Source organism: Mesorhizobium sp. M8A.F.Ca.ET.208.01.1.1 (genome assembly GCF_004791315.1).
GTDB lineage: Bacteria > Pseudomonadota > Alphaproteobacteria > Rhizobiales > Rhizobiaceae > Mesorhizobium.
In genome coordinates this window covers 227,938-282,296 of sequence record NZ_SRUT01000001.1, presented here as the reverse complement: position 1 = coordinate 282,296, position 54,359 = coordinate 227,938, and the positions used below count along the sequence as shown (strand labels likewise).

The window sequence follows — 54,359 nt, the reverse complement described above, 5'->3', positions numbered from 1 at the left end:
GTGATGAGATCGCGCTTGTGGCCGGCGCCATGCGCCTCGCGGTCGGCCTTGGTCACCGACAGCAGCCGCGAGCACAGCATCGGCGTCAATGTCAGCGACACGAACATGGAAGCCAGGATGGCGACGGTCACCACTACGGCGAATTCGTTGAAGATGCGACCAATCACGCCGCCCATCAGGAGCACCGGGATGAACACCGCCACCAGCGAGATCGAGATCGAAATGATGGTGAAGCCGATCTCGCGCGCGCCCTTCAGCGACGCGTCGAAGGCCGACAGCCCGTCCTCCTCCATGTGGCGGAAGATGTTTTCCAGCATCACGATGGCATCGTCGACGACGAGGCCGACGGCGAGCGTCAGGCCCATCAGCGAGATGTTGTCGATGGAAAAGGCGAACAGGAACATCGCTCCGAGCGTGGCGATCAGCGAGATCGGCACTGCCACGGCCGGGATGATGGTGGCCGTGACGCGGCGCAGGAACACGAAGATCACCATGACCACCAGCGCGATGGTCAACAGCAGCGTGAACTGCACGTCGTCGACGGCCTGACGGATCGAGGTCGAGCGGTCGTTGAGCAGCTTGATCTGGGCGGCGGCCGGCATCTGGTCCTGGAAGGACGGCAGCATCGCTTTGACCCTGTCGACGACGTCGACCGTGTTCGCGTCGGGTTGGCGCTGCACCGCCATGATGATGGCGCGGGTGCCGTCGTACCAGCTTGCGGTCGTGGTCGTCTGCACCGAATCGACGACGCGGGTCACCTCGCCCAGTCGCACCGGATGACCGTTCTTGGTGGCGATGATGAGGTTGGAGAAGCCGGCCGCGTTGGTAAGCTGCGTGTTGGCGGTAATGGTCAGCTGCTGCTTGTTGTTCTGCAGCACGCCGAGCGGCGTGTTGCTGTTGGCCGAAGCCACAGCCGCCTGCAGCTGATCGATCGAGATGCCCCGCGCGGCAAGCGCGGTCGGATCGATCTGGATGCGCACGGCGTATTTCTGCTGGCCGAAGATCGAGACCTGGGCCACGCCGTCGATGGTCGACAGCGACGGCGAGATGACGTTTTCGGCGAAGGCGTCGAGGTCGGTCAGCGGAACCGTATCGCTGACCAGCGACATCAGCAGGATCGGCGCGTCGGCCGGATTGACCTTGCGATAGCTCGGCGGCGACGTCATCTGCGGCGGCAGCGATTTCTGCGTGCGCGCGATCGCGGCCTGCACGTCGGCCGCCGCCGCGTCGATGTCGCGGTTGAGGACGAACTGGATGGCGATCGAGGTCTGGCCGAGCGAGTTGGTGGTCGAAATGGAATCGATGCCGGCGATGGTCGCGAACTGCTTGATCAGCGGCGTCGCCACCGATGTCGCCATGGTCTCCGGCGAGGCGCCGGGCAGCGATGCCGAGACGTTGACGACAGGGAATTCGGCGCTCGGCAGTGCCGCGACCGGCAGGAACTTGTAGGCGAACAGCCCGCCCAGCACGAGGGCGAACGACATCAGGAGCGTGGCGACGGGCCTGCGAATGCAGAATTCGGAGATCATTGGGCCGCCCCGCCGGCATTGGTCGCCTGGGCCACTTTGGGCGCGGCCTCCTTGCCTTCATGCACCGCGGCGCCGTCCTTCAGCCGTGTCTGGCCTTCGGTGACAACCTTCTCGCCGCTTTTCAGCCCTTGGCTGATGGCGCTGTTTTCGCCCTCGGTCAGCGCCACCTGCACTGGCCGCATCTGGACGGTGTTGTCCGGCTTGACCACATAGACGAACGGCCCCTTCTGGCTGGGCTGGACCGCGACGGTGGGAACCGAGGTCATCTGCGGCATGATGCCGGCGTCAAGCACGACGTTCACATATTGGCCCGGCCACAAGGAAAGATCGGCATTGGGAATGCTTGCCCGCGTGGCGATCGTGCCCGACGCGGTGTCGACGCTGGAATCGACGAAATCGAGCGTGCCCTTGCCGATCGGCGTCGGGTCGCCGCTTTGGGTCAGCGTCACCGCATTCTGCTGCGGATTGGCAAGCGCCTTGTGCAGCAGCGCGAGGTCGCGTTCCGGCAGATTGAAGTTGACCTGCAGCGGATCCATCTGGGTGATGGTCACCAGCGGCGTCGCCGTGCTGCTGTTGCCATTGCTGACCGTGACGAGATCGCCGACGGCGACGTTGACCGCGCCCAACCTGCCCGAGATTGGCGCGGCAATGGTGGCAAAGCCAAGCTGGACATTGTCGGCGTCGATCGTCGCCTTGTCGGCATCGACGGTCGCCGCCGCCGCCTTCTGCGCGGCAACGGCCTGGTCGTAGGTCTGCTGCGTACCGGCCTGCTTGGCGACAAGATCCTTGGCGCGCTGGAGATCGGAGTTCGAGCTGGCAAGCAGCGCCTGGTCCTTGGCAAGCGTGGCCTGGTCCTTGGCGAGCTGCGCTTTCAAGGCGCGGTCATCCAGTGAAAACAGCACGTCGCCGGTCTTCACCATCTGTCCGTCCTTGACGTCGATCGACACGATCTGGCTGGAGACGCGGGCGTTGATGTTGACCACGGCCGGAGAGGAAACGAAGCCGATGGCATAGCGGCGGATCGGAAAGTCAGCTGTCGTTGCAGTCGCCGAAACGATAGAGGCCGAACGGGCGCCGCCATTGCCGCCGCTGGCCTGTTTGCCGCCTGCCGGCTTGTCGGCCGCTGGCTTGTCTGTCGCCGCGACCTGCTTTGTGCCGATGAGCTGCTGAGCCTTGTTCAGCGCTTCCGGCGACAAATAGAGCCAGGCCGCGCCCGCACAGGCAATCGCCAGCAATGAAAGAAGGACTTTTCCACGCATCGACAAAAGACCTCTCCGTCCGACACGCCATAGCCAGGTGGTCGTATTCTAGCGCAATTCACGGCTCACTGCCGCGATTTCGCCGAATAGATAGGACGGGCGTTTGTCGGAAAAGGGCCAAAACACGGCATTACGAAGATTTAATGTGCACTGCACAATAGCTGTGCAGCCGGCTATCGTTTAGGGCCGAAGGCCCGATTGGCCCCGAAAATAGCCTCCGAAAGGGCGGAGCGGACCGTAGCCTAGCGCAGCATCGGCCAAAGCGTCGCCGCCAGCAGCAGCCCCATGGCGATGTTGAACCATTTCAGCCGCACCGGATCCGACAGGAAACCACGCAGCGCCGTGCCGAACCCCGCCCAGACCGAGACGCTGGGAAAATTGACCACGGTGAAAGCCACGCCAATCAGAATGACGGACAGGAACGGCCGCTCCGGATTGGTGTAGACGGCCATGGCGGTGATCGCCATCACCCAGGCCTTGGGATTGACCCACTGGAAGGCGGCCGCATCGATGAAGCGCATCGGCTTGGCCTCCGCCACGCCCTTGGCGCTGAGCGAGCGCGACATGGCGATCTTCCAGGCGAGGTAGAGCAGATAGGCGGCACCGGCGATCTTGAGCGCCGTGTGCAGCGCCGGAAACGCCGTCAGCACCGCGCCCAGGCCGAAGCCGATGGCGAGCAACAGGACGAGAAAGCCGATGCTGATGCCCAGCATGTGCGGCACTGTCCTGGCGATGCCGAAATTGACGCCGGAGGCCAGCAGCATGAGGTTGTTCGGCCCCGGCGTGATCGAGGTCACCAAGGCGTAGACAAGCAGGGCGAGGAATGCGTCGAGGGACATGATATCCTCCCAGATACGTCAGTACTCTTGTCTCTTTCCGACGGCTGCACAAAGGCCAGTGCCGGTCGTTGGTCACGCCAGTCCTGCATTCGTGGAAAATTCGGCTGGGTTACGTCGGTCTACATGCCTTGCGGGCCGCGGTTCATCGCCGCCACGCCGGTGCGGCAGATCTCGACCAGGCCGAGCGGCTTCATGATGGCGATGAACTGGTCGAGCTTGGAACCCTTGCCGGTGATCTCGAAAATGAAGTGCTCGGTGTTGGCGTCGATGACCGAAGCGCGAAAAGCGTCCGCCAGGCGCAGCGCCTCGACGCGGGCCTCGCCCGTGCCGGCAACCTTGACCAGCGCGAGTTCCCGCTCCAGCGGCCGCTCCTGGCCAAGCTCGTGCGAGCGCACGGTCAGATCGACCACGCGGTGCACCGGCACGATGCGCTCGAGCTGATGCTTGATCTGCTCCATCACATGCGGCGTGCCGCGCGTCACGATGGTGATGCGCGAGAGATGTTTTTCATGCTCGGTTTCGGAGACGGTCAGGCTCTCAATGTTGTAGCCGCGGCCGGAAAACAGACCGATGACCCGGGCGAGCACGCCCGGCTCGTTGTCGACCAGCACGGAAAGCGTATGCGTTTCCGGCTTCTCGGTTTCCTTGGCGATGAAGTAGGCGGAGCCGGTGGGCTGAAGCTGTGCGTTCATGACGTGAATCTCGATTTCAAACTTTTGAGCTAATTCTCTGTTTTCACCCGGCTTCCGCCTGCGGTTAAACCAGTTCCCTGCCCTTGGCGTCGATGGCATTGGCCACAGCCTCGTCGGTCGCCTCGTCGGGCAAAAGCATCTCGTTATGCGCCTTGCCCGAAGGGATCATCGGGAAGCAGTTGGCGAGTGTCGCCACGCGGCAGTCGAACAGCACCGGCTTCCTGACCGAGATCATCTCCTTGATCGCATCGTCGAGCTCGTCCGGTTTGTCGCAGCGTATGCCGTGGCCGCCATAGGCTTCGGCCAGCTTGACGAAGTCCGGCATCGCCTCGGTATAGGAATGCGACAGCCGGTTGCCGTGCAGCAGCTGCTGCCACTGCCGCACCATGCCCATATACTGGTTGTTGAGGATGAAGATCTTGATCGGCGCGTCATACTGCACCGCCGCACTCATCTCCTGCATCGTCATCTGCACCGAGGCGTCGCCGGCGATATCGACCACCAGCGCGTTCGGATGCGCGATCTGCACGCCGAGCGCGGCCGGCAGGCCGTAGCCCATCGTGCCGAGACCACCCGATGTCATCCAGCGGTTCGGCTTGTCGAAATGATAGTGCTGCGCCGCCCACATCTGGTGCTGGCCGACCTCGGTGGTGATGTAGGTGTCCATGTCCTTGGTCAGCGCGTAAAGCCGCTGGATGGCGTATTGCGGCATGATCACGTCGTTGTTCATCTTGTAGGCGAGTGAATCGCGCGCCCGCCATTTGGCGATCTGCTCCCACCAGGGATAGAGCGCCTTCTTGTCGGCCTTGGCGCTCGCCCGCCACAGCCGCACCAGATCCTCCAGCACCCGGCCGACATCGCCAATGATCGGCACGTCGGTGTGGACGTTCTTGTTGATCGAGGACGGATCGATGTCGATGTGAATCTTCTTCGAATTCGGCGAAAACGCGGTCAGCCGGCCGGTGATGCGGTCGTCGAAGCGCGCGCCGATGCAGATCATCACGTCGCAATCATGCATCGCCATGTTGGCTTCATAGGTACCGTGCATGCCGAGCATGCCCATCCAGTTCTTGCCCGAGGCCGGATAGGCGCCGAGTCCCATCAGCGTCGAGGTGATCGGGAAACCGGTGAGGTCGACCAGTTCGCGCAGCAGGTGGCTCGCTTCCGGACCGGAATTGATGACGCCGCCGCCCGAATAGATGATCGGCTTCTTGGCGCTCGCCATCAGTTCGACCGCGGCCTTGACCTTCTCCAGGTCGCCCTGGACCTTCGGCTGGTAGGAGGTGCGCGGTGCGATCTGCGGCGGGACATAAAAGCCCTTGGCGAACTGCACGTCCTTCGGGATGTCGACCACGACCGGACCGGGACGGCCGGTCGTGGCGACATGGAAGGCCTCGTGGATGGTCGCGGCGAGCTCGTTGACGTCCTTCACAAGCCAGTTGTGCTTGGTGCAGGGCCGCGTGATGCCGACAGTATCGCATTCCTGGAACGCGTCCGAACCGATCAGCGAGGTCGGCACTTGCCCCGTCAGACAGACCAGCGGGATCGAGTCCATCAGTGCGTCCTGCAGCGGCGTCACCGCATTGGTGGCGCCGGGGCCCGATGTCACCAGCATGACGCCGGCCTTGCCGGTCGACCGCGCATAACCCTCGGCGGCGTGGCCGGCGCCCTGCTCGTGGCGCACGAGAATATGTTCGACCTCGTCCTGCTGGAATATCTCGTCATAGATCGGGAGAACCGCGCCGCCCGGATAGCCGAAGACATGCTTGACGCCATTGTCCTTCAGCGCCTGCACCACCATTTCGGCGCCAGTCATTTCCCTGCTGCTTGGCATTTCGCGCCGCTCACTCTGTCCGTTGCTCATCGGTCTGGTCCCGTACTGTCGCCATTTGGGCGTTTGCTGGTCGTTTAGTCGTGTTTCAGGCAATAAAAAAGGCCCCCGAGGGAGCCTGTGTGGTGCGCATGGGAGGTTTTCGCCCGGCGGTTACACCGCCTTGCCCACGCGCCTTCCTACGAGAATGAGTGCCGTTTTCATGGGGGCGGACCATAAAGGCGAACTCGCGGGGTCGTCAATGGGGGATAATGCGAATTCACTCGCCTGTGAGATCGGCCCGTCTCGCGACACTGCGATAAAGCCACGCGCTACCATAGTACAGTTGAGCCCATGCCGCCGGCGCACCACTATGCCAGGCTAGGACGTTGCCTTGGGAGGAGGACGCGTGGCTGGTGAACGGGAGCATATCCGGGAGATAGAGCAGGTCCTGTCCGGCAGGACATCGGCCCGCGACGATGTCGTGGTCAAGTCCTGGCTGCGCTGTGTCGACACCCACCGGCTCGACCCGGCCCGGCCGACGGAAGCCTATATCGTCCCCGATACCCAGTTGCGCGAACATCGCGAACAGTCCGAGCGGCTGATCGCGATCGCCCGCAGCGGCCTGGAAACCCTCTTCAAGCAGGTGGCGGGCCAGAACTATGTTTTGCTGCTGGCAAACGCCAAGGGCGTCACCGTCGACTTCCTCGGCGATCCGCTGTTCATGGACCAGTTGCGCACGGCAGGGCTTTATCTCGGCTCCGAATGGTCGGAAAGCCGCACCGGAACCTGCGGTGTCGGCTCCTGCATCGTCACCGGCGAGGCGATGACGATCCACCAGACCGACCATTTCGACACCACCCACACGCCGCTCTCCTGCACCGCCGCGCCGATCTTCGACACCAATGGCGAGCTCGCCGCCGTGCTCGACATTTCCCTGCTGCGCTCCCCGCAACCGAAAATCAGCCAGAATCTGGCGCTGCATCTGGTGACGGCTTCCGCGCGGCGCATCGAGCTCGCCAATCTGATGGCACAGATGCACTCCGAATGGGTGCTGCGTTTTTCCCGTTCGCCGGAATTCCTCGACGTCGACCCCGAGGCCGCCATCGCCCTCGATGCCTCGGGCCGCATCCTTGGCACGACGCGCGGCGGAGCGCTGCTGTTGGCGCAAGCCGGAGGCGTCGACTGGCGGCACTCGCCCTCCCCCATTGGCCAGTCGATCTCGCGCTATCTCGATGTCAGCGTCGACGATTTGCCGAGCCTGACACGCGGCCGCCCGACCGAAGAGCGGCTGGTGTTCGGCCGCAGCGGCAGCGCGCTGTTCGCGCATGCCATCGAACCGCAGCCGACGACCGGACGCCGAGCGCCGGCCGAGGCGGTACCGAAGCCGATCGGCGACCTTTCCGGCGGCGATCCGGCGATGGCCGCCACGCAATTGCGTGCCGCCAAGCTGGCGCGCACGACCATTCCCATCCTGATCCATGGCGAGACCGGCTCCGGCAAGGAGTATCTTGCCCGCGCGATCCACGATTGCGCGCGGCGGCCCGGCCCGTTTGTCGCCATCAACTGCGCGGCCATTCCCGAGCATCTGATCGAGAGCGAACTCTTTGGCCATGTCGCCGGTGCTTTTACCGGAGCCGCCGCCAAGGGGCGCAAGGGACTGATCGAGGGGGCGAACGGCGGCACGCTGTTCCTCGATGAGATCGGCGACATGCCCTACCCCCTGCAATCGCGGCTGCTGCGCGTGATCGCCGAACGCGAACTGATCCCGGTCGGCGCCACCGAGCCGCGACAGGTCGACATCAAGATCATTTCGGCCTCGCACCATGATCTGCGCAAGCTGGTCGAAGAGGGACGTTTCCGCGAAGACCTATTCTACCGGCTGAACGCGGCCTCGCTGACCTTGCCGGCGCTGCGCGAACGCACCGATTTCGAATGGCTGCTGGACCGGCTGGTGGATCAGCGCGCCCACCTAGCCGGCCGGACAGCCAAGCTCTCGCCCGCTGCGCGTCTGGCGCTGATCCGTCACCGCTGGCCCGGCAACATCCGCGAACTCGCAAACGCCATCGATCTGGCGGTGACGCTTTGCGAGGGTGGGATGATCGAGCCCGCCGACCTGCCCGACTTCGCATTGCCATACCTGACGCCGCTTGCTTCGCCCGCCAGGCTGGTCGCCCTGCGTGCTCCGTCGCCCGAGGACGAGCGTGCGGCATTGCTGGACGCTCTCGTGGCCGCGGGCTGGAACATCTCCGAGGCCGCGCGGCGTCTGGGTGTCGACCGCACGACCGTGCATCGCCGCATGAAGCGGCTGCGGCTGGACGCGCCCAATTAGTGTTGCGTCGGCTGTGGCGCGCCATGGCTCGCGCAACACCGCCGCAGCAGCCTATGACAGCAGAAGCCGCTAGATGATGCTGATTTTATTACGATTTCTGATTCAGCAGTATGGTTGGCATGCTGCTTGCTCCTTGTTCCGGGTACCCACATGGAACTTGGAGGAGAAGCCATGACACAGAACGCGGTCAATCTCGCAGCCACGGCGCGGAGCATGCAGGCCCTGCGCTTTCATGCCGCCAGGGATTTGCGCATCGAGGACATTCCCAGGCCGGCAAAGCCGGGGCCGGGACAGGTTGTTCTCCGCAACAGGTTTGCCGGAATCTGCGGCACCGACCTGCATGAATACAGTTACGGGCCAATCTTCATACCGACGCAGCCGCATCCGTTCACCGGCGCCAGCGGTGTGCAGGTGCTTGGACATGAATTCGGCGGCGTGATCGAGGCCGTCGGCGATGGCGTGAGGTCGGTCTCGGTTGGCGACCGCGTGGCCGTGCAGCCGCTGATCATGCCGCGCTCGGGAGACTATTATGCCGCGCGCGGCCTGTATCATCTGTCCGACAAGCTTGCCCTGGCGGGTTTGAGCTGGATCGGCGGCGGCATGGCGGAAGCCGCCTTGCTCAACGACTACAATGTCGAGCGCATTCCAGACGAAATGTCCGATGAGGAAGCTGCATTGGTCGAGCCGACCGCGGTCGCCGTCTATGCCTGCGACCGTGGTGGGGTAAGCGCCGGGAGCTCGGTGCTGATCACCGGCGCCGGCCCGATCGGCATTCTGACGATGCTGGCCGCGCGCGCCGCGGGCGCAACGCAACTGTTCATCTCGGACCTGAACGACACCAGGCTGGAGATGGCGCGTTCGATCCTGCCTGGCGTGGTGACCCTCAATCCGAAGCGGGACAAAGTGGATGAGGCAGTGCGCGCCGCGACCGAAGGTGGCGTCGGTTGCGATATCGCCATCGAATGCGTCGGCAATGAGCATGCGCTGAAGGCCTGCCTCGCGGCTGTGCGCAAGCAAGGTGTCGTCGTGCAAACCGGCCTGCATCCGCACGAGAACCCGCTCGACTGGTTCCAGGTCACATTCAAGGACGTCGATATCCGCGGCTCCTGGGCCTATCCGACGCATCTGTGGCCGCGTGTCATCCGTCTCATCAGTTCGGGACAGCTGCCTGCCTCCAAGGTGGTCACCAGGCGCATACGTCTTGCGGAGGCGATGTCGGACGGTTTCGAAGCTCTGCTCGATCCAGCCGGGACCCAGCTGAAAATCCTGATCGACCTGTCCTGATCAATTTGACAACCGGAGGAGAAAACATGCTCGAGAGAACCCCCACCACGAAGGCGCAGGCGCTGCTCGACAAGTTCGGCAAGGCGCTTGCGGACGGCGACATCGACGCGGCCGTCAACTGTTTCCAGGCGGATTGCTACTGGCGCGACCTTGTCACCTTTACCTGGAACCTGAAGACGATGGAGGGCCAGGACCAGGTGCGCGACATGCTGACGGCAACCCTGGCGGAGACCCGGCCGAGCGACTGGAAAGTGGCCGAAGGCGAGGAGGCGACCGAGGCGGACGGCGTCACCACCGCCTGGATCACCTTCGAGACCGAGGTGGCGCGCGGCTTCGGCCTGGTGCGATTCAAGGGCGAACTGATCTGGACCTTGCTCACCACCATGGCCGAACTCAAGGGCCATGAGGAGAAGGCGGGTTTCACCCGCCCGCTCGGCGCCAAGCATGGCCACGGCAAGGACAGGAAATCGTGGCGCGAGGAACGGGACGATGAACTCGCCGAACTCGGCCGCAGCAAGCAGCCTTATGTCGTGATCATCGGCGGCGGTCAGGGCGGCATTGCGCTCGGCGCACGCCTGCGCCAGCTCGGCGTTTCAGCCATCATCGTCGAGAAGAACGAGCGCCCCGGCGATTCCTGGCGCAAGCGCTACAAGTCGCTCTGCCTGCACGATCCGGTCTGGTACGACCATCTGCCCTATATCGACTTCCCCAAGAACTGGCCAGTCTTCGCGCCGAAGGACAAGATCGGCGACTGGCTCGAGATGTACACCAAGGTGATGGAGCTGAACTACTGGTCCTCCACGTCGGCGAAATCCGCGAAATACGACGAGAAGGCCAAGGAATGGACCGTCGTGGTCGAACGCGACGGCGAAGAGATCGTGCTCAAGCCCAAGCAGTTGGTGCTGGCCACCGGCATGTCCGGCAAGGCGAACTGGCCGAAATACAAGGGCCAGGACATCTTCAAGGGCGAGCAGCAGCATTCCTCGACCCATCCCGGCCCGGACAAATACCGCGGCAAGAAGGTCGTGGTCATCGGCTCCAACAACTCCGCCCACGACATCTGCGCGGCTCTGTGGGAGGGTGGCGCGGACGTCACCATGGTGCAGCGTTCCTCCACGCACATCGTCAAGTCCGACACGCTGATGGATATCGGGTTGGGCTCGCTCTATTCGGAGCAGGCGGTCGAGAACGGCATGACGACACGCAAGGCCGACCTGATCTTCGCCTCCCTGCCCTACCGCATCCTGCACGAATTCCAGATCCCGCTTTACCAGCAGATGAAGGAACGCGACGCCAAGTTCTACGCGGACCTGGAAAAGGCCGGCTTCCTGCTCGACTGGGGCGATGACGGCTCGGGCCTCTTCATGAAATACCTGCGCCGCGGTTCGGGATACTACATCGATGTCGGCGCCTGCGACCTCGTCATCGACGGTTCGATCAAGCTCAAGAGCGGACCAGGCGCCGCGGTGGAAGAGTTGACGCGAACCGGTGTCAAATTCGCCGATGGAACCGAATTGCCCGCAGATCTCGTAATCTATGCCACCGGCTACGGCTCGATGAACGGCTGGGCGGCGGACCTCATCTCTCAGGAGGTGGCGGACAAGGTCGGCAAGGTCTGGGGCCTTGGCTCCGACACCGCCAAGGACCCCGGCCCCTGGGAAGGCGAGCAGCGCAACATGTGGAAGCCGACCCAGCAAGAGGCGCTGTGGTTCCATGGTGGCAACCTCCATCAGTCGCGCCACTATTCGCAATATCTGGCGCTGCAGCTGAAAGCCCGGCAGGTTGGCTTGCCGACCCCGGTCTACGGGCTCCAGGAGGTCCATCACAAGGGCTAGTCGGCTTCCCTCGCATCAAGGCGGGACTGCCCGGCTTCGGGGACATTGATCAAAACAGCAGCAGCGAGCCCGCCGGGCTCGCCGCATTGGGGTGGCCGGCGATGGCGTGAAAACGCCCTCGCCGGCCAAACGCTCGCGGCAGGTCTCCATCCGGTATGCGGCCACCGCGTTTTCGCCGTCGAATCGGAAACACATGGGCTGTCTCCTCGCTGTGACTCGTTCTGTCAGGGCCGATTGGCGAAGCCGTGCACGACGCGCTGCAGCAACCGCACATAGTCGCGAAACGCCCGCGTCCGCATGTTGGCGACCTTGCCGCCCTCGTCCCAGATGCGAACCCGCACCGCTTCCTCATGGAACGGGTTCTCGCGGAACTCGGCGACCTCATCGGCGCTCATCGGTCCGCCCTGCAGCGACAGCGTATGAACCGAAGCCGGCGACAGCCTGGAGAAATAGGTCGGGTCCGTGGCACAGAGATAGCGCTTGGCGGCAACGTGCAGCCGGACGCATTCGACGATGACCGGCGGAAAGAACGGCGCCAGCACCTCGCCGCCGGCCTCGTCATGGTGCTTGTCCTCGACATCGTCGGGCGAATAGGTGCCGAACTCGCTGGTGTAGTGGCCGATGTCGTGCAGCAGCGCGGCCGCCACCAGCACCTCGGGCGCTCCATCCTGCTCCGCCAGCCAAGCACCCTGCAGCATATGCTCGGACATCGTCACCGGCTCGCCGAGATAGGATTCCGCGCCCCGGCGCTCGAAAATGTCGGCGATGAACTCGACGATGGTGTCCGCGTTCAGATCCTGGCCGCTCATTCCGCGGCCTCCTTGAAGCCGTGTTCGATCGCCGCAAGCGTCGACAACAGGCCGTCCTTGTCCGCATAGCATCCCTGCAGCCAGCGCTTGCCGGTGCCGGAAAACGCCTTGCGGGCATGCATGACGCGGGTGTTGTCGACGATGAAGGCCTGGCCGGGCTCAAGCTTGAAGGTCACTTCGAAGGATGGATCCTCGATCAGTTCGGCGAAGCGGCGGTAAGCGGCATAGTAGCGATCCATGTCGGCGAACGGCACATCGACAGTCGGCGCCAGCGAACGGTTGTTGAAGCGGATGCAGATCAGTTCGCCGTCGGGTCCAAGCTCGATCATCGGCCGTTTGGACTGCAGCCGCACGCCGGATGATCCTGCATATTCGAACCGCGCCGCATGGGAGCTCAACAGCCGAAAACCTTCGGAGTTTTCCGCCTGCAGGGCAGCGGCGACGGCAAAACCGTCGACGACGCTCGATTCGCCGCCCTCCACCGTGTTCTCGATGCAGGACAGGATCTGCAGTGTCGGCACCGGATCGCGATAGGGATTGTCGGTATGCGCCTGCAGGCCGAGATTGGTGTAGGCGAGGTTGTTCGGATTGACCTCGGCGCGCACTTCGAACCAGCGCCCGTAATTGGTCTCCCTGATATAGCCGAACAGGTCGGACACCTTGCACAGCGCTCCGGATTCGGCCGGCAGCCCATTCATCACCGCAAAGCCATAAGTCCTCACCGCCGAAAGCCATTCGCGCAGCACGCTGCGGTCATGGAAGGCCGCCTTGTAGCTGGCGCGCGGCACGCAGTTCTGCATCGTCGCCTTGGTCCAGCGCTGGATGATGTCGCCCGTCCAGCCGGGCTGGCGTGTCTCGTCGCGATCATAGGCGTTTGCACGCAGCCATTGGGCGGGAAAACTGACCAACTTTCCCTCCGGTTCGAAGCTGATTTCCAGCGCCCCGGCCTTGATGGAAGCAGCGCCAATTCTCGTGCCAGCGGGAATGTCGAGGATGGTGACGAGCCGCTGGCCATTGCCGGCGCTGCGCGTCTTGTCGTCGAGCGCATTGTCGCGCAGCCAGATGGCGTGAAAGCGGGTGCGCCTCCCGTCTGTCCAGCCAAGTTCGATTGTTCTGCCTTCGTCGCCGATCAGCGCGTGGGTGAGCATTGAGATCCATCCTGTCCGCTGCACCCCACAGCATGATCCGCAGGGTTTCGATTGCATGTTGGCCGCGCAATAGGCATAATTCAAATTATCATTTTTTGCCCAATGACCTCGATTTACTAATGGCTCGACGAACCATCCCCGCCTTGCCTCCACTCGACTGGCTGCGCAGTTTCGAGGCTGCGGCACGGCTGTCCAATTTCACGGCGGCGGCGGCCGAACTCGGCCTGACCCAGGCGGCGGTCAGCCAGCACATCCGGCTGCTTGAGGAACGGCTGAAGACGCGGCTGTTCTCGCGGCTGGCGCGTGGGGTCGCGCTGTCGCCGGAGGGTGCCGCCTACCTGCCCCACATCCAGTCGGCCTTCGCAACCATTGGCAGCAGCACCACGGAATTGTTCGAACCACGCGCCGTCCGGACCGTCTCTATCCGGGTGCCGATCTCGTTTGCCTTGCTGGCATTGGTCCCGGCGCTGCCCGATCTCGCCAAGGCGCTGCCGCGCGTCCAGCTCGATCTGGTGACGATCCATCGGCCGACCGACTACGATCTGCCGGGCTCGGCGCTCGACATCCGTTTCGGCAACGGATCCTTTCCCGGACGCGAGGCCGAGAGGCTGACCGCCGAGCGGCTTGTGCCGGTGGCAAGTCCGGCGCTCGCCAGTGCCGCCGACTGGACATCCCTGCCGCTGCTTCTGGTGGCCGGCGCGCGCGAGATGTGGTCGGAGTGGTTCGCGGCGGCCGGATTGGCCGGCCAGCCCCAGCGGTCGCACCGTTTCGACAGTTTCGTCGCAGCCATGGAGGCGGCGAGCGCCGGTGCCGGCGTGCTGCTGGGGTCGCGACCGCTTGTCGACGCGGCGCTCGACAGCAGGACGCTGGTCCCGCTCTCCGATTTTGAACTCTCCAGCACGTCAGGGCATTTTCTGACCAGGCCGTCGACCGCGCAGCTGACAAGTGCCGAGCAGGATTTCCGGCACTGGCTGATAAAGCGCCTTGCCGGCGGGGCCCGGACCTGACTGGCGCGCTACCGCGAAGCTATGCCGATACGCTTCCAGTAGATCAGCGTGCCCGTCAGCCCGCCATGCGGTTTCAGCGCATAGTCAGGAATTTCGCCGGTGAGGATGAAGCCGAGCTTTTCGTAGAGGCCCGAAGCCCCCTCCTCCGCCGCCGTGTCCAGAACCAGCAACGTGCGCCCCTTCTCCGCCGCGAGGCGTTCGGCGGCCCGCATCAGGCGTGTCCCCACACCCCGGCCCCGGTATTCGACTGATGTCATCAGCTTGGCGATCTCGGCCCGATGCGGCTGGTTGGGCGGGCAGTCGAGCAGCAAGGTGACCGTCCCGACCAGAGCCCCGCCGTCCCAGGCCCCGAGCACCATTCTTTCTCCTCGTGCCGCCGCGGCCAGCGACGTCTCCCAGAATGCCCTTGCCGCTTCCGCCGCCAGCGGATGCATGAAGCTGACAGATCCGCCGGCGGCAACCGTTTCGACCAGCAGATCGGTCAGCATTGCCAGAGTTTCCCGGCTGGCGCTCAACGGCCCGATTTCGATGGTATTCATACCTGGTCCTCTGGAAACGATTGCCGGGGTCGATGGCGCCGGCGTCAGTCGAGATGGTGCGACCGCCGGCGCTTGCGCGCGGCCTTGATGGCGCTGATGCGTTCGGTGTCTTCTTCACTGAGATGTCGCCCGCGCTCCAGGATTTCGAGCGTGTATTCCTCATAGGTCAGGCCCAGCCGCTCAGCCTTGTCCATGCGCATCAGCATGACGTCGCGGCTTGGCGCCTTCCACGCCTTGGCGTGCGCCGCCTGCCAGGCCAGGAAGATGTAAGGGTCGCCCTTGCCCCATGGCGGCCCCTTGTACTCGTCAAGAGGCGGCCCCCCATTGTGGGAGCGCGTAGGCCGTCTTGCCATGACGTCAGCCCCTGACCAGAGCGACGAGATAGTCGGCGCCCGGCTCCAGGGCATGGAAGGTGCAATCCGACGGCGCCCCGAGCGCCAGGCAGTCGCCCGGTTCGAGCCTGTGCACCTGATCGCCTTCGGTGAATTCGAGTTTTCCCGAGATCAGCCAGATCTGCTGCTTGATGAAGGCGTAGGAAGCCGCGGGCAAGCTGACCTTCGCGCCCGCCGACAGATGGACCTTGATCAGCTCGAGCGGCATGTCGCAGGCCGGCGACAGATGCCGCCTGACATAGCCTGTATCGGGGTCGCGCCATACCGGCTGGTCGGCCGCGCGCAGCAGTCCCCCGCTCTGCAGTTCCGCGCGCGCGATGAGGGTCGAGAGCGTCATGCCGAAGGCCGCCGCAATGCGCACCAGAAGTGCGGCCGTCGGGCTGGTCATGCCGCGCTCGATCGTGCTCAGCATCGCCTTGGAAACGCCGGACCGTTCGGCGAGTTCGGCCAGCGACCAGTCCCGCATGATCCTCTCGGCGTGGATCCTCTTGCCGATGGTCGAGGAAATATCGTTCGCTATATCATCCATTCGTCCATTATAGCGAAACAATAAGACAGGTGAAGAGCCATCTCGCGATAATTTTCACCGGGTCCTTAATCCTCTCTACACCATCCGACCTCATCCGACCTTAACCCCGTTCCTGTAGGCTCCGTCTCCAGGGAAATGGGGATTGGCCTGTCCATGTATGTCGAACGCGAAGCTTCCGTCGGAGAACCGACATCGCAGGAGCGCCGCAACGCAGAGCAGAACGACCGGCGCATCCTCGGCAACGTCGTGCAATGCGACGGCGCGCGCGCCACCATCAGCGCCTATGCCGACGATGTCGACGGCGCGATCACCGGCCTGTGGACGGTCGGCAAGATGATCTCCATCAATCTGGGCACGACGCGCACCGTTGGCCTGGTCTATGCGATCGGCAAGTCGGATCGGGCCTGGAGCAATGAAGGCCAGAACGCCATCGAGGTCAGCATCGAACTGATCGGCGAAGTGCGCGACGGCGCCGAACCCGGCGCCAAGCCGATCTTCGACCGCGGCATCACCAGCTATCCGCATATCGGCGCCGTCGCGCACCGTATCCGCACCCGCGACCTGCAGGCCGTCTATGACCTGGCCGGCCGCCATTCCATCACCATCGGCTCGCTGGCGCAGGACGAGGCCATCGCCGCCAACATCGCCATCGACGATACGCTGGCGCGCCATTTCGCCATTGTCGGCACGACCGGCGTCGGCAAGTCGACCGCCGTGTCGCTGCTGCTGCGCAAGTCGATCGCCGCGCGACCCGACCTGCGGATCCTGATCCTCGATCCGCACAACGAGTTCGCCGCCTCGCTGCCCGAATATTGCGTCCGGGTCGATTCCAAGACGCTCGACCTGCCGTTCTGGATGTTCACGCTGGAGGAATTCGCCGAAGTGCTGTTTCGCGGACGCGAAACGGTGCCGGAAGAGATCGACGCCCTTCGCGACCTCGTTCCGCTGGCCAAGAACCTCTACCGCAACCCCAATTCAGGCGCCTACCTCAGGCGCGGCAACGATGCGCTGACCGCCGATACGCCGGTGCCTTACCGCATCGCCGACCTGCTCAAGCAGATCGACGAGCGCATGGGCATGCTCGAAAGCAAGAACGATCGCCCGACGCTCAAATCGCTGAAGACGCGCATCGAATCCGCGGCTGCCGATCCGCGCTACCGCTTCATGTTCAATTCGCGCCTGATCGAGGACACCATCCACGAGACGATCGGCAACATCTTCCGCGTGCCGCACCATGGCCGTCCGGTAACCTGCTTCGAGATGGCCGGCATGCCCTCAGAAGTGGTCAATTCCGTCTGTTCCGTGCTGGCGCGCCTGGCCTTCGACCTCGCTTTGTGGAGCGAAGGCAAGCTGCAGCTCCTGTTCTTATGCGAGGAAGCGCACCGCTACATGCCGGCCGATTCGCGCCTCGGCTTCGCGCCGACCCGGCATGCGCTGTCGCGCATCGCCAAGGAAGGCCGCAAATATGGCTGCTATCTCGGCGTCGTCACCCAGCGCCCGGGCGAGCTCGATCCGACCATCCTGTCGCAGTGCTCGACCTTCTTCGCCATGCGGCTCGCCAACGAGCAGGACCAGGCGATCATCCGCTCGGCAATCGCCGACTCGTCCGCCTCCACGCTCGCCTTCCTGTCTTCCATGGGCCAGCGCGAGGCGATCGCCTTCGGCGAAGGCGTGGCGACGACCATGCGGCTGAAATTCGAAAGACTGCCCGCTCACCTGCTGCCTGGCACGGCCAAGCACGAGGAAGAAGTGACGAAAGCCGGCGAGGTCGACCTGGTGGCGATCGTGGAGCGGCTGCGCAACGTGCCGAAACCACAGAGCCAGGCGATACCATTCGCCGAGGTGGTCGATTCCGGCCGCCAGGCCGGCGATCCCGACTACCGCAAACCGCCAGCGACGGCGCGCGTGCAGTCGGACGAAGATTTCGACACACGCTACGGGCTCAAACCCGCGACCTTCGGCCTGCGCCCACAGAACGATTGAACCTAACAGGTCTCTGATCTCATCGGCATTCACGCTTGGCCAAATCCCGAAAGGGAATTCGTCAGGCCGAATTGAATGACGTGGCTTTCGAGAAGCCGGAGCGGAGCGGACATTCAGTCCGTGAGCTCAGTTCTGCTGCGACGCAGTAGAACGGGGAAGTCGAGAAAGCCGCGTCAGGCAACCGGCCTCATGAATTCTTCTTCGGGATTTTAGGCGCAGACGCGGTTGCGGCCTTGCCTCTTCGCTTCATAGAGCTGGCGGTCGGCACGGCGATAGAATTCTTCGGCGGTTTCCTTGCGGTCCCAGACGGCGAGGCCGACGCTGGTCGTGATCTTGAGCCGGACATTGTTGCCGGAGAGGATCGACATGTTGGCGATCGCCTTGCGGATGCGCTCGGCGAATTTGGCCAGAAGGTCCGCCTCCATGTTGGGCGTGACCACGGCGAATTCCTCACCGCCCAGGCGCGCCACCACGTCGTGATAGCGGGTCATGTCCTTGAGGCATCTGGCGACAGCCTTGAGCACCTCGTCGCCGACATCGTGGCCGTGGCTGTCGTTGACCTGCTTGAAATGGTCGAGATCGAGGATCATCAGCCCGACCGGTTTTTCGATGCGCCGGAACTCCTCGAGATATTCCTTCAGCGCGTCGTCGAAATAACGTCGGTTCTGCATGCCGGTCAGGCCGTCTGTCAGGGCGGCGTGCTCGAGCGTTTCGGAGCGGGCGCTGAGCGAAACCGTCATGGCGCGCAGCTTGCCTTCTTCCGTCGCCTGTTTGCGGATCAGCGGGTAGATGAAGAAGATGCCGAAAAACAGCGCGGTTGCAAGCAGCACGCCCGTCGCGAACAACAGCTTGTTGAGGTAGATGACCTTGTCCAGGCCGGACTGTGTATGGAGTTCCGTGGCGAAGGATTGCAAGAGCCCATAGGCGTGCAGCGTCACCAGGCCAGCGGCCAGGATCACGAAGATAAAGACGAAAAAAGCGGATTCCGCCTTATGGAAACGCATCTGCTGCCCGATGAAAAGTGCCCTCGATCTTATGGCACGGGCCGCCTTACGGAGCGTTAATCCCGGCAACTTCGGCGGGAACCCTGTCCTCAAGGTCAACTTTTTAAGTTGCATTAGCAACAAGTGTTTGGATCGTGGTTTCGAGATCGTCATCGGGACGCAATCTCTGCCATTCCGGCCCCAGCTGATGTCGAAACCAGGTCGCTTGCCGCTTGGCATATTGCCTGGTTGCGATCTTGGCGCGCTCGATCGCCTCGGGAAAGCTCGATTGCCCTGCCATTGCGGCCTGCAACTCGCGAACCCCGATCGCCTTCATCGCCGGCAGGTCCGGATCGAGTCGAAGGGCGGCAAGCTGTCTGACTTCCTCCAGCGCGCCCTTGTCCAGCATCCGGTCGAAACGCCTTTCGATGCGGTCGACCAGCGCCGCCCGATCCGGCTCGATGACCAGGAAATGCGCGCTTTGCCTGTCGATCAGCGGCCGGCCGCGCTCGGCCTGCCAGTCCAGGATCGACCGGCCTGAGGCGTCGAGCACTTCGAGCGCCCGCACGATGCGCTGACTGTCGGTCGGCTTCAGCTGCATGGCGACTTTCGAATCCTCGCGCAGCAGGATGCCATGCAATTTGACCGCGCCGTGCTCCTTCAACTCATAGCGCCAGCGATCGCGGATCCGCTGCGGAATATCGGGCATTTCCGAAATGCCCTCGGCCAGCGCACGAAAATAAAGGCCGGTGCCACCGACGAAGATTGGCCGCCGCGAGAGCGTTCCGTCGTCGATGAGTTTCATCACGTCGCGTAGCCACGCGCCGGTCGAGTAGGCGGAGCCGGGGTGCACATGCCCATAGAGAAAATGCTGCGCGCGTGCGAGTTCGGCCGCGTCCGGCCGAGCGGTCAGAACGTCGAGAACCGAATAGCCCTGCATCGAATCGGTGTTGACGATGACGCCGCCGGTGCGCTCGGCCAGCTCAAGCGCCAGCGCCGACTTGCCGCTGGCGGTCGGCCCGGCTATCAGGATCGCGTTCTTCACGCGGCCTTCGCCCGCATCCGCGCCGGAATTCTCTATGCCGCTCATTGCCACGCTTGTTTCCCGTCCCGCTGACCGCGCTCTGTCGCCGTCGCTTGCGAATATGGCCTCACGGTCGGTGGGCGCAAGCGCTGTCGTCTGGCTGGCCGAAGGCATTGCCTGTGATCTTGCCCTGCCGCCAGCGGCGCAGGCTGATGAAATCGCTGCAGAGCTTCGTGCCGCACTGGGCGCCGAACCAGTCGACGTGATCGTCCAGCAGGCTGAAACACGCCGCAAGAAAATCCTTCTCGCCGACATGGATTCGACCATGATCGACCAGGAATGCATCGACGAGCTGGCCGACGAGATCGGCGTCAAGGATCGCGTCGCGGCCATCACCGCGCGGTCGATGAATGGCGAGATCGCCTTCGAGCCCGCGCTGCGCGAGCGCGTGGCGCTGCTCAAGGGGCTTGATGCCGCAGTGGTCGACCGTATCGTCGCCAATCGGCTGACGCTGGCTTCGGGCGGCCGCGCACTGGTCCAGACCATGCGCGCCAACGGCGCCTGGACGGCGCTCGTTTCGGGTGGATTCGAGGTCTTCACCACGCGCATCGCCGAGATGCTCGGCTTTCAGGAGAACCGCGCCAACCGCCTGCTCGACTTGGGCGGACGCTTCACCGGACTGGTCGGCGAGCCGATCCTCGGCCGCGCAGCCAAGGCCGAGGCGCTGCTCGAAATCTGCGCGCGCCTTGGCCTGACGCCGGCCGATGCCATCGCCGTCGGCGACGGCGCCAACGATCTCGACATGATCCGCCTGGCCGGAACCGGTGTCGCGCTGCACGCCAAGCCGACAGTGGCGGCACAGGCAAAAGTCCGGATCGACCATGCCGACCTAACCGCACTGCTCTATCTGCAGGGCTACCGGAAGGAAGACTTCTTGCAATGAAACCGATGCGTACCGAACGCCTGATCCTGCGCAACTGGGAGGAGCGCGACCGCGCGCTGTTCCATCGCATCAACTCCGACGAGCGCGTCATGGAATTCTTTCCGTTCCGCCGCGACCGCGCTACCGCCGACGCCAAGATGGACGAGTTCCGATCCTGGATCGCCGAGGACGGCTATGGTTTTGCCGCCGCCGAGATTGCTGCCACCGGCGAGTGCATCGGCTTCGTCGGCCTCCTCGAAACCGATCATGTGCCCTCCCTGCCGGCCGGCACGATCGAGATCGGTTGGCGGCTGGCACCGGAATACTGGGGCAAGGGCTATGTCACCGAGGCGGCGGAGGCCTGGCTCGCCTACGGCTTCCAGATGCTGGGCGTCAACGAGATCGTCTCCTTCGCCGTAACCGGCAATCATCGCTCCACCGCCGTGATGAAACGCCTCGGCATGAGCGCCGACCCGGCCAATGACTTCGACCATCCCGACATTCCGGACAGCCATCCCGCGCTCAAGCGGCATGTGCTCTACCGGTTGCCTCGCCAAGACTGGCAGGCAAGAAAAAGGGCGGCTCTCTAACCGCCCTTTCCATCAAAATCAGATTTTTGCAGTCCTGCCGACTTCAATCCATCCGGATCGTGACAAACCTCAGCTCACCGGTCTTCGACGCCAGCATCAGCAGCGCGTTCTTGCGCCCCTGCTCCTTCAGCGCGCCGATCCGGTCCATGACATCCTTGGGCGTAGCGACCGATTCCTGCGCGATCTCGGTGATCACCTCGCCCGGCTGAATGCCGCGCTCGGCGGCGGCCGAATCCTTGGCCACATCGGTGACGACGACACCCGAGACATCGGCGGCAATGCTGAACTTCTTGCGCGTCTCGTCGTTGAGTTCGCCGACGGTCATGCCGAGCACCGAGGCGGTCGAGACGGCCGGAGCCTTGTCGCCGCCCTTGTCCTGGTCGGTGTTGCCATTCTCGCCGCTGGCGAGCTTCTCGCCATCCTCGAGCCGGCCGAGCGTCACCTTCACCGTCTGCTCGACACCCTTGCGCACGATCAGCACGTCGACGGCTTTGCCCACCGGGCTTTCGGCCACGACGCGCGGCAGGTCGCGCATTTCGTGGATGTCCTTGCCATCGAACTTGATGATGACGTCGCCGGCCTGGATGGTGCCGTTGTCGACAGGCCCGCCCTTGATGACGCCGGCCACCAGCGCGCCCTTGGCGGTCGCCATCCCCAGGCTTTCCGCGATGTCGTCCGTCACCGGCTGGATGCGCACGCCGAGCCAGCCGCGCCGCGTCTCGCCATACTGGCGCAACTGGTCGACGACGCCCGAGGCGAGCTGCGAGGGAATGGAGAAGCCGATGCCGATCGAGCCGCCGGAGGGCGAAATGATCGCGGTGTTCATGCCGATGACCTCGCCGGCGCTGTTGAACAGCGGTCCGCCCGAATTGCCGCGGTTGATCGCCGCATCGGTCTGGATGAAGTCGTCATAGGGGCCTGAATTGATGTCGCGGTTGCGCGCCGAGACGATACCGACCGTGACCGTACCGCCGAGGCCGAACGGATTGCCGACCGCCATCACCCAGTCGCCGACGCGCATCTTGGTGGAATCGCCAAATTTCACCGCCGTCAGCTTGTGGCCTTTCGGATCGACCTTCAGCACCGCGACGTCGGTCTTGGTGTCGGTGCCGACCAGCGTCGCCTTCAAGGTCACACCATCGGAAAAATTGACCTCGATGTCGTCGGCATCGGCGATCACGTGGTTGTTGGTTACGACGATGCCTTGCTCGGCGTCGATGACGAAGCCCGAGCCCAGCGACTGCACCTTCTGCGAGCCGCCATCCTTTTCGCCACCGCGGTTCTTGAAGAAGTCGTCGAAGAAGTCCTGGAACGGCGAGCCTTCGGGCAGCTGCGGCATCGGCACGGCGCTTGGCCCTTCGGTGCCCTTCACCGTCTGCGAGGTCGAGATGTTGACCACCGCGCCGAGCACGCGTTCCGCCAGGTCGGCAACCGAGGCAGGTCCGTCGGCGGCGAATGTCGGCGTCACGAAAGACGGAACGGCTGCGGTGCCCAGGACAAGCGCTGCGGCGCCGGCGACCAACGTCCGTCGAGCGGCGCGCAAAAGGGTGTTGGATGTCATCGAGAAGCCTCCCGGCATTTCTGAAAGAGAAAAGCGCTTCGACGAAAACGCCGTGTCGCGCCATGATGGCAAGAAATACGGCACGTTTGCGGCTATGGCTATCGGCGGAGCGTAAATCGAGCGTTATTCCGCAAACCGGATGCCTTTACCCGCTCCGCACCAGCCAGACGATGCCGACACCGATGGCGATCGCCACCAGGCCGCCGATCCGCAGTGCATTCTCCGGCATCGACAGCACTTCGCCCGCGAGCTTCCTCGCAAAGCTGGGGAAGCCGCCATAGACCAGGCCCTCTATGACAAGGACCAGGCCTATCGCCGCGAAGAAATCCTGCACCGGCCGCTACTGGCCGGTGCTGGGTTGTGTCGTCGGCGCGGCAGGTGCCGCAGCCGGCGCGGTTGCTGGCGAGGCCGGTTTCGCCGGCCCTTCCTTGCCGTCGGGATCGCGGAAGAAGCGGAAGAACTCCGAGCCCGGCGACAGCACCATCGTCGTCCCGGTGTTGTCGAGCGCGGTGCCATAGGCGTTCATCGACCGGTAGAAATCGAAGAACGCCGGATCACGCTGATAGGCTCCCGCGAAGGTGGCGCTGCGCTGGGCTTCGCCCTCGCCGCGCAGGATCTCGGACTCCTTGCGTGCTTCGGCAACGATCTCGACCACTTCACGATCGGCGCGTGCCGTGATGCGCTGTGCGGCTTCGTTGCCGCGTGCCCTCAGCCGCGCGGCCTCCGCCAGGCGTTCCGCCTTCATGCGGTCGTAGGTCTGCTGGGAGACTTCGGCCGTCAGATCGGTGCGGCGGATGCGGACGTCCTCGATCTGCAAGCCGAGCGACGTGGCGTCGGGCCTGAGCTGATCGCGGACTTCGCGCATCATCACGGCACGCTCTTCGGAGAGCGCGGCTTCGAAATCGCGCAGACCGTAGACGCGGCGCAAGGCAGCATCGAGACGCGTCCTGAGCCGGGCCTCGGCCAGTTCGATCTGACCGGACACTGCCGCACGGAAGACGCGCGGATCCGAGATGCGGTAGGCGATGAAGGCATCGACCTCATAGAACTTGCCGCCCGACACCTGGACGCGGATGTTGTCGAGGTCGAAGCGCAGCACCCTGTTTTCGATCAGCTGCACAGTGTCGGCGTCGAAGAACGAGAATGGCGCCTTGAAATAGATGCCTGGCTCGCTCTTGACATCGACGATCTCGCCGAAGCGGAGCACCAGCGCCTGCTGGCGCGCATTGACCACGAAGACCGAGGAGTAGATCAGGAAAAGGATAACCGCCGCCACGACGGCGAAAATGGGAAGACGGTTGGCCATCACTGGGTACCTCCCGTGTTCGCAGCCGGCGCGGCCGGTGCCGGTGGTTTCGGCTGCAATGCGGGCAGCGGCAGATAGGGCACGACACCTTGTCCGTTGCCCTGCTCGACGATGACCTTGCTCGAGTCCTTCAGAACCCTCTCCATGGTTTCCAGATAAAGGCGTTTGCGGGTCACATCGGGGGCTTTGACATATTCGTCGTAGACCGAGATGAAGCGCTGGGCCTCACCTTCGGCTTCCTGCACCACACGGTTCTTGTAGGCGGCCGCGTCTTCGCGGACCTGGGCGGCCTCGCCGCGTGCCTGGCCGAGCTTCTGGTTGGAATACTGATTGGCCTGCTCGACGAACTTGTCCTCGTCCTGCTCGGCGCGCTGCACCTCGTCGAACGCATCCGCCACCTCGCGTGGCGGCGCCGCGTCCTCGATGGAGACGGCGTTGACGTTGAGACCGGCCTTGTAGCCGTCCAGCGTCGTCTGGATGATCTCGCGCACCGAGGCGGCAATGCCCTGCCGGTCGTCGCGGAAAATGTCCTGCGCCGGCCGGCGGCCGACCGCTTCGCGCATGGCACTCTCGGCAACCTGCCGCAGCATGCCGTCGGGGTCGGAGACGTCGAACAGGTAGGCGCGCGGGTCGGAGACCTGGTAGGCCACCGAAAACTGCACATTGACGATGTTCTGGTCGCCCGACAGCATCAGGCCGTTGCCGCTGGTGTTGCCGCCGCCAATGTCGACGAGCTGCTCTGAAATCTTGGCCGTCTCGACGGTCTCGAGCGGCCACCAGTGGAAGTGCAGGCCTGGCTGGGAAAGCTCGGCCTTCGGCTTGCCGAAGCGCAGTTCGACCGCGACCTCGTCGGGCTGCACGGTATAGACCGCCTGGAAGGCCCACAGAACGACCAGCACCGCGGCGATCAGCCCGAACACGGCCGGACTGGCGCCCCCGCCGCCGGGCAGCGCGCGCCTCAGCCGATCCTGGCCACGGCGAATGATGTCTTCGAGGTCTGGAGGCGACCCCTGCGGGCCGCTCGGTCCCTTCGGTCCCTGCCCCCAGGGGCCCTGGTTGTTACCGCCGCCACCCCACGGGCCGCCGCCTCCGCCACCTTTGTCGTTCCAGGGCATGAATGTCCTTTCGCTTGGAATTCCCTCAAGCGCCGCGGTTACGGCGCAAATCCAGTGTCGTTCTTCTATAGGGACGCCAGGGCGCGCTTTCAACGCGACGCCCGCCGACTTCATCGGATTTGGGCCGGTAGCGACCCTTTGTCGTCCTACAATCGCGCTTTTGTCTTCAAACTATCTCGCGGCGGCGCTCGTAAACCGTATAGCGCGTCGCATGACTGTCCTTTTCTCCTGATGGAACCTCCTGCGAACTGACCACGTGCCATGTATCGGGGTCGATCGGCGGGAAATGCGCATCGCCGTCGACGGCGGCCAGAACATGGGTGACGTGCAGACGGTCGGCCAGCGGCAGCGCCTGGGCATAGATCTCGCCGCCGCCGATGACGCAGACCTCGTCGACGCCGCTCATGCAGCGGCCGCGCACGGTCGCCAGCTGGATCGCGGCTTCCAGCGTATGCGCCACCTCGACGCCCTCGGCGCGCCAGGCCTTGTCGCGGGTGACCACGATGTTCAGCCTGCCCGGCAGCGGGCGGCCGATGCCTTCATAGGTCTTGCGGCCCATGATGATGGGCTTGCCCATCGTGTCTGCCTTGAAGCGCTTGAGGTCGGTGGAGAGCCGCCAGGGCAACCCGCCTTCCCGCCCGATCACACCGTTCTCGGCAATGGCGACGTAGATCGTGACATGCATCAGTTTGCGTCCCCGCCATTGCTGTCCGACGGTTCGAGCAGGAGGATATCGATATCATGCTCGGGATAGAAATCCTTCGCTGTCATTTCGAAGCTCGTCGGCCCGACCTTTTTGACATTGTCGCCGCAGAACGAGACCAGGGCTTTCGGATTGCCCTTGTCGACGGTCAGCTTGAACTTGCCGATGGTGCCCGCCGCCCAGTTGCCGCCGGTGGTCAGGATATAGGCGATGCGGCTTTCGTAGAATTTGGGATAGCCGTCCGGATTGTCCTTCGCCGCCCTGCGCACCGCATTCTCGAATGTGCCGTCCATGCAGTAGCGGGTCTTGTAGGCGGCGTATGAGCCCTGGAACTGGCCCTCATTGAAAAAGCTGACCGACGACGTGCCGCCGACGCTAGGCTTGTAGCGGTGCGAGACGTGAACGTCCTTGTTGGCCGGAAAGGTCGAGCGCCACCAATAGGTCGAGCGCAATTGCCAGAACGGCGCATAGCCGGGTTTTTGGCCGCCACTGTCGTCAACAGTGTCCTCGATGATGATGCCGCGGTTGACCCAGTCGTCGGCCACCGCTTGCGGAAGCTTCGCCAGTGCCGCCTTGGCGGCATCGCCGAACGGGTTGAACGGCACGTTCTGGGCCTTCAAATCGGCGCCGACGTCGATGCCGAGAGCGAACACCTTCTGCTCGAGTTGCGGCTTTGCCGGCACGCCGTCGATCGTCACCTCGAAGCCGAGGAAATTGTCGCTCTGGTTTTCCGGGATCGCCGGCATCTCTTCGGGATCGCCCGAAATGTCGGGCATCGGGAAGGCGACGATCGCCTCGACATCCTTGTCGGTGTTGTTGTGGAAGACGTAGTCGACCGTCACCTTTTGCGGCGAGATGAAGAGGTCCTCGCTTTGCATCGCCACGGCATCGCTGCGCGACAGGATCAGGCCGCCGGTGCCAAGTTCGGCAACCGAGTCGTTGGCCAATGCAGGCGCCGCCGACAGGGCCAGCGCGGTGGTCAAGACATATCGCAGCATGAAAGCCCCCTCGGCGAGAATGCCCTCATGACCCTAGCCGTTTCAATGCGGCGTTTCAAAGCCCTTCCGCGTCCAGGGCATGCGTGACCGGCTGGACACGCATGCGGTCTGGACACGCACGCGCGGTCTGGACTAACAGGTTCCGATCGGGCAGGAGTTCGCGCCATGCGCAAGCTTCTCGTCATCGGCATCGGCGCCGGCAATCCCGACCACATGACGGTTCAAGCCATATCGGGCCTGAACCGGGCGGACGTCCTGTTTATTCCCGACAAGGGCGCCGACAAGACAGAGCTCGCCGACCTGCGGCGCGGCATCTGCGACCGCTTCGTCACCAACCCGACCTCACGCCGGGTCGAATTCGACGTGCCGGTGCGCGCCGAACCAACGTCTTCCTATCGCTCGACCGTCGACGACTGGCATGAGGCGATCGCCGTCATCTACGAGGGACTGATCCGCGACGAGATCGCCGGGGATGGCTGCGGCGCCTTCCTGATCTGGGGTGATCCCTCGCTCTACGACAGCGCATTGCGCATCCTCGAGCGCGTGCGCCTGAGGGGCAATGTCGCCTTCGAACTGGAAGTCATCCCCGGCATAACAGCCATCCAGGCGCTGGCCGCCAGCCACAAAACGGCGCTGAACCGCATCGGCGATCCCGTGCTGATCACCACCGGCCGCCGCCTGACCGAGGAAGGCATGCCGGACAATGCCGGCAGCGCCGTCGTCATGCTCGACGGCAAATGCGCCTTCAACACGCTGGCCGACCAGGATCTTTTCATCCAGTGGGGCGCCTATCTCGGCACACCGGACGAGATCATCATCTCCGGCCGCCTCGGTGATGTCGGCGCGGAGATCGAAAAGCGCCGCGACGAAGCCCGCAAGGACAAGGGCTGGATCATGGATACGTATTTGCTGCGGAAGCCGGAAGAATAGGCAGTAGGCAGTAGGGAATAGGCAGCAGGGAAGAATAGCAGACGCGCGTTAGGTATGATCGGAAGAAAGATCTCTGCCGGCCAGAAATTGGACTGGGTGGCCTACTGCCTACTGCCTATTCCCTTGCTCCCTACCCCGCTTCAATCTCCGCCTGCAGCGCATCCATATGCGTCGCCGCCGCGGCGGACGCCGCGCGCTCGATGGCGCGAAAGCGGCTGACCACCGCCAGGCCGACCGTCGTCAGCTGCGCGCCGCCGCCCTTGCGGCCCCCGGTCTGCGCCGAGACCAGCGGCTTGCCGAACACCCGGTTCATGTCCTCGACCAGATCCCAGGCGTGCTTGTAGGACATCTCCATGCCGCGCGCGGCGGCCGAGATCGATCCGAACGTGGCGATGTGCTCCAGAAGCTCGATCTTGCCAGGACCGATCCGTCCATCCGGATCGAGATTTATCCGCAAGCTCAGCGACGGCATTTCTGCTCCTCCGCGATCGCTTCAGCTTCAGCGACCGTTATTCCAAAACAATATAGCGGCGATCACCACCCCTGTCAGCCGTCGGCTTCGAGCGGCAAGCCGGCGCCGGTGTTCGCCCTGTCGAAGCTCACGGTCTTGACCACCGCGAGAACCTTGCCGCCGGGACGCAACTTCAGTGCCTGCCGCGACTGTTCGGTGATGCGGGCGAGCACCGTTGCGCCATTGCAGTCGATGCCGACTTCGACCGTCGGCCCCTCGCCCGGGCTGATCGCGACAATCGTGCCGGGCAGGATGTTGAGCGCACTGAGGCCCGTCGGTTTCTCCGTGGCGACCATCACGTCGCGAGCGCGAATGCGGATACGCACGGAAGCCCCAGGCTTCATTTCAAGGCGCGGCACGCGGATCTCGCCGGCGGCCGAGCCGAGCACTGTCATCCCGAAAGTCTCGTCGTGACGCAGTACCTTCGTGTCCAGCACGGCGCCACCCTCGCCGCGCTCTTCGGCCGGCAACAGGTCAAGCCTTTGCATGACGGCCTCGGTCGGGCCGCTGGCGGTGACCTTGCCCTGCGCGAGCATCACCACGTCGCTGGCCAGCCGCGCCACCTCGGCGACCGAATGGCTGACATAGACGATCGGGATCTTGGTTTCGTCGCGCAGCCGCTCGATATAGGGCAGGATCTCGGCCTTGCGCGCTTCGTCGAGCGAGGCCAGCGGCTCGTCCATAAGCAGCAGCCTCGGGCTGGCAAGCAGCGCCCGGCCGATCGCCACCCGCTGTTTCTCACCGCCCGAGAGCTTTGCCGGTCGCCGCCCGAGCAACGGCCCGATGCCGAGCAGTTCGACGACACTGTCCATATCCGCGTAGCGTTCCGCCGCCGGCGTGAACCAACGGCCGTAGCGCAGATTGCTCATCACGCTCATATGCGGAAACAGGCGCGCATCCTGGAACACCATGCCGATACGGCGCTTGTGCCTTGGCACGAAAATGCCGGCACCGGTGTCGACCAGAACGCGGCCGTCGATCTCGATGCGCCCCTTGTCCGGCCGGATCAGCCCGGCGATCATGTTGATCAGCGTCGTCTTGCCGGAGCCCGACGGCCCGAACAGCGCCGTCAGCCGCCCGGCGCTCTCGAAGCGGGCATCGATGGCGAAATCGCCAAGCCGGTGGCTGATGTCGACAAGGACGCTCATTCGATGTCCATCCGCCGCCCGACGCGCCGCGCCAGCACTTCCGAGGCGACCAGTGCCGCCATCGAGATGACGATGGAAATCAGCGTCAGCCGCAGCGCCCCTTCATCGCCGCCCGGCACCTGGGTAAAGGTGTAGATCGCCGATGGCAGCGTCTGCGTCTCGCCAGGGATGTTGGAGACAAAAGTGATCGTCGCGCCGAACTCGCCCATCGCCTTGGCGAAGGACAGGATGGCGCCGGCGATCAGCCCGGGCAGGATCAGCGGCAGCGTGATGGTGCCGAACACCCACACAGGATTGGCGCCGAGCGTCCCCGCGGCCGCCTCCATCTTGCGGTCCACCGCCTCGATCGACAGCCGGATCGCCCGCACCATCAGGGGGAAGCCCATGACGCCGCAGGCAAGGGCGGCACCCGTCCAGCGAAACGAGAAGACGATGCCGAAATGCTCGGCCAGGAATGCGCCGGCCGGGCCGCGCCTTCCGAAAGTCAAAAGCAAGAGATAGCCGGTCACCACGGGTGGCAGGATCAGCGGCAGATGCACCAGCCCGTTGAACAGTGTCTTGCCCCAGAATTTCCCCCGGGCAAGCAGCAGCGCTATCGCTATGCCCGGCGGCAAACTCGCGAGCATCGCGACCGTTGCCACCTTGATGGACAGCCGGACCGCATTCCATTCGTCGGGACTGAGGTCCAGCAGCCAGTTCATCGCGCGGTATCGGGGCCTTTTCGAAGTCAGTTGCTCGGCGTGAGCACGGTGAAGCCCTGTTCCTTGAAGAGCGCGCCGGCCTTGGCGGATTGCAGGCACTTCAGGAAGGCCATCGTATCCTTGTCCTTCGAATCGGTGGTCTGGGCAACCGGATAGATGATCGGCGGATGTGAATCCTCCGGGAAGGTGCCGACCACCTTGACGCCCTTTTCGGCGTGCGCGTCGGTGGCATAGACGATACCGAGGGCCGCCTCGCCGGTCGAAACCAGCTTGAGCGCCGCACGGACATTCTCGGCCTGCGCCACCTTGCCCTCGACCGAGGACCAGACGCCGAGCGATTGAAGCGCCGCCTTGCCGTATTTGCCGGCCGGCACGGCCTTGAAGTCGCCCATGGCGAGCTTGCCGTCGCCAACCAGCATGGCGAGGTCAAAACCCTTCTCGATCTTGGTTTCAACCGTCGAATCCTTCGGCGCCACCAGCACGATCTGGTTGCCGAGCAACTTCACTTCGGTATCGGGCTTGGTCAGCTTCTTGTCGGAGAGATATTTCATCCAGTCGAGATCGGCCGAGATGAAGACGTCGGCCGGTGCCCCGCCCTCGATCTGCTTGGCCAATGCCGAACTCGCGGCATAGGAAACGGTCGCGGCCTCGCCGACATCGGCTTTGCAGGCCTTGTTCACCGCGTCGAGCGCATCCTTGAGGCTCGCCGCCGCAAACACCACGACCTTGTCTTCCGCGTGCGCTGCCGGCATTGCCGCCATCAACGCAGCCGCAAAACCGCCAATGGCGACCACCCTCAACCCGAAACCTTTGCGCGTCATCGGAAACTCTCCCTGGGTTCAAAATTCGATCGGCTCGAAGTCTGCAGGCCGATATATCCGCATGGATATAACAAGGGAAGGCCTGGTCTGCCGAAACGCCATCTGGTCTTGTGATTGGTACTGCCTGATTGTTCTGATAAGACGACCGGGGATAAACAGCGAACGGGACGCCAATGAAGATCAGCGCCCGCAACGTTCTCAAGGGAACGATCACCGAAATCGTCAAAGGGGCCACCACCTCGCATGCCCGCATCGACATCGGCGGCGGCGCCATCGTCACCGCCTCGATCACCAACGAAGCCGTCGCCGATCTCAAGCTCGAAAAGGGCAAGCAGGCCTATGCCGTGGTCAAGGCCTCGGACGTGATGGTCGGCATCGACTGAAAAAACGCGGCTCAGACCGCGATAGGCGCCTTGATCGACGCATCGGCGACATAGTTCTCCAGCCGGAAATCCTCGAAGCGGAAGGCGAACAGGTCCTTCACGTCCGGATTGATCCACATCGTCGGCAGTGCCCTTGGCGTGCGCTGCAACTGTTCGCGCGCCTGCTCGAAATGGTTGGAGTAGAGATGCGCGTCGCCGAGCGTGTGGACGAAATCGCCCGGCTTCAGCCCGGTCACCTGCGCCACCATGAGCGTCAGCAATGCGTAGGACGCGATGTTGAACGGCACGCCGAGGAAGATGTCGGCGGAGCGCTGGTAGAGCTGGCAGGAAAGCCGGCCCTCGGACACGTAGAACTGGAACAGGCAGTGGCAAGGCGGCAGCGCCATGGCTTCCACCTCGGCGGGATTCCAGGCCGAGACGATCAGTCGCCGCGATTGAGGATTGCGGCGGATCTCCTTGAGAAGATTGGCGATCTGGTCGATCGAGCCGCCATGGCCATCCGGCCAGGAACGCCATTGCTTGCCGTAGACCGGGCCGAGATCGCCATTCTCGTCGGCCCATTCGTCCCAGATCGAAACGTCATGGTCGGTCAGGTACTTGATGTTGGTGTCGCCGGCCAGGAACCACAGGAGTTCATGGATGATCGACTTCAGATGCAGCTTCTTGGTGGTGGTGACCGGAAAGCCGCGCGCCAGATCGAAGCGCATCTGGTAGCCGAAGACGGAGCGTGTGCCGGTGCCGGTGCGGTCGCCGCGATCGGCGCCGTTTTCCAGCACATGCTGCAAGAGGTCGAGATATTGGCGCATCGGTTTCGGCTCGATTCGAGTGTTTGGGCATTATAGCGGCCAGACCGGCGGCCGAACACAGCAAAACGGTACAAACGACGCTTGACCCACCACTCTTTCCAGAGTCGGCGCTGCCCCTCATTGTCCTGCCGGACATTTCTCCCCGTATAGTGACGGGGAGAAAGAAGCCGGCCGCTACGCTGACGCCCTTTTTGCAACGTTGGTCATTGGCGAAATCATCGATGGCAGATCCCCTCTCCCCGTCACTATACGGGGAGAGGATGCCGGCAGGCAGGTGAGGGGCGGCGCAAACCCCCGACAAAGCGAAAATAAAAGCTGGAGCGGCTATTCTGCCGTACCAGCCCTCGCAAACTGATGCGCGAGCGTCACAGAGAGCCGAGCTTGCCCAGATCCTTGGCCACCAGATAGTAGAAGGTCACGCGGTTCTTGGTGTTGTCTGCGTGCATCGCCTTGCAGGTCTTCTCGATCGCGGCGTCGGCCTTCGCCCCGTCGGTGACGCCGAGCTTCTTGGCCACCCAGCTCTCCTTGACCCGCCCCAATTCCTTCGGGTCCGTGCAGGACACCAGCGAGGAGTCGCGGTTCCTCAGCGCAATGCCCAGATGCTTGACGATCTTTTCGACCGCATCGGCGTTTGCCGCGGCGTCATACTTCTTCACATCCGCAAGATAGTCGGCCATCAAAATTCCCCTCGTCGGCGCCACGGATCCGATCGATGAGGACTGTGGCGCGCTTCGCAACTTGTGCGCTAGGTCGCTAACTCCTCACCGCTCGCAAAGCTTCGGTTGAGACCGCGCCCAAGTCAACCCTTGGCGTCGCGATTTGACACAGGGACAAAGCATCATTGCGGCCTTTCATTTCCGCCAAACGCCCCCTATATTCGTTTTGTCGGCTTGACCGACTATGGCGATAAATGGGCGATGAAATAAGCCGTTCGGACCCGGGGGCGGTACCCGGCGCCTCCACCAAAAGCCGCTGTTGACGACAGAGCGGTTTTTGCTGGGGGCGAAATAGGATCGACGAAGGTGTAAAGATCGTACTTTTGCCCGGCATTGTACCACCGTCATCGGGCTAAACTTATAGTTGCCAACGACAACTATGCGGAAGCACGTCTCGCTGCTTAATGCAGTGCGATAGCTTCAAATCAAGCCCTAGGGGTTCGCACTTCTAGGCGGGGTTCGGAGGTACCTGGCAACAGAAACCTCCACTTCTCCCCCTTCAATTCGCATCACGCGCAACGGCTCCTGCCGTCAAGACTTCGCACGGCCTAATGCATGTCGCCCGGAAGTGTCCTCGGTTCCGGGATAACGACATGCATAAATCAGAAGCTTACAGCAGGTCGGGCGAATCCTATTCGCCGCGACATGCTGTAGAAGCCACGAAGCCGCTGCGTCGCGTGCCCTTTCTCCATGGACAAAAAATGCAAAACGATTCCGATCGATTTTTCGTGCTGACCGGCGGCCCCGGCTCCGGCAAGACCACCTTGATCGAAGCCTTGCGGCAGGCGGGCTTTGCGACGTCTGTCGAGGCCGGACGCGGCATCATCCGCGACCAATCCGCCATTGGCGGAACCGCCCTGCCCTGGAGCGATCGCGCATTGTTCGCCGAACTGATGCTGTCCTGGGAGATGCGCTCGTATCGTGCGGCCGCCGAGCTGGCCGGGCCGGTCTTCTTTGACCGCGGCGTGCCGGACACGATCGGCTATCTCAGGCTCTGCGGCCTGCCGGCGCCGGATCACCTCACCAGCGCCGCCATGGAATTCCGCTATGCGCGCCGCGTCTTCATTGCCCCGCCATGGCCGGAAATCTTCACCCAGGACGAACAACGCAAGCAAACGCTCGACGAAGCCGAGCGCACTTGCCAATCAGTGGCAGGCGTCTATGCCGAACTCGGCTATGAATTGGTGACCTTGCCGCTTGCTCCAGTCGAGGAGCGCGTGCGCTTCCTCCTCGACGCTGCTGGATTGCCGCCGACATTGCGGACATAAAGCGGCCGGCCCGGTCCGGCCCTTCATGCGCGTTGTCGGAACCAGGCTACACCTTGTAGATTGAACCGGCATCCTGGAGGTTGAAAACATGGCGCTCAAGCGGATGGACAATGTAGGAATCGTGGTCGAGGACCTCGGAGGGGCGATCGATTTCTTTCGCGAACTCGGCCTCGAGTTCGAGGGGCGGGCCACGATCGAGGGAGAATGGGCCGGGCGTGTCACCGGACTGGGCGATCAGCATGTCGAGATTGCCATGATGCGCACACCGGACGGCCACAGCCGGCTGGAGCTCTCCCGCTTCCTCACGCCGCCTGTCGTCGCGGATAACCGGAAAGCCCCGGTCAACGCGCTGGGCTACCTCCGCGTCATGTTCACCGTGGACGACATCGACGATACGCTTGAAAGGCTCCGCACGCGCGGCGCGCAGCTCGTGGGCGAAGTGGTCGACTACAAGGACGTGTATCGGCTCTGCTACATCCGTGGGCCTGAAGGACTTCTCATCGGACTCGCCCAGGAACTCAACTGAGCGCGGTCGTGAACCCAGGCAAACGTTGGGCCGGTGCAAAGAAACATTGCTGGTAGCGCGTCTTGCGCCGGGTAAACGACCGCAGCTTGTCGCCCGCACTGCCTTCGACATTAAAAAGGCCGGGATTGACCCGGCCTTTCGGTTCATTTGAGGATTGCCTATTCCGCCGGCGCTTCGACGGCTTGCCGCGAACGGCCAAGCGTGACCTTCGCCAGTGCGAACGATATCACCGCGCAGAGCGTGATGCCGGCGACCATCGGCAGCGGCGTGCCGTCGAAGAACACGCCGGCAACGCCCATGGCGAGCGCGCCGATGGCAAAATGCAGCGTGCCCATCAGCGCCGACGCCGTGCCGGCGATCTCGCCATGCTCTTCCATGGCCAGCACCGAGGTGGTCGGAATGACAAGCCCGAGGAAGCCGTAGCCGACGAACAGCAGGGCCGCCATAACATCGAGCCGGTCGACCCCCGTGGCCATGATGGCGAACAGCGCCACCATCGTCGTGGCATAGCCGGTCACCGCCACCCACACCACGCGCTTTAGCCCGAACCGTTCGGAAAGCAGGCCGGTCAGCTGCGACATGCCGATGAAGGCAACGGCGTTGATCGAGAAGAACACGCTGTAGACCGAAGGCGACAGCCCGTAATGGTCGATAAGGATGAAGGACGAACTCGACAGATAGACAAAGAAGCTCGCAATGCCGAAGCCGGCGATTGCCACCAGGCCAAGGAAATTACGGTCGCCCATCAGGAAACGGTAGCCGGCAAGCGCGGTACCGAAGGAGGAGCCGACACGCTCTTCCGCCGGCCGCGTCTCCTTGAGCGAGGTCGCTAGCAGGATGGTGGCAAGCACCGCCGCGCCGGTCACCGTCCAGAACACGGCGCGCCAGCCGAAATTCTCGATGATCTGGCTGCCAGTCAGCGGCGCCAGGATCGGCGACACCGAGAACACCAGCATCAGCAGCGACATCAGCTTGGCGGCCTCGTTGCCGGTGTGCAGGTCGCGCACGATGGCGCGCGGAATGGCCATGCCGGCGCTGGCGCCAAGCCCCTGCAGGAAGCGGAAGGCGATCAGCCACTCGATGGTCGGCGCCATTGCCGAGCCGATGCCGCCGGCCATGAACAGCGCCAGGCCGCCATAGAGCGGCAGCTTGCGGCCGACCATGTCGGAGATCGGCCCGACGACGATCTGGCCGAAGCCCATCGACAGGAAGAAGATTAAAAGGCTCATCTGCACGGCGGCGGTGCCGGCATGCAGATCGGTGCCGATCGACGGCAGCGCGGGCAGATACATGTCGATTGCGAACGGGCCGATGGCCGACAACAGGCCGAGCACGACCGCGATGCGGAGGAATTTGGGACTCATGATATTGGCTTCTTTCGAATCTGGTTGCCGCCGCCAGGCGACGTCTGACCCCAGGACGTTCCATCCCGCGGGATTCCTACTCCCAGAGCGAATTTATTCGTCCCTCTGGAGTGAAATCCCCTTATACCGTGTCCACAAATTTAGACACTCTTGTCCAAATCGTCAATCACCTCTATATAGATTTTGATGAGACCGGGCGTTTCTCCTGACACTTTCCCGCCACGTGGCCATGAGGCCAAGCGCATGTCGATCGTCGACGCCGCTGCCGGCGTGTTTTGCCGCGAGGGTTTCGCCGGCGCCAACATCGACCTGATCGCGGCAGAGGCCGGCGTCTCGCGCCAGACCGTCTACAACCACCATCGCGACAAGGAAAAGCTGTTCATCGCCGTGGTGCGCGACCTGACCGAACGCTGCAACGCCGGCATTTTCGCCACCATCGCCACCTTCCCCGATCAGCCCGGGGACCTCGAAGCCGACCTGATCGGTTTTGCCGTGCGCCTGAACCAGAACTGCATCTGCAACCGCGACGGAAAGTTCCTGCGCAAGCTGATCCAGACCGAGGGCGAGCGCTATCCCGAGCTGTTTGCCGAATGGCGCGAACAGGGCCCGGGCCGGACATGGCCGGCAATCGCCGCCCGCTTCGCCCGCCTAGCTTACGGCGGCCATCTCACGATCGACGATCCCGACGTGGCGGCACGCCAGTTCCTCGGCCTCGTCAATGCCGAATTGCAGACCACCTTCATGCTTGGCGGCACGCCGCGCGAGGACGAGGTGGTGCAATCGGCGACGAACGGCGTGCGCACTTTCCTGCGCGCTTTCGGCAAGCGCCCTTCCGCGATCGGCGCGAAAAAACACACTGCGCTGGCTAACGCATAACATTTGCGGTTGCGGCGAAGCCGCCTTGCCGATCAAATCGTTGGCAATAGTCCTCGCTTCGGCGCGGCGGCGGTCTATATCAGGTTTACGTCGCCCTCAAGCTTGATTACAGCTATGCGGACGATTCAACGGAACCCGACCAACTCATGGCCGACGACCACATCCGCTACGACATTCTGGCCCAGGAGGCGTTGCGCGGCGTCATGCGCAAGGTCCTGGCCGAGGTCGCGCGCACCGGCCTTCCCGGCAACCATCATTTCTTCATCACCTTCCTGACCGGTGCGCCGGGTGTGCGCGTCTCGTCGCGCCTGCGCGAGCGCTATCCCGAGCAGATGACCATCGTCATCCAGTTCCAGTATTGGGACCTGAAGGTCACCGACACCGGATTCGAGGTTGGGCTCTCCTTCTCCGACGTGCCGGAGAAACTCGAGATCCCGTTCTCGGCCGTGCGCGGCTTCTACGATCCCTCGGTCAATTTCGAACTCGAGTTCGACGTCAAGACCGATGCGCAGCCCGACGAGGAACCGGCGGCACCAGCGCCCGAACCGCTGGCCATCGTCTCCGAGAAGAAGCCGAAGGCCGAGAAGAAGGCCGCCGCCGAAGCGGAGAAAAAGCCCGCCGCCGCCGATGCTGGTACCAAAGGCGCCGAAGTGGTCTCGCTCGACGCCTTTCGCAAGAAATAGGCTCGCGGCTCCCGCCATGGCCGAAATCGTCAACCTTCGTCAGTTCCGCAAACAGAAGGCGCGGGCCGATAGAGAACAGGCGGCCGGCCAGAATCGCGCCTTGCACGGCCGCACCAAGGCCGAAAAGCAACGCGACCGCATGGTCGCCGACAAGAGCGAAAGGTTCGTCGCGGGCCATCACCGCGAAAAGCCCGGCGAACCAGGCGATCCCAGTGACGGTCAATGAGCCCGGTCGAAAAACGCTCGGTGACCATACGCGGCCATCGCACCAGCTATTCCCTCGAAAAGCCTTTCCATGACGATCTCGTCGCGATGGCGGCGGCAAGGAAGCTGACGCTCGCCGCCCTTGTCGCCGAAGTCGACGAAACGCGGCCCCGCGACACCAACCTGTCCTCCGCGCTCAGGCTGCATGTCCTGGAGTGGGCGAAGCGCGGCGGCAGCGAGATTTAAGAAGAAGCCGTGCGCTCCTCTTTCTTGCCTCTGGTGCCAAAGCCAAGCAAGGTCGAGCGCTCGCGTTCCTCGGCCTGCTTGCGTGAGCGCACGCGCATCAGATCCTTCCAGCCGACATAGCCGACCAGCCTTCCATCCTCGCGCGCCACGACCGGCAGATGCGATACATTGGCCGTCAACAATTTGTCCGACAGACCTTCCAGATATTCGTCGGGATAGGCCAGCGTCACCTTGCTTCCGGCCAACAGCTCGCCGAGCGTCGTCGTCCGGTGCTTGCCGGCACGGCGCCAGCGCAGGATCGCCGGCGGATCGATGAGGCCGAGCACCTGCCTGTTTTCATCGACCACGGGAAAACTCGGATGCCGGGCCTCCGGCGCCGTCAGGAAGGCGGCCGCGCCATGCAGCGTCATCGTCGCCGGCACGCTCTCGACCTCTGACGTCATCACCTCACGCACCCTGGTAAGCGCGAAGGGATCGACGCGATATTCGCGCACCAGATGGTGCCCTCGCCTGGCGATCTTCTCGGTCAGGATCGAACGCTTCATCAACAGCACGGTGACGGCATGCGCCGCCGCACAGGCCGCGATCAGCGGCACCAGCACATGCGTGTTGCCGGTCAGCTCGACGGCGAAGAAAGTGGCTGTCAGCGGCGCGCGCATCGTGCCGCCCATGGTGGCGGCCATGGCCAGCAGCGCCCAGAAGCCCGGGTCCGCCGCCGGCAGAATCCCGGCAAGCACCGCGCCCATCGCGCCGCCCATGATCAACAGCGGCGCCAGCACGCCGCCCGAGGTTCCCGAGCCGAGCGCTATCGACCAGATGACGGCCTTGACCACCAGCAGCAGGAGCGCCGCGGCGGCGATCGTGCGGCCGTCCAGCATGTCGGCGATGTTGTCATAGCCGACGCCGAGCGCCCGTGGGTCGATCAAGCCGCCTATGCCGACCACGAGGCCGCCGAGCATCGGCCACCACATCCAGTGGATCGGCAGCTTCTGGAAGCCGTCCTCGCAGGCATAGACCATCTGCGTCAGCAGCCCGGACAACAGACCCGCGCAGATGCCGATCAGCACCCAGCCGCCAAGGCCGAGGAAGGAAACCACCATGCTGCCCTGGAACGGAAAGATCGGCCCCGGCATGTGCAGCATCGTGCGCTCCACCTCCGCCACGATGGCCGCCACCGCCACGGGAATGAAGCTGCGCGGCGTCCATTCGAACAAAAGCAGTTCCACCGCCAGCATGATGGCCGCGATCGGCGTGCCGAACACGGTGGTCATGCCGGCCGCCGCGCCCGCCACCAGCAGCGTCTTGCGCTCGGTATCGCTGACCGGCAGCATCTGCGCGATCAGCGAGCCGATGGCGCCGCCGGTCATGATGATCGGACCCTCGGCGCCGAACGGCCCGCCGGAGCCGATCGAGATCGCCGACGACAGCGGCTTCAGGATCGCCACCTTGGCATCGAGCCTTGAGCGCCCGAGCAGGATCGCCTCGATGGCCTCGGGAATGCCGTGGCCGCGGATCTTCTCGCTGCCATAGCGCGCCATCAGGCCGATGATCAGCGCGCCGATGACGGGAACGAAGACGGCGGCAAGTCCGAGCGGCGTATCCTGCAGCTTCAGCTCGGCAAGCGAGAACTGGCCGAAATAGGCGATGTTGGTGGCCAGGCGGATCAGCTTCAGCAGCACGATGCCGGCAAACAGCCCGGCGGTCGCCACCACCACCGCTATCGCGGCGACGAGCAGCACCCTGGCGTCGGTGGTGAAATCCCTGAGATGACCGGGATTGGAATTGTGGGTCTTCATGGTGGCTTTGCTTCCTGGCGGCGGCCGTGTCTGGTTTTGCGGCACGGTCGAAGTGGCCAGCCGGTTGTCGGTCGACTATGTATCGTAACACGATATATATGTTCAAGCTGGTTTCGTTCGAAATTTCGTTTGAGCTTTCACCGGAAAACGAAGACATCTGCGATATGACGCAGCCGCCCAAGACCCCACGCCCCGCCATCAGGCAATCCGACTACCAGCGGCTGTCCGAGTTCCGCTACCTGATCCGCCGCTTCCTCGAATTCAGCCAGGTGCAGGCCGAGGACGCCGGCCTGACCCCGCGCCAGCATCAGGCGCTGCTGGCGATCAAGGGATATCCGGGCGGCGGGCCGGTGACGGTCGGCGACCTTGCGGAACGCCTGCGCATCCGCCACCACAGCGCCGTCGAACTGGTCAACCGCCTCGGTGAGGCAGGACTGGTCGCACGCGATCAGGACAAGGACGACCACCGCCGCGTGCTGCTGCGGCTGACCGAACGCGCCGACGATTGCCTGGCCGAACTCTCTGCCGCGCATCTCGACGAGCTGTCGCGCATCGAACCCATGCTGCGGCGCCTGCTCGACCGGGGCCAGGACTGACATCCGGCGTCTGCGCGGGCCGGTACCGAACTATTTTTTTGAAATCCGAATCCTTCGGCCTGGCTGAGGCGTCTTGGACAGACGACAGCCAAGGGAGCCGATGCGATGAAACATCATTTGATACGCTACAAAACGAAGCCGGACCGGGCGGACGAGAACGAGCGCCTGGTCAAGGCTGTGTTCGAGGAACTGCGCGGCAAATCGCCGGAAGGCGTTCGCTACATGACCTGGCGCTCCGGCGACGGCACTTTCGTCCATCTCGTCGAGATCGAAACCGACGAGCATGCTGACATCATCCCCGGGCTTGCCGCTTTCGAGGCCTTCCAAAACGGCATCAGGGATCGCTGCATCGACCCTCCGCATCGTGACGTGATGACAGTGGTGGGCCATTATCGGATGCTGGACGAGTAGCCTGAATAGAACCATGGCAAGAACGGCCGGTGCATGAACAGTCCAGGCGAGATCCCAAGGCCTTTCGACCGCTTGTTCGGCGAATTGCGCCCCAAACTGCATCGCTATTGCGCCCGCATGACAGGCTCGGTCGTCGATGGCGAGGATGTCTTGCAAGAGGCGCTGGCCAAGGCACTCGAGGCCTTGCCCAACGCCGGCCTGATCGCCAATCCCGAAGGCTGGCTGTTTCGCATCGCGCACAATACCGCGCTCGACTTTTTGCGCCGCCGCGCCCGTGAGAAGACGTTCTACGAGGAGGAGCCGGACATGATCGCCGACCCGGCAAATTCGATCGCCGAACGGCAGGCCGCGGCAGCCGGATTGCACAGTTTCATGCGCCTTCCCGTCGCGCAACGAAGCAGCGTCATCATGATGGATGTTCTGGGCTATTCGCTGCGGGAGATCAGCACCATGCTCGACACCAGCATCCCCGCGGTCAAGGCCGCGCTGCATCGTGGCCGCGGCCGGCTGCGTGAGATGGCCGACGAACAGGACGATCGTCCTGTTCCCAGGCTGAATGCATCGGAGCGCCTGTTGCTCGACGCCTATGTCGATCGCTTCAACGCCCGCGATTTCGACGCCGTGCGGGACATGCTGGCCGATGAGGTACGCTTGGAACTGGTGGCCAGGGCAAGGCTCAGCGGCCGCAAGGAGGTGGCAACCTATTTCGGCAATTATTCCCGGGTGCGAGACTGGCATTTCCAGCCTGGTTTCGTCGAAGATCGTCCGGCAATCCTCGTGCGCGATCCCAACGATCCCACGGCAGCCCCGGCATACTTCATCCTGCTGGGTTGGCAGGGCGGCAAGCTCGCCGCCATCCGCGATTTCCGCCACGCCAGATACGTCGCTGACGGCGCTGAGACATTCGTTCTTTGAGGCGATTGCCAGTCGGGCGGGCAGCCGGAATGCCTAGTCCTACTGCAGCGACTTCAACAGATTGTCGACCGTGAATGGGTTGGCTTTCGGCTTGGCCGGAGGCGGATTGTCGTTGGCGGGCGACTGCTCGGCCTTGGGCGCCTGTTGCGCCGCCTTGCGCTCCGCCTCGAGCCTGGCTTTTTCCTGGGAGGCAATGCGCATCGCCTCCTCCGCCTTCTGGCGCTCCTGCTCGGCCTGCGCCATGGCCGCCTCGTCCGCTGCCTGCTGCTCCGCCGCCGCCTTGGCCTCGGCATCGGCCTTGGCTTTCGCGTCTGCCTCCGCCTTGGCTTTCGCTTCCGCGTCGGCCTTTGCCTTGGCATCCGCTTCAGCCTGGGCCTGAGCGTCGGCTTCCGCTTTCGCCTTGGCGTCGGCCTCCGCTTTCAGGCGCGCCGCTTCCTCTTGTTGGCGCAGTTCCTCGGCGGCCTTGTCGCGGGCATCCTGAAGTGCCGCGTAGTAGCGTACCTCGCGCCGCAGCCGCTGCTTCTCGAGCAGCGCGGCCTGCATCGCCTCGACGCGTTGCTGTTCTTTTTCCAGCGCGCGCTGCGTCAGGAACTGCGCCAGAGGCTCGCTGTCGAACTGCCGTTTCACGGCGCCGAACGGCCCCTCGGCGGTGAAATTCACGGCCGGCTCGGAGCCGACAAGCGCTTCGTCGCCGGGCCGATAGGTGACCGCGCCCTTGGCCGAAACCGTGCTGGCGTTGAGGTCGGCCGTGATGTCGGCCGACAAGGTCGCCGCCGGATTTTCAAGGCTGATCGGCGGCGCCCTGAGCGTGCCGCCGGCAATCGTGAAGGCGACCTCGGCGTCCTTTGCGGCGAAGCTGCCGCCGGCGGCGATGTCAGGCGCGAAGCCGGCGGTCTTGGCCGCGTCGATATCGCGGCCGATCGCATCCGCCTTGGCGAGGAATGCGCTGAAGGCATCAGGATTGACGCCGGCGATCTGCAAATCCTTCAGCGCCGCCGTGCCGGAACCAGACAGGGCGGCGATCATTGCGTCGACCGACTTGCCGCTGGTCGACAGCGTCGTCGAGAAATCGCCGGTGCCGCCGATGCCCGCGTCCGGCAAGACGCTTGCCAGATCGGCGCCCGCCAGTTTCATCTGTCCGGTGAAAAGCCCAGTGCCCTCATTGTTCTTCAACTCGAACAGGCCGGTCAGCGCCCCGCCGAGGAATTTGGCCTTGAGATCGGCCACGCGGATGCCGTCCGGGTCGAGCTTGAGCGAGAAGGCCGCGTCATAGGCGGTGGCGAGCGGGCCGGCGGCCAGCGAAGCCGTGGTCAGGTCGAGATCGGCCGTGAACGGCAAGCTGGACTTCTGGCTGAACGGCGCCGACGGCCACGCATTGGCCCTGTCACTTTTGTCGGCCCCGTTCTTGTCCACGAGAAAAGCGGAATCGCCGAACAGCGCCACCGCCATCGGATCAAGGTCGAGTTCGTCGAGCGCCAGGGCGCCGGCCAGATGCGGCACGCCGTCTTTGCCGTCCACGCCCTGCTTCACATCGAGGTTGATGTCGCCGGACACGGCCGCCTCGTTGATGGCGCCGCTGAGCCCGGAGAGCACCAGCAGGCCGTTGCCATAATCGGCCTGCGCGGCCAGCGATGTCGACATGCCGGCTCCCATGCCGGGGAGGCCGATGCCCGTCGTCATCAGCCATGGCTCGATGTCGGAGGCGTCGAGGTTGACCTTGCCCTTCGCCGTCGGTCCTTGCGGCGTGTCGGCGACCGTTCCCTCGAAGCCGGCCTTGAAGTCGTTGCCGGCAAGGCTGAAGCTCGTCGTCAGGCCGCCGCCGAACGTGCCCTTGGCCTGGATATCGGTGCTTGCCTCGCCCAGCATGCCGAGCGGTAGCGCCGGCAAGCCGTAGAGCGCCAGCAAGGCGGTTGCGTCCGGGTTCCTGGCATTGAACGTCAGTGTCACGGGGGCGTCAGAAAGCTTGCCCACCGCGCCCTTCCCCGACAGCGACGCCGAAAACGCCGAGCCGCCGGCCTTGCCTTGCCCGCTCATCGCCAGGCCCGTGGAGCCGTCGCCATTGTCGGCGGCACTGGCCACGAGGTCGATGCGCGCATCCTGGAACAGCTCGGGATAAGCGGCGGCGCGGCCCGCGAGCCCCTTCAGCACGGCATTGTCAGGATAATGCTGCGCGGCGACATCGATCAGCGGTTTCAGGTCGACAGCGACCACCGAGGCGTCGAGCTTGCCGGTCGGGCTCGCCGGAAAATCCTTGATCCGGCCGGTGGCGCTGATCGAGGCGCCAGCCAGTCCGCCCACCGACAGCCGGTCGATTTCGAGCAGCCCGTCCCGCAGCCTTAGTGCGGTATCGACCGTGTCGGCGGTCAAGCCGCCGGCGCTGACCGGGCCGGCCTTGATCTGGAAATCGAGGTCGCTGCTGGCAAAGCGGTTGGCGCCCTTGTCGCTGACGAAGATCGAGGCGAAGGCCGCCAGCCCGTCCACATCGAGTTCGCCGCCCTCGAGCCGCATCAGCACCGAGGGCTTTGCGTCGTCGGGCTGGCTGGAATCGATGCGGCCGGAAAACTTCGCCTTGCCCAGGATCAATTCGAGATCGCTAAAGGATTGATGGTTTTGCGAGAGATCGACCTTGGCCTTGAAACCGGCGGCAGGCAGACGGCGGATCGCCTCGTCGACATCCTTCGACAGCCACGCCGCAAAACCTGAAGGTTGCGCCACCGCCAGCAGCAACGAGCCGGTGAAGCCGAAATGGCCCTGCACGTTGAGCATGACCTTGCCATCGGCTTCCAGCTTGGTGCGGCCCGGCAAGGTCGCGGCGAGCGATTTCACCGACCAACCGTCATCGACCGGCTCGGCGGAAAGATGAACATCGCGCACCGTCGTGTCGCCGGCCACCACCGCCGGCAGCTTGACCTCGACCGTGCCGGGAATTGTCGGCTTCGGCAGATCGAGCAGCGCCTGTTCCAGCCCCGCGATACGCTGGTCCAGCGTCAGGCCCGCGCCGGCCGGCGCACCCACCGCCTCGTCGAGTTGCACCTGCGCGCCATTGGCCTCGATGGCGAAACTCGGTTTCTGGCCGAGATCGACCGAGGCCTTGCCGTCGGCGGTATAGGGATTGTCCAGCGGACCGGTCTCGAAACGGAATTCGTCGACGCCAAGCTTCTGGTGATCGAGCGAGAACTTGCCGTTCAGCCTAAAGCCCGGATCGGGCTTGCCGGCGCTGACCTTCACCGTCTCGCCATCCGTGCCGCGCAGCTCGGCTGAATTCTTGTCGGCGCCCGAAATCTTGAACTGGCCGGAATAGACGGCCGCACTGTTGACGATGCCCGCATTGCCGTCGGTCTCGATGACCAGCGGATAGGCATCGGGGTCCGCCTTCAGCCGAAGCCGCAGCTGCCCGGAAGGTTCGGCCTTGCCGGTCGAGGCCGCAACCGTGGCGCGCAAGCCGTCGAGACGCAACGTGCCGTCCATGCGCCACGGACCGGCCAGCGATTTGGCCGAAATGGTCGAGTTGATCTCGGAGAAGATGTGGCTGCGGCCGCCGGCGGCATGGCGCAGTTCGATCTGCCCTTCCGTCACCGTCAGTTTCTCGATCGAGACCTGTCCGGGATCGAAGGGCGAAGACGGCCGCATCGCCCAGTCGACGGTACCATTGGCGGCGATGTCTATGATTGCCTTCGGCCGCACCAGCCGCATGTCGAAAATCAGCACCTCGCCGCGCAGGAAGGGCGCGAGTTCCGCATCCATCGAAAACGTCTCGACGGTCATGGCCGGCTGGCCGTTGGGGCCGCCGGCGACGGCGACGTTGGAAAACGTCACCGAGGGAAACGGCAACAGCCTTGCCGTGGCGTCGCCCTGCACGGTCACCTTGCGGCCCAGGATGGCGCTTGCCTCGCGCTCGAACTCGGCGCGGTAGCCGGTCCAGTCGACAAAATACGGCACCACCAGCGCCGCGCACAGCACCAGCACGAACAAGCCACCGAAGATCACGAACAGGCGTGCGAGCATCAGCTCCGAACAGGTTGATTGAAATTCTGCCGCACTCTACCCGCATCCGCGTGTCGATAAAGAGGCAAATCATCCCGTGTTGCGTCCTGCCGGACGATCTGAAACAAATCCTGGAAAAAGCGGAGATTCTCGGATGTCGGGCAAGAACTGGGACCGTGTGCCGATCGATGCGCAGAGCGTCGATGCCCCGCTTTCGCAATCGGCGATTTTTCTTGTCGTCACCGTCGCCGGCGAACAGCCGGCCCTGGCCAGGGTGTGCTCCGTGCTTGGCGAACTCGACGATCTGGTCAAGACTGTCGGATTCCGCGACCTTGGTGGCCGCCTGTCCTGCATCGCCGGCATCGGCAGCGATCTCTGGAACCGGCTCAGCCCCGGCCGGCGGCCGCTGGAGCTGAAGCCGTTCGCTCCGATCAAGGGCGCGGTCCATTCAGCGCCAACGACGCCGGGCGACCTGCTCTTCCACATTCGCGCCGAGCGGCCCGACATGTGCTTCGAATTCGAACGTATCCTGCTCGACAGGCTTGGTCCCGGTGTGACCGTCGTCGACGAAGTGACCGGCTTTCGCTATTTCGATGCCCGCGACCTGCTCGGCTTCGTCGACGGCACCGCCAACCCGGCCGGCCTCGACTTGCCCGCCTCGGCGCTGGTCGGTGAAGAGGACCCCGACTTTGCCGGCGGCAGCTATGTCGTGGTCCAGAAATATTTGCACGACATGCAGGCCTGGGCGCGCATTCCAACGCCCGAGCAGGAGGCGATCATCGGCCGCACCAAGATCGACAACATCGAAATCGATGATGACGACGCGCCGCGCAAGTCGCACAAGTCGCTGGCCACTATCGAGGATGCCGACGGCAATGAATACGATATATTGCGCGACAACATGCCGTTCGGCAGGCCCGGGCAGAACGAGTTCGGAACCTACTTCATCGGCTACAGCAGATATCTCTGGGTCACCGAGAAAATGCTGCAGCGCATGTATGTCGGCGATCCGCCCGGCGCCTATGACCGGCTGCTCGACGTCTCGACGCCGCACACCGGCACGACCTTCTTCGCCCCCACCCGTCCCATGCTGCAGACGCTTGTGCAGGCGAAGTAAGAGAAGCTTTGTCGCTGCGCAGTAGAGCGTCGGCTGGCGGCCTCTATCCGCGGCCCCTCAACGTGCGTCGCGTTTCGCCTGCGCCACCTTGGCCGCCTTGCGCTGCCGGCCGAGTTCAGCCGGTCGGACCAGGCTTGCAACCTTCTGGTTGGCCACGGCCCGCATACCCTTGTGCGCCGTGCGCGAATTGTGCGTCGGACCGTTCGGGGCTTTCTGCTTCAAGGTCAGCGCCTTGCGCGCGTTGCCGACCAGCGAAATGCGGGCCGCCAGTTGGCGGCGCAGTTCGGCCTCGCCGTTCAGCCGCCGCATCGCCGTCGCCAGCACCGCAAGCTTCACTTGTGAACCGCCATCAGCCTTCGAGGCGGTCGCGCCCTTTGCCGCGCCCTTGCCGCGGATTTCACGACGGCGGCGATGCGCTTCGGTCTGCGCCTTGTCGCGCCGTTCCCGCAACAGCTTGACCAGGCCGGAAAGGTCGGCGTCGGAAAGATCCTGCACCGCCGGATGGTGCGACTTCTCCACCAATTCCTTTTCGTCGGCGCTCAGCGCGCGCGCTTCTTCCTTGCGTGAAATGGCCATGACAGTCCTCCTCAGCCGGCACGCCTGTTTTCCAGGCTTGCCACTTGAGGAGCCTCGACCCGAATGGCGGCGCGGTCAAGACCGGCGCCTCACGATGCCCTTAGCCCATGTCAGGCAGGATCTTGCCCGGATTCATGATGTTTTGCGGATCGAGCGCCTGTTTGATGGTGCGCATGATGTCGACGCCATGGCCGAGTTCGTGGCGCAGGAAGCCGATCTTGCCCTGGCCGATGCCGTGCTCGCCGGTGCAGGTGCCCTCCATGGCGATCGCCCGCATATTGAGCCGTGCGACGAACTTTTCCGACAGCGCGATTTCCTCGGGATCGTTGACATCCATCAGCACCAGCACATGGAAATTGCCGTCGCCCGCATGACCGACGATCGGCGCGATCAGGCCCATCTCGGCAATATCGGCTTCGGTCTCGGTGACGCATTCGGCAAAGCGCGAGATCGGCACGCAGACATCGGTCGACAGGCCCTTGGCGCCCGGCCGCAAGGTCAGCGAGGCCCAGTAGGCGTCGTGCCTCGCCTTCCACAATTTGGTCCGCTCCTCGGCGACGCTGGTCCACAGGAACGGCCCGCCGCCATTTTCTTCGGCGATCATGCCGAAGGTCTCGGCCTGCTCGGCAACGCCGGCGTCGCTGCCGTGGAATTCCACGAACAGGCACGGGCTCTCGGGATAGTCGAGCTTGGAATAAGTCTTCATCGCTCGCATCTGCAGCGCGTTGACCAGTTCGATGCGCGCCACCGGAATGCCCATCTGGATCGTCGCGATCACTGCGTTGCAGGCCGCCTCGACACTCGGGAACGGGCAGACGCCGCCCGAGATTGCCTGCGGAATGCCTTGCAGCTTCAAGGTCAGCGCGGTGATGATGCCGAGCGTGCCTTCGGATCCGACCAGCAGCCTGGTCAAGTCATAGCCCGCCGAGCTCTTTTTCGCCCGCTTGCCGGTCGTCACGGTCTCGCCGTCGGCCATCACGGCGGTCAGCGACAGCACGTTCTCGCGCATCGTGCCGTAGCGCACCGCATTGGTGCCGGAGGCCCGCGTCGCCGCCATGCCGCCGAGCGAGGCATTGGCGCCCGGATCGATCGGGAAGAACAGGCCGGTGTCGCGCAGATGCCGGTTCAGGTCCTCGCGCGTCACGCCGGGTTCGACGGTGCAGTCGAGATCCTGCGGATTGACCGCAAGAATGCGGTTCATCCGCGACGTATCGACCGAGATGCCGCCACCCGGCGCGTTGGTGTGGCCTTCGAGCGACGAGCCGACGCCAAACGCGATCACCGGCACGCGGTGTGCCGCGCAGGCGCGCACGATTTCCTGCACCTCGGCCGTCGTCTCCGGGAAAGCGACGCCGTCAGGCGCCTGCGTCGGAATATAGGTGGTCGTATGCGCGTGCTGCGAGCGGATCGCCTGTCCGGTCTGGAAGCGCTCGCCCAGACGCTGCTTGAGGATGCCGAGTACGGCCGCGATGCCTTCCTCGTTGCGTTCGACCGGATTGAGGTCGCTCAGAGCCATGGAATCCTCCGCGAATGGACCAGCATGCATGCTTGTCATGCGATTATGGATGCGTAGTCTCCACGACCACGCTCTGTCCAGCACCAGAACAAGGAAGTTTCGATGTCCATCCTCGCCCCCTTCGTTTCCAAGCCCATGGACATCGAGAAGGACTGGATCGACTATAACGGCCATCTCAACATGGCCTATTACAACGTGCTGTTCGACCGCTGCTCGGACGAGGCCTTCGAGGCGATGGGCATGGGCCTGGACTATGTGAAAGAGCGGCGGCTCACCATCTACACCGCCGAAGTCCATGTTTGCTACGTGCAGGAGTTGCACCTGGACCACAAGGTCATGGTCTCCTTTCAACTCATCGACCATGACGAGAAGCGGCTCAGGGCCTACCAGGAAATCCGCCATGTCGATGGCTGGCTCGCCGCCACGTCCGAGACCCTGTCGCTGCATGTCGACATGTCGGGGCCGAAGGTGGCGCCCTTCCCGGCCGATGTGCTGGCCAGGATCGAAGCCATGCGCGCCGCCCATTCGGTGCTGCCAATGCCCGAACGCGCCGGGCGCTCGATCGGAATCAGGCGCAAGCAGGGCTAGGGCAAATTCGAGGACGGAACGACTTCAAAGCCACACCCGCGAACCAAAATCGCCGGCCCCCTCAAATCGACTGGCGCCAGCGCTTGAAGCGGTCCTGGACCCACATTAACCTTACCGAGGTTTTAACGGGAACAAGCCAATTGAGCCGTTGAACGACTCAGCGGAGCGGTCGAAAACGTCCGCACCAGGGTTGTTTACGGGCGGCGGGGCGAAGCCGGTTCGAGGGACGTGCATGAAAACCGACATCAAGGTCGAGGTGGATAGGCTGGCGGCCGATCCGCGCATATCAGACTATGATTTCTGGCGTTCGCTCAAGAATGTCGACAACGAGATCTTTCACATCGCCAACAACAACGAACCGATCCCATTCGACATGATTCGCTGGCGCAGCATCCTGAAACGCGCCCGCCTGAAGCGCGGCCACGCCTGAGGCAAGCGATTTCGATCGCCGTCTGGCGCTGACATTTTTCTCAAGCAACATCTCACCGAGATCAAACCTGCCGCTTGATCGCCGCCAGCGGCGAGCGCGCGATCACCGGCGACGACTGGATGATCGCCGTGTTGGTCATCGCATGGGGGATGATGCGATCGATCACCCGTTCGAGTTCGGCCACCGAGCCGACATGCGCCAGCGCGATGAAACAGTCTTCGCCTGTCACCCGGTCGCATTGCGCGATCTCGGGCAGGGAGCGGATGATCTCGGCCACGACCGCCAATTGCCCCGGCACCGGCCGGATGCGCAGCCATGCCGACAGTTTCAGGCCAAGCGCCGCGGGATTGATTCTGACCGAATAAGCTTCGATCACGCCGTTCTCCTGCAGCCGCTTGAGGCGCTCGGCCACACTCGGCGCCGACAGGCCGACCGAGCGCGCCAACTCCGCCGTGCTGATGCGCGCGTCCTCTTCCAGCAAGCGCAATATTTTCATGTCGGCGGCGTCGAGGTCGACGCTTTCGCTTCGAAGGCGTTTCATGGAAAAATCCTTGCTTCCGGGAAAGAAATGACCGGACTTGCTGCTCATCGTCCATATAAACCGGAAAGATCGCCTGCGATACTGCGCCGATGGATGACCAGGCGCAAGTCCCGACTGCCGGTCGCGATGCCACCAGGCCTGCTCTTGCCGGCCCGGGCAGCCTGGCGACGAGACTGCCACCGCATCTCTGGTTCGCGGTCAGCGCGGTCTTCCACTATCTCGGGCCTGCCTTCGCCGTGCTGCTTTTCCCGCATGTCGGCGTGCTCGGCATGGCGTGGCTGCGCATCGCCACAGCGGCGCTGATCTTCGCGCCGCTGACGCGGCCCTGGCGAACCTTCGTCGGAACCGATACTCGGACGCGCCTGTTGTTGCTGGCCTTCGGCGCTTGCCTGGCGGTGATGAACTGCTCGTTCTACTTGGCGCTCGACCGCTTGCCGATCTCGTTGGTGGCGGCGATCGAATTCGTCGGCACCATCGGCATTGCGCTGGTCGGCCTCAGGAGCACCCGCAATCTGGTCGCTCTTGCCATAGCCGTCACCGGCACCTTGCTGTTGACCGACGTCAGATGGTCAAGCGACCCGATCGGGCTGTTCTGGGCTTTCCTCAACGGCGCGCTCTTTGTCGGCTACATCATGCTTGGCCACCGCGTCGCCCGCACCGGCGCCGCCGACGGCATCGCCGGCCTGGGTGCCGCCATGGCAGTCGCTTTCGTCGTCGTGCTGCCGATCGGCTTCACCGACGCGCTGCCCGCCTTTTTCTCGCCGCCGCTGCTCATTGCCGCCGTCGGCGTCGGCATCTGTTCCTCGGTCATACCCTATGCCTGCGATCAACTCGCCATGGCGCGGTTGCCGCGCTCGAGTTTCGCGCTGATGCTGTCCCTGCTGCCGGTCACCGCGACAGTGATCGGAGTCGTGGTGCTGCGTCAGATCCCCGGTCCGGCCGACTGCATCGGCATCGCCCTGGTGGTGGCCGGTGTCGCCTTCCACAAGCCGGCCTCCGCCGGCTAGTCGAGAAATCCCTTTCCTCCCAGTCGGTTGCAAAAAGCATCCGTTGGTTCCCACCTGCGACGAACTGCGACAGGCCGTTCGAGATTGAACCAAATCCGACTTTGAGCCGTTGTCTCCCACGAAAAATGGCTTGGAGCGACGCGATGGACTGGAAAAAGACCAGGGAACCCGCCGACGCATGGCACATGACCGACGACCTTCATGTCGAGCAAGGCAAGGGCGACCCCTTCGCGGCGGCCATCCGTGCCACGCGGATGTCAATGATCATTACCGATCCGCGCCGGCAGGATAATCCGATCGTCTTTGCAAACGACGCCTTCCTGCGCCTGACGGGATACGAGCGCCATGAAGTTATCGGCAAGAACTGCCGCTTCCTGCAGGGCCCCAAGAGCGACAAGGCCGCCATCGCAGAGATACGCGCCGCGATCGAGAACGAGACCGATCTTAGCGTCGATATCCTGAACTACCGCAAGGATGGTTCGAGCTTCTGGAACGCGCTCTACATAAGCCCTGTCTCCAACGACAAAGGCGAATTGCAATTCTTCTTTGCTTCCCAGCTCGATGTTTCAGACCGCAAGCGTTCGGAACATCGCATCACCGCGGACAAGGATCGCTTCGAGAAAGCCGTGAGGGAACGTACTGCGGAACTCGAGGCGGCGCTCGAGGCGCAGACCACGCTGCTGCACGAGGTCGATCATCGCGTGAAGAACAACCTGCAGATGATCTCCTCGCTCATCCTCATGCAGAGCCGGACCGTCAGTGACGAGAATCTGAAACGCTCGCTGGGCACGATGCTGGAACGCATAGAGGCGCTCAGCACCGTGCACCGCCGGCTCTACCAATCCAAGGACGTCAGCAAGTTCGATGTCTCGGATTTTGCCAGGGATCTCGTCTCCGAGCTGCTCACGGCTTCGGGACGCTCGGAAATCAATCCGAAACTTGATCTCGAGTCCATCATCATCCCAGCCGAGAAGGCAACGCCGGTGGCATTGATGGTGAACGAACTCCTCACCAACGCGCTCAAGCATGCGTTCAAGGAAGGGCCGGATGGCACGAGATCGGGCAGCATCGGCATCAAGATGAGCCAGCCGGACGGCCATTTGAACATCGAGGTCTCGGACGACGGCGTCGGCATGGCGGACGCCAATGGGGACGCCTCCTTCGGCATGCGGCTGATCAAGTCGCTTGCACGCCAATTGCGCGCCGACATCGAGTGGCGCGATGCCGGTCCCGGCACTCGCGTTGTCATTTCGATGCCCAACGGACCACAGCACAAAGGGAACCTGTCATGAATGAGCCTCTCAAGGTCCTGATCGTGGAGGATGAGGCCTTGCTGGCCATGGAGCTGGAAAGCCTTGTCCAGGACGCCGGCCACAGTGTGGTGGGCTGGGCGACATCCCTGGCCGAAGCAAGGGAGGTGGTTGATTCGACGCGGGCCGACATCGCCTTTGTCGACATCCACCTCACCGACGGCCCGACCGGCATCGATGTCGCCGAATATATCGACGACAGGAAGAACTCCATGGTCGTTTTCATGACCGCCAACCCGAAGCGCATTCCCGACCATTTCGCCGGCGCGATCGGGGTCATTGCCAAGCCCTACACGGTCCACGGGGTGACTTCGGCCCTGCGCTATTTGCAGGAAGGCGTGCGGCGCCCGCCGCCGACATCGGAGCGTCCGGCGGGCTTCACCTTGTCGCCGGCTTTCGAGACGGTCTGGGCGCCGGGAAGGTGACGACGATCAAGCCAGCTTCTGCTTGAGGAAAGCGACGGTCCTGCCCCAGGCGAGATCGGCCGCCTTCTTGTCGTAGCGCGCCGCCGAGGTGTCGTTGTTGAAGGCATGGTTGGCGCCTTCATAGACATAGACCGTGTATTCGACATGCGCGGCGTCGAGCTCCTTCTTGAAGGCATCGATCCCGGCATTGGTGCGCTGGTCGAGGCCGGCATAATGCAGCAGCAGCGCAGCCTTGATCTTAGACGCGTCGGGGGCGTTCGGCTGCATGCCGTAATAGGCGACGCTGGCGGCGAGGTCGGGCGCATTGACGGCCAGCATGTTGGCCGTGCCGCCGCCCCAGCAGAAGCCGATGGCGCCGACCTTGCCGTTGCCGTCCTTGTCGGCCTTGAGAAAGGCGACCGTCGCCACGCCGTTGGCCACGGTCTGCGCCGGGTCGAGTTTCCCGAACATGTCGCGCGCCTTGTCCTCATCGGCGGGCGTACCGCCGAGCGGCGACAGGAAATCGGGCGCGAGCGCCACGAACCCTTCCAGCGCCACACGCCGGGCGACGTCGCGGATATGCGGGTTGAGCCCCCTGTTTTCATGAATGACGATGACGGTGCCGAGCTTGCCGGCCTGGTTCGCCGGCTTGACCAGATAGCCCTTCATCTCGCCGCCGCTGCCGGGATAGGTGATGTCCTCGCCTTTCACGCGGACATCGTTTTCGGCGACAATCGCCGCCTGGGCGGAGTTCGCCGCCAGCATCGGCGCGATCGCGGCGGCCGCGGCACCCGAT

Annotated in this window: 56 protein-coding genes and 1 other RNA gene (2 of these 57 only partly in view); 26 read left to right on the top strand and 31 right to left on the bottom strand. The window is 63.8% G+C overall.

The features are described 5' to 3' along the window. From EN851_RS01350 to EN851_RS01330, 5 genes are all read right to left on the bottom strand, one after another. On the bottom strand, positions 1–1,529 hold the start of the coding sequence (locus EN851_RS01350; RefSeq protein WP_135928374.1) for an efflux RND transporter permease subunit. Its footprint begins 1,633 nt before the window's first position; the window shows 1,529 of its 3,162 coding nt (coding positions 1–1,529); it begins with the start codon at positions 1,527–1,529; its stop codon lies off the left edge, out of view. After that, a complete protein-coding gene (locus EN851_RS01345; RefSeq protein ID WP_135928373.1) occupies positions 1,526–2,788 on the bottom strand; it encodes an efflux RND transporter periplasmic adaptor subunit in 1,263 nt (420 codons plus the stop codon). Before EN851_RS01345 ends, EN851_RS01350 begins: the two co-directional genes overlap by 4 nt. Before the next feature lie 242 nt (positions 2,789–3,030). After that, positions 3,031–3,627 (bottom strand): LysE family translocator, encoded by a 597-nt coding sequence (locus EN851_RS01340; RefSeq protein ID WP_135928372.1) that lies wholly within the window; start codon positions 3,625–3,627, stop codon positions 3,031–3,033. Between the two features lie 119 nt (positions 3,628–3,746). Further along, on the bottom strand, positions 3,747–4,319 hold the full coding sequence (gene ilvN / locus EN851_RS01335; protein WP_027051201.1) for an acetolactate synthase small subunit: 573 nt from the start codon (positions 4,317–4,319) through the stop codon (positions 3,747–3,749). Positions 4,320–4,383: 64 nt separating this feature from the next. Next, the gene (locus EN851_RS01330) at positions 4,384–6,183 is read right to left on the bottom strand and encodes an acetolactate synthase 3 large subunit (RefSeq protein ID WP_127278511.1); all 1,800 of its coding nucleotides are present in this window, start codon (positions 6,181–6,183) and stop codon (positions 4,384–4,386) included. A 355-nt stretch (positions 6,184–6,538) separates the two neighbouring features. Here EN851_RS01330 and EN851_RS01325 point away from each other — a divergent pair, with 355 nt between their 5' ends. The 3 genes from EN851_RS01325 (at position 6,539) to EN851_RS01315 (ending at position 11,580) form a co-directional block, all read left to right on the top strand. Continuing rightward, positions 6,539–8,461, top strand: coding sequence for a sigma-54-dependent Fis family transcriptional regulator (locus EN851_RS01325; RefSeq protein WP_135919239.1), 1,923 nt, complete (start codon positions 6,539–6,541; stop codon positions 8,459–8,461). Between the two features lie 213 nt (positions 8,462–8,674). Further along, positions 8,675–9,745, top strand: coding sequence for a 2,3-butanediol dehydrogenase (locus tag EN851_RS01320; RefSeq protein ID WP_135929129.1), 1,071 nt, complete (start codon positions 8,675–8,677; stop codon positions 9,743–9,745). Between the two features lie 26 nt (positions 9,746–9,771). Then, a complete protein-coding gene (locus tag EN851_RS01315) occupies positions 9,772–11,580 on the top strand; it encodes an NAD(P)/FAD-dependent oxidoreductase (RefSeq protein ID WP_135928371.1) in 1,809 nt (602 codons plus the stop codon). A gap of 224 nt (positions 11,581–11,804) precedes the next feature. Here EN851_RS01315 and EN851_RS01310 read toward each other — a convergent pair whose 3' ends face one another. Then, complete coding sequence (locus EN851_RS01310) at positions 11,805–12,389, bottom strand: HD domain-containing protein (protein ID WP_135928370.1); 585 nt, start codon at positions 12,387–12,389, stop codon at positions 11,805–11,807. After that, on the bottom strand, positions 12,386–13,537 hold the full coding sequence (locus tag EN851_RS01305) for a gamma-butyrobetaine dioxygenase (RefSeq protein ID WP_135928369.1): 1,152 nt from the start codon (positions 13,535–13,537) through the stop codon (positions 12,386–12,388). The genes EN851_RS01310 and EN851_RS01305 overlap by 4 nt, the downstream gene beginning before the upstream one ends. 119 nt (positions 13,538–13,656) lie before the next feature. Between EN851_RS01305 and EN851_RS01300 the strand changes: the two genes are divergently transcribed. Next, the gene (locus tag EN851_RS01300) at positions 13,657–14,544 is read left to right on the top strand and encodes a LysR substrate-binding domain-containing protein (RefSeq protein WP_135928368.1); all 888 of its coding nucleotides are present in this window, start codon (positions 13,657–13,659) and stop codon (positions 14,542–14,544) included. Positions 14,545–14,552: 8 nt separating this feature from the next. Here the strand turns inward: EN851_RS01300 and EN851_RS01295 are convergent, their stop codons facing one another. From EN851_RS01295 to EN851_RS01285, 3 genes are read right to left on the bottom strand one after another with little or no spacing between them, the layout of a single operon-like run. Beyond that, entirely contained in the window at positions 14,553–15,083 is a 531-nt protein-coding gene (locus EN851_RS01295) for a GNAT family N-acetyltransferase (RefSeq protein WP_135928367.1), read from the bottom strand. Positions 15,084–15,127: 44 nt separating this feature from the next. Beyond that, positions 15,128–15,436 (bottom strand): hypothetical protein, encoded by a 309-nt coding sequence (locus tag EN851_RS01290; protein WP_135928366.1) that lies wholly within the window; start codon positions 15,434–15,436, stop codon positions 15,128–15,130. A 4-nt stretch (positions 15,437–15,440) separates the two neighbouring features. Continuing rightward, a complete protein-coding gene (locus EN851_RS01285) occupies positions 15,441–16,004 on the bottom strand; it encodes an XRE family transcriptional regulator (RefSeq protein WP_135928365.1) in 564 nt (187 codons plus the stop codon). A 153-nt stretch (positions 16,005–16,157) separates the two neighbouring features. Between EN851_RS01285 and EN851_RS01280 the strand changes: the two genes are divergently transcribed. Further along, a complete protein-coding gene (locus EN851_RS01280) occupies positions 16,158–17,987 on the top strand; it encodes an ATP-binding protein (RefSeq protein ID WP_127280695.1) in 1,830 nt (609 codons plus the stop codon). 209 nt (positions 17,988–18,196) lie between these two features. Here the strand turns inward: EN851_RS01280 and EN851_RS01275 are convergent, their stop codons facing one another. After that, on the bottom strand, positions 18,197–18,991 hold the full coding sequence (locus tag EN851_RS01275) for a GGDEF domain-containing protein (protein ID WP_135915643.1): 795 nt from the start codon (positions 18,989–18,991) through the stop codon (positions 18,197–18,199). Positions 18,992–19,094: 103 nt separating this feature from the next. Next, a complete protein-coding gene (gene miaA, locus EN851_RS01270) occupies positions 19,095–20,060 on the bottom strand; it encodes a tRNA (adenosine(37)-N6)-dimethylallyltransferase MiaA (protein ID WP_135915642.1) in 966 nt (321 codons plus the stop codon). Here miaA and serB point away from each other — a divergent pair. Then, on the top strand, positions 20,050–20,937 hold the full coding sequence (gene serB / locus EN851_RS01265) for a phosphoserine phosphatase SerB (RefSeq protein WP_127871637.1): 888 nt from the start codon (positions 20,050–20,052) through the stop codon (positions 20,935–20,937). The two genes, miaA and serB, sit on opposite strands and share 11 nt — an antisense overlap. Then, positions 20,934–21,506, top strand: coding sequence for a GNAT family N-acetyltransferase (locus EN851_RS01260; RefSeq protein WP_135915641.1), 573 nt, complete (start codon positions 20,934–20,936; stop codon positions 21,504–21,506). The genes serB and EN851_RS01260 overlap by 4 nt, the downstream gene beginning before the upstream one ends. 43 nt (positions 21,507–21,549) lie before the next feature. On the opposite strand, the gene EN851_RS01255 is transcribed toward EN851_RS01260, so the two are convergent. Then, positions 21,550–23,067 carry a DegQ family serine endoprotease gene (locus EN851_RS01255; RefSeq protein WP_135866490.1) on the bottom strand — a complete coding sequence of 506 codons (1,518 nt, stop codon included), beginning with the start codon at positions 23,065–23,067 and terminating at the stop codon, positions 21,550–21,552. Here EN851_RS01255 and EN851_RS37655 point away from each other — a divergent pair. Continuing rightward, positions 23,057–23,182 (top strand): hypothetical protein, encoded by a 126-nt coding sequence (locus EN851_RS37655; RefSeq protein WP_272483008.1) that lies wholly within the window; start codon positions 23,057–23,059, stop codon positions 23,180–23,182. The two genes, EN851_RS01255 and EN851_RS37655, sit on opposite strands and share 11 nt — an antisense overlap. Positions 23,183–23,212: 30 nt before the next feature. Here the strand turns inward: EN851_RS37655 and EN851_RS01250 are convergent, their stop codons facing one another. From EN851_RS01250 to EN851_RS01230, 5 genes are all read right to left on the bottom strand, one after another. Beyond that, positions 23,213–23,401: a DUF2065 domain-containing protein gene (locus tag EN851_RS01250; RefSeq protein ID WP_127281294.1), complete on the bottom strand. Its 189-nt coding sequence runs from the start codon at positions 23,399–23,401 to the stop codon at positions 23,213–23,215. Between the two features lie 6 nt (positions 23,402–23,407). Then, positions 23,408–24,373 (bottom strand): protease modulator HflC, encoded by a 966-nt coding sequence (locus EN851_RS01245; RefSeq protein ID WP_135866488.1) that lies wholly within the window; start codon positions 24,371–24,373, stop codon positions 23,408–23,410. Next, entirely contained in the window at positions 24,373–25,488 is a 1,116-nt protein-coding gene (hflK, locus tag EN851_RS01240) for an FtsH protease activity modulator HflK (RefSeq protein WP_127871641.1), read from the bottom strand. The genes EN851_RS01245 and hflK overlap by 1 nt, the downstream gene beginning before the upstream one ends. A gap of 166 nt (positions 25,489–25,654) precedes the next feature. After that, positions 25,655–26,173, bottom strand: a complete 519-nt coding sequence (locus EN851_RS01235) for a dihydrofolate reductase (RefSeq protein ID WP_127279687.1) — start codon at positions 26,171–26,173, stop codon at positions 25,655–25,657. Continuing rightward, a complete protein-coding gene (locus EN851_RS01230; protein WP_135928364.1) occupies positions 26,173–27,189 on the bottom strand; it encodes a DUF4424 domain-containing protein in 1,017 nt (338 codons plus the stop codon). The genes EN851_RS01235 and EN851_RS01230 overlap by 1 nt, the downstream gene beginning before the upstream one ends. A 165-nt stretch (positions 27,190–27,354) precedes the next feature. On the opposite strand from EN851_RS01230, the gene cobF reads away from it, so the two are divergent. Further along, positions 27,355–28,119 (top strand): precorrin-6A synthase (deacetylating), encoded by a 765-nt coding sequence (cobF, locus tag EN851_RS01225; protein WP_135928363.1) that lies wholly within the window; start codon positions 27,355–27,357, stop codon positions 28,117–28,119. Positions 28,120–28,249: 130 nt separating this feature from the next. Here the strand turns inward: cobF and EN851_RS01220 are convergent, their stop codons facing one another. The 4 genes from EN851_RS01220 to modA form a co-directional block, all read right to left on the bottom strand. Next, the gene (locus EN851_RS01220; RefSeq protein WP_127279684.1) at positions 28,250–28,591 is read right to left on the bottom strand and encodes a winged helix-turn-helix domain-containing protein; all 342 of its coding nucleotides are present in this window, start codon (positions 28,589–28,591) and stop codon (positions 28,250–28,252) included. 74 nt (positions 28,592–28,665) lie between these two features. Next, a complete protein-coding gene (gene modC, locus EN851_RS01215) occupies positions 28,666–29,778 on the bottom strand; it encodes a molybdenum ABC transporter ATP-binding protein (protein WP_135928362.1) in 1,113 nt (370 codons plus the stop codon). Next, positions 29,775–30,479 (bottom strand): molybdate ABC transporter permease subunit, encoded by a 705-nt coding sequence (gene modB, locus EN851_RS01210; RefSeq protein WP_135915640.1) that lies wholly within the window; start codon positions 30,477–30,479, stop codon positions 29,775–29,777. The genes modC and modB overlap by 4 nt, the downstream gene beginning before the upstream one ends. Before the next feature lie 26 nt (positions 30,480–30,505). After that, entirely contained in the window at positions 30,506–31,300 is a 795-nt protein-coding gene (gene modA, locus EN851_RS01205) for a molybdate ABC transporter substrate-binding protein (RefSeq protein WP_135915639.1), read from the bottom strand. Positions 31,301–31,473: 173 nt separating this feature from the next. On the opposite strand from modA, the gene EN851_RS01200 reads away from it, so the two are divergent. After that, positions 31,474–31,683 carry a molybdopterin-binding protein gene (locus EN851_RS01200; protein ID WP_127871647.1) on the top strand — a complete coding sequence of 70 codons (210 nt, stop codon included), beginning with the start codon at positions 31,474–31,476 and terminating at the stop codon, positions 31,681–31,683. Between the two features lie 11 nt (positions 31,684–31,694). On the opposite strand, the gene EN851_RS01195 is transcribed toward EN851_RS01200, so the two are convergent. Next, positions 31,695–32,489, bottom strand: coding sequence for a thymidylate synthase (locus EN851_RS01195; protein ID WP_127871648.1), 795 nt, complete (start codon positions 32,487–32,489; stop codon positions 31,695–31,697). Positions 32,490–32,854: 365 nt separating this feature from the next. Beyond that, positions 32,855–33,166 carry a DUF2853 family protein gene (locus EN851_RS01185; protein ID WP_127281000.1) on the bottom strand — a complete coding sequence of 104 codons (312 nt, stop codon included), beginning with the start codon at positions 33,164–33,166 and terminating at the stop codon, positions 32,855–32,857. Positions 33,167–33,334: 168 nt separating this feature from the next. Here EN851_RS01185 and ssrA point away from each other — a divergent pair. The 3 genes from ssrA (at position 33,335) to EN851_RS01170 (ending at position 34,999) form a co-directional block, all read left to right on the top strand. After that, positions 33,335–33,695, top strand: a transfer-messenger RNA (tmRNA) gene (gene ssrA, locus EN851_RS01180). Positions 33,696–33,906: 211 nt separating this feature from the next. Beyond that, positions 33,907–34,473 carry an AAA family ATPase gene (locus tag EN851_RS01175; protein WP_135928361.1) on the top strand — a complete coding sequence of 189 codons (567 nt, stop codon included), beginning with the start codon at positions 33,907–33,909 and terminating at the stop codon, positions 34,471–34,473. An 88-nt stretch (positions 34,474–34,561) separates the two neighbouring features. Next, positions 34,562–34,999 (top strand): VOC family protein, encoded by a 438-nt coding sequence (locus EN851_RS01170; protein ID WP_135928360.1) that lies wholly within the window; start codon positions 34,562–34,564, stop codon positions 34,997–34,999. A gap of 158 nt (positions 35,000–35,157) precedes the next feature. On the opposite strand, the gene EN851_RS01165 is transcribed toward EN851_RS01170, so the two are convergent. Then, on the bottom strand, positions 35,158–36,363 hold the full coding sequence (locus EN851_RS01165) for a multidrug effflux MFS transporter (RefSeq protein WP_127279265.1): 1,206 nt from the start codon (positions 36,361–36,363) through the stop codon (positions 35,158–35,160). 186 nt (positions 36,364–36,549) lie between these two features. Between EN851_RS01165 and EN851_RS01160 the strand changes: the two genes are divergently transcribed. From EN851_RS01160 to EN851_RS01145, 4 genes are all read left to right on the top strand, one after another. After that, entirely contained in the window at positions 36,550–37,239 is a 690-nt protein-coding gene (locus EN851_RS01160; protein ID WP_135881884.1) for a TetR/AcrR family transcriptional regulator, read from the top strand. 146 nt (positions 37,240–37,385) lie between these two features. After that, positions 37,386–37,922 carry an SspB family protein gene (locus tag EN851_RS01155; RefSeq protein WP_127279263.1) on the top strand — a complete coding sequence of 179 codons (537 nt, stop codon included), beginning with the start codon at positions 37,386–37,388 and terminating at the stop codon, positions 37,920–37,922. A gap of 16 nt (positions 37,923–37,938) precedes the next feature. Further along, the gene (locus EN851_RS01150) at positions 37,939–38,148 is read left to right on the top strand and encodes a DUF4169 family protein (protein ID WP_135881885.1); all 210 of its coding nucleotides are present in this window, start codon (positions 37,939–37,941) and stop codon (positions 38,146–38,148) included. Further along, entirely contained in the window at positions 38,145–38,372 is a 228-nt protein-coding gene (locus EN851_RS01145) for a ribbon-helix-helix domain-containing protein (RefSeq protein WP_135928359.1), read from the top strand. Before EN851_RS01150 ends, EN851_RS01145 begins: the two co-directional genes overlap by 4 nt. On the opposite strand, the gene EN851_RS01140 is transcribed toward EN851_RS01145, so the two are convergent. Continuing rightward, on the bottom strand, positions 38,369–40,168 hold the full coding sequence (locus tag EN851_RS01140; RefSeq protein WP_135928358.1) for a chloride channel protein: 1,800 nt from the start codon (positions 40,166–40,168) through the stop codon (positions 38,369–38,371). The two genes, EN851_RS01145 and EN851_RS01140, sit on opposite strands and share 4 nt — an antisense overlap. Positions 40,169–40,332: 164 nt before the next feature. Between EN851_RS01140 and EN851_RS01135 the strand changes: the two genes are divergently transcribed. From EN851_RS01135 to EN851_RS01125, 3 genes are all read left to right on the top strand, one after another. Continuing rightward, positions 40,333–40,764, top strand: a complete 432-nt coding sequence (locus EN851_RS01135; RefSeq protein ID WP_189521740.1) for a MarR family winged helix-turn-helix transcriptional regulator — start codon at positions 40,333–40,335, stop codon at positions 40,762–40,764. A gap of 105 nt (positions 40,765–40,869) precedes the next feature. Beyond that, positions 40,870–41,175: a hypothetical protein gene (locus EN851_RS01130; protein WP_135881888.1), complete on the top strand. Its 306-nt coding sequence runs from the start codon at positions 40,870–40,872 to the stop codon at positions 41,173–41,175. 33 nt (positions 41,176–41,208) lie between these two features. Beyond that, positions 41,209–42,090, top strand: coding sequence for a sigma-70 family RNA polymerase sigma factor (locus EN851_RS01125; protein WP_135928357.1), 882 nt, complete (start codon positions 41,209–41,211; stop codon positions 42,088–42,090). A 39-nt stretch (positions 42,091–42,129) separates the two neighbouring features. Here EN851_RS01125 and EN851_RS01120 read toward each other — a convergent pair whose 3' ends face one another. Next, entirely contained in the window at positions 42,130–46,095 is a 3,966-nt protein-coding gene (locus EN851_RS01120) for an AsmA-like C-terminal region-containing protein (protein WP_135928356.1), read from the bottom strand. Positions 46,096–46,228: 133 nt separating this feature from the next. On the opposite strand from EN851_RS01120, the gene EN851_RS01115 reads away from it, so the two are divergent. Further along, complete coding sequence (locus tag EN851_RS01115) at positions 46,229–47,191, top strand: Dyp-type peroxidase (protein WP_135915632.1); 963 nt, start codon at positions 46,229–46,231, stop codon at positions 47,189–47,191. A gap of 57 nt (positions 47,192–47,248) precedes the next feature. Here EN851_RS01115 and EN851_RS01110 read toward each other — a convergent pair whose 3' ends face one another. Together EN851_RS01110 and EN851_RS01105 are read right to left on the bottom strand one after the other, a co-directional pair. Beyond that, a complete protein-coding gene (locus EN851_RS01110; protein WP_127277566.1) occupies positions 47,249–47,767 on the bottom strand; it encodes a hypothetical protein in 519 nt (172 codons plus the stop codon). Between the two features lie 100 nt (positions 47,768–47,867). Continuing rightward, positions 47,868–49,283, bottom strand: a complete 1,416-nt coding sequence (locus tag EN851_RS01105; protein ID WP_127277568.1) for an FAD-linked oxidase C-terminal domain-containing protein — start codon at positions 49,281–49,283, stop codon at positions 47,868–47,870. Positions 49,284–49,385: 102 nt separating this feature from the next. On the opposite strand from EN851_RS01105, the gene EN851_RS01100 reads away from it, so the two are divergent. Both EN851_RS01100 and EN851_RS01095 read left to right on the top strand, forming a co-directional pair. Further along, entirely contained in the window at positions 49,386–49,871 is a 486-nt protein-coding gene (locus tag EN851_RS01100) for a thioesterase family protein (protein ID WP_135928355.1), read from the top strand. 232 nt (positions 49,872–50,103) lie between these two features. Next, complete coding sequence (locus EN851_RS01095; RefSeq protein WP_015317249.1) at positions 50,104–50,301, top strand: hypothetical protein; 198 nt, start codon at positions 50,104–50,106, stop codon at positions 50,299–50,301. Between the two features lie 61 nt (positions 50,302–50,362). Here EN851_RS01095 and EN851_RS01090 read toward each other — a convergent pair whose 3' ends face one another. After that, the gene (locus EN851_RS01090) at positions 50,363–50,842 is read right to left on the bottom strand and encodes an Lrp/AsnC family transcriptional regulator (RefSeq protein ID WP_127277573.1); all 480 of its coding nucleotides are present in this window, start codon (positions 50,840–50,842) and stop codon (positions 50,363–50,365) included. Between the two features lie 89 nt (positions 50,843–50,931). Between EN851_RS01090 and EN851_RS01085 the strand changes: the two genes are divergently transcribed. The 3 genes from EN851_RS01085 to EN851_RS01075 all read left to right on the top strand — a co-directional run bounded on the left by EN851_RS01085 (position 50,932) and on the right by EN851_RS01075 (position 53,584). Continuing rightward, on the top strand, positions 50,932–51,849 hold the full coding sequence (locus EN851_RS01085) for a DMT family transporter (RefSeq protein ID WP_135928354.1): 918 nt from the start codon (positions 50,932–50,934) through the stop codon (positions 51,847–51,849). A 143-nt stretch (positions 51,850–51,992) separates the two neighbouring features. After that, entirely contained in the window at positions 51,993–53,141 is a 1,149-nt protein-coding gene (locus EN851_RS37650) for a histidine kinase dimerization/phosphoacceptor domain -containing protein (RefSeq protein ID WP_127277578.1), read from the top strand. Further along, positions 53,138–53,584 (top strand): response regulator, encoded by a 447-nt coding sequence (locus EN851_RS01075; RefSeq protein ID WP_127277581.1) that lies wholly within the window; start codon positions 53,138–53,140, stop codon positions 53,582–53,584. The genes EN851_RS37650 and EN851_RS01075 overlap by 4 nt, the downstream gene beginning before the upstream one ends. A gap of 6 nt (positions 53,585–53,590) precedes the next feature. On the opposite strand, the gene EN851_RS01070 is transcribed toward EN851_RS01075, so the two are convergent. Next, positions 53,591–54,359 carry the 3' portion of a dienelactone hydrolase family protein gene (locus tag EN851_RS01070; RefSeq protein WP_135928353.1) on the bottom strand. 119 nt of this gene lie beyond the right edge of the window, so the window shows 769 of its 888 coding nt (coding positions 120–888); the start codon falls outside the window, past its right edge; the stop codon is at positions 53,591–53,593.

What these genes read in the sequence shown, in the direction of transcription:
- EN851_RS01285 (WP_135928365.1), bottom strand. Translation starts at nt 16,004, where the DNA reads ATGGATGATATAGCGAACGATATTTCCTCGACCATCGGCAAGAGGATC.
- EN851_RS01135 (WP_189521740.1), top strand. Translation starts at nt 40,333, where the DNA reads ATGACGCAGCCGCCCAAGACCCCACGCCCCGCCATCAGGCAATCCGAC.
- EN851_RS01280 (WP_127280695.1), top strand. Translation starts at nt 16,158, where the DNA reads ATGTATGTCGAACGCGAAGCTTCCGTCGGAGAACCGACATCGCAGGAG.
- modA (WP_135915639.1), bottom strand. Translation starts at nt 31,300, where the DNA reads ATGACGCGCAAAGGTTTCGGGTTGAGGGTGGTCGCCATTGGCGGTTTT.
- EN851_RS01315 (WP_135928371.1), top strand. Translation starts at nt 9,772, where the DNA reads ATGCTCGAGAGAACCCCCACCACGAAGGCGCAGGCGCTGCTCGACAAG.
- EN851_RS01160 (WP_135881884.1), top strand. Translation starts at nt 36,550, where the DNA reads ATGAGACCGGGCGTTTCTCCTGACACTTTCCCGCCACGTGGCCATGAG.
- EN851_RS01235 (WP_127279687.1), bottom strand. Translation starts at nt 26,173, where the DNA reads ATGCATGTCACGATCTACGTCGCCATTGCCGAGAACGGTGTGATCGGG.
- EN851_RS01200 (WP_127871647.1), top strand. Translation starts at nt 31,474, where the DNA reads ATGAAGATCAGCGCCCGCAACGTTCTCAAGGGAACGATCACCGAAATC.
- EN851_RS01130 (WP_135881888.1), top strand. Translation starts at nt 40,870, where the DNA reads ATGAAACATCATTTGATACGCTACAAAACGAAGCCGGACCGGGCGGAC.
- EN851_RS01255 (WP_135866490.1), bottom strand. Translation starts at nt 23,067, where the DNA reads ATGACATCCAACACCCTTTTGCGCGCCGCTCGACGGACGTTGGTCGCC.
- EN851_RS01260 (WP_135915641.1), top strand. Translation starts at nt 20,934, where the DNA reads ATGAAACCGATGCGTACCGAACGCCTGATCCTGCGCAACTGGGAGGAG.
- EN851_RS01085 (WP_135928354.1), top strand. Translation starts at nt 50,932, where the DNA reads ATGGATGACCAGGCGCAAGTCCCGACTGCCGGTCGCGATGCCACCAGG.
- hflK (WP_127871641.1), bottom strand. Translation starts at nt 25,488, where the DNA reads ATGCCCTGGAACGACAAAGGTGGCGGAGGCGGCGGCCCGTGGGGTGGC.
- EN851_RS01095 (WP_015317249.1), top strand. Translation starts at nt 50,104, where the DNA reads ATGAAAACCGACATCAAGGTCGAGGTGGATAGGCTGGCGGCCGATCCG.
- EN851_RS01155 (WP_127279263.1), top strand. Translation starts at nt 37,386, where the DNA reads ATGGCCGACGACCACATCCGCTACGACATTCTGGCCCAGGAGGCGTTG.
- EN851_RS01140 (WP_135928358.1), bottom strand. Translation starts at nt 40,168, where the DNA reads ATGAAGACCCACAATTCCAATCCCGGTCATCTCAGGGATTTCACCACC.
- EN851_RS01105 (WP_127277568.1), bottom strand. Translation starts at nt 49,283, where the DNA reads ATGGCTCTGAGCGACCTCAATCCGGTCGAACGCAACGAGGAAGGCATC.
- cobF (WP_135928363.1), top strand. Translation starts at nt 27,355, where the DNA reads ATGCGCAAGCTTCTCGTCATCGGCATCGGCGCCGGCAATCCCGACCAC.
- EN851_RS01145 (WP_135928359.1), top strand. Translation starts at nt 38,145, where the DNA reads ATGAGCCCGGTCGAAAAACGCTCGGTGACCATACGCGGCCATCGCACC.
- EN851_RS01220 (WP_127279684.1), bottom strand. Translation starts at nt 28,591, where the DNA reads ATGCCGTCGCTGAGCTTGCGGATAAATCTCGATCCGGATGGACGGATC.
- modB (WP_135915640.1), bottom strand. Translation starts at nt 30,479, where the DNA reads ATGAACTGGCTGCTGGACCTCAGTCCCGACGAATGGAATGCGGTCCGG.
- EN851_RS01310 (WP_135928370.1), bottom strand. Translation starts at nt 12,389, where the DNA reads ATGAGCGGCCAGGATCTGAACGCGGACACCATCGTCGAGTTCATCGCC.
- EN851_RS01120 (WP_135928356.1), bottom strand. Translation starts at nt 46,095, where the DNA reads ATGCTCGCACGCCTGTTCGTGATCTTCGGTGGCTTGTTCGTGCTGGTG.
- EN851_RS01165 (WP_127279265.1), bottom strand. Translation starts at nt 36,363, where the DNA reads ATGAGTCCCAAATTCCTCCGCATCGCGGTCGTGCTCGGCCTGTTGTCG.
- EN851_RS01320 (WP_135929129.1), top strand. Translation starts at nt 8,675, where the DNA reads ATGCAGGCCCTGCGCTTTCATGCCGCCAGGGATTTGCGCATCGAGGAC.
- EN851_RS01345 (WP_135928373.1), bottom strand. Translation starts at nt 2,788, where the DNA reads ATGCGTGGAAAAGTCCTTCTTTCATTGCTGGCGATTGCCTGTGCGGGC.
- EN851_RS01170 (WP_135928360.1), top strand. Translation starts at nt 34,562, where the DNA reads ATGGCGCTCAAGCGGATGGACAATGTAGGAATCGTGGTCGAGGACCTC.
- EN851_RS37650 (WP_127277578.1), top strand. Translation starts at nt 51,993, where the DNA reads ATGGACTGGAAAAAGACCAGGGAACCCGCCGACGCATGGCACATGACC.
- EN851_RS01175 (WP_135928361.1), top strand. Translation starts at nt 33,907, where the DNA reads ATGCAAAACGATTCCGATCGATTTTTCGTGCTGACCGGCGGCCCCGGC.
- EN851_RS01100 (WP_135928355.1), top strand. Translation starts at nt 49,386, where the DNA reads ATGTCCATCCTCGCCCCCTTCGTTTCCAAGCCCATGGACATCGAGAAG.
- EN851_RS01115 (WP_135915632.1), top strand. Translation starts at nt 46,229, where the DNA reads ATGTCGGGCAAGAACTGGGACCGTGTGCCGATCGATGCGCAGAGCGTC.
- EN851_RS01300 (WP_135928368.1), top strand. Translation starts at nt 13,657, where the DNA reads ATGGCTCGACGAACCATCCCCGCCTTGCCTCCACTCGACTGGCTGCGC.
- EN851_RS01305 (WP_135928369.1), bottom strand. Translation starts at nt 13,537, where the DNA reads ATGCTCACCCACGCGCTGATCGGCGACGAAGGCAGAACAATCGAACTT.
- EN851_RS01230 (WP_135928364.1), bottom strand. Translation starts at nt 27,189, where the DNA reads ATGCTGCGATATGTCTTGACCACCGCGCTGGCCCTGTCGGCGGCGCCT.
- EN851_RS01295 (WP_135928367.1), bottom strand. Translation starts at nt 15,083, where the DNA reads ATGAATACCATCGAAATCGGGCCGTTGAGCGCCAGCCGGGAAACTCTG.
- EN851_RS01340 (WP_135928372.1), bottom strand. Translation starts at nt 3,627, where the DNA reads ATGTCCCTCGACGCATTCCTCGCCCTGCTTGTCTACGCCTTGGTGACC.
- EN851_RS01290 (WP_135928366.1), bottom strand. Translation starts at nt 15,436, where the DNA reads ATGGCAAGACGGCCTACGCGCTCCCACAATGGGGGGCCGCCTCTTGAC.
- ilvN (WP_027051201.1), bottom strand. Translation starts at nt 4,319, where the DNA reads ATGAACGCACAGCTTCAGCCCACCGGCTCCGCCTACTTCATCGCCAAG.
- EN851_RS01330 (WP_127278511.1), bottom strand. Translation starts at nt 6,183, where the DNA reads ATGAGCAACGGACAGAGTGAGCGGCGCGAAATGCCAAGCAGCAGGGAA.
- miaA (WP_135915642.1), bottom strand. Translation starts at nt 20,060, where the DNA reads ATGAGCGGCATAGAGAATTCCGGCGCGGATGCGGGCGAAGGCCGCGTG.
- serB (WP_127871637.1), top strand. Translation starts at nt 20,050, where the DNA reads ATGCCGCTCATTGCCACGCTTGTTTCCCGTCCCGCTGACCGCGCTCTG.
- EN851_RS01110 (WP_127277566.1), bottom strand. Translation starts at nt 47,767, where the DNA reads ATGGCCATTTCACGCAAGGAAGAAGCGCGCGCGCTGAGCGCCGACGAA.
- EN851_RS01075 (WP_127277581.1), top strand. Translation starts at nt 53,138, where the DNA reads ATGAATGAGCCTCTCAAGGTCCTGATCGTGGAGGATGAGGCCTTGCTG.
- modC (WP_135928362.1), bottom strand. Translation starts at nt 29,778, where the DNA reads ATGAGCGTCCTTGTCGACATCAGCCACCGGCTTGGCGATTTCGCCATC.
- EN851_RS01125 (WP_135928357.1), top strand. Translation starts at nt 41,209, where the DNA reads ATGAACAGTCCAGGCGAGATCCCAAGGCCTTTCGACCGCTTGTTCGGC.
- EN851_RS01150 (WP_135881885.1), top strand. Translation starts at nt 37,939, where the DNA reads ATGGCCGAAATCGTCAACCTTCGTCAGTTCCGCAAACAGAAGGCGCGG.
- EN851_RS01090 (WP_127277573.1), bottom strand. Translation starts at nt 50,842, where the DNA reads ATGAAACGCCTTCGAAGCGAAAGCGTCGACCTCGACGCCGCCGACATG.
- EN851_RS01195 (WP_127871648.1), bottom strand. Translation starts at nt 32,489, where the DNA reads ATGCGCCAATATCTCGACCTCTTGCAGCATGTGCTGGAAAACGGCGCC.
- EN851_RS01185 (WP_127281000.1), bottom strand. Translation starts at nt 33,166, where the DNA reads ATGGCCGACTATCTTGCGGATGTGAAGAAGTATGACGCCGCGGCAAAC.
- EN851_RS01245 (WP_135866488.1), bottom strand. Translation starts at nt 24,373, where the DNA reads ATGGCCAACCGTCTTCCCATTTTCGCCGTCGTGGCGGCGGTTATCCTT.
- EN851_RS01275 (WP_135915643.1), bottom strand. Translation starts at nt 18,991, where the DNA reads ATGCGTTTCCATAAGGCGGAATCCGCTTTTTTCGTCTTTATCTTCGTG.